This is a genomic window from Pinirhizobacter soli, assembly GCF_015905305.1.
GTDB lineage: Bacteria > Pseudomonadota > Gammaproteobacteria > Xanthomonadales > Rhodanobacteraceae > Pinirhizobacter > Pinirhizobacter soli.
The window spans coordinates 507847-565517 of sequence record NZ_JADZLQ010000002.1; the positions used below are offsets into that span (position 1 = coordinate 507847).

Annotated in this window: 49 protein-coding genes (2 of these 49 only partly in view); 10 read left to right on the plus strand and 39 right to left on the minus strand. The window is 64.1% G+C overall.

The features are described from left to right. From NDK18_RS12180 to NDK18_RS12190, 3 genes are all read right to left on the minus strand, one after another. Window positions 1-2775, minus strand: the 5' portion of a protein-coding gene (locus NDK18_RS12180) for a TonB-dependent receptor (RefSeq protein WP_345777080.1). The gene continues 219 nt to the left of window position 1, outside the view; the window shows 2775 of its 2994 coding nt (coding positions 1-2775); it begins with the start codon at window positions 2773-2775; its stop codon lies beyond the left edge, outside the window. Between the two features lie 112 nt (window positions 2776-2887). Further along, window positions 2888-3904 (minus strand): helix-turn-helix domain-containing protein, encoded by a 1017-nt coding sequence (locus NDK18_RS12185; protein ID WP_250627912.1) that lies wholly within the window; start codon window positions 3902-3904, stop codon window positions 2888-2890. A 19-nt stretch (window positions 3905-3923) separates the two neighbouring features. Then, window positions 3924-4220, minus strand: a complete 297-nt coding sequence (locus tag NDK18_RS12190) for a hypothetical protein (protein WP_250623797.1) — start codon at window positions 4218-4220, stop codon at window positions 3924-3926. 167 nt (window positions 4221-4387) lie between these two features. Between NDK18_RS12190 and NDK18_RS12195 the strand changes: the two genes are divergently transcribed. Beyond that, entirely contained in the window at window positions 4388-5101 is a 714-nt protein-coding gene (locus NDK18_RS12195) for a response regulator (RefSeq protein WP_250624431.1), read from the plus strand. Next, window positions 5098-6570: an ATP-binding protein gene (locus tag NDK18_RS12200; protein ID WP_250623798.1), complete on the plus strand. Its 1473-nt coding sequence runs from the start codon at window positions 5098-5100 to the stop codon at window positions 6568-6570. The genes NDK18_RS12195 and NDK18_RS12200 overlap by 4 nt, the downstream gene beginning before the upstream one ends. Here NDK18_RS12200 and NDK18_RS12205 read toward each other — a convergent pair. From NDK18_RS12205 to NDK18_RS12250, 10 genes are all read right to left on the minus strand, one after another. Further along, a complete protein-coding gene (locus NDK18_RS12205; RefSeq protein WP_250623799.1) occupies window positions 6567-7268 on the minus strand; it encodes a response regulator in 702 nt (233 codons plus the stop codon). The two genes, NDK18_RS12200 and NDK18_RS12205, sit on opposite strands and share 4 nt — an antisense overlap. Continuing rightward, complete coding sequence (locus NDK18_RS12210; protein WP_250627913.1) at window positions 7265-9922, minus strand: sensor histidine kinase; 2658 nt, start codon at window positions 9920-9922, stop codon at window positions 7265-7267. The genes NDK18_RS12205 and NDK18_RS12210 overlap by 4 nt, the downstream gene beginning before the upstream one ends. A gap of 25 nt (window positions 9923-9947) precedes the next feature. Further along, the gene (gene kdpC, locus NDK18_RS12215) at window positions 9948-10523 is read right to left on the minus strand and encodes a potassium-transporting ATPase subunit KdpC (protein WP_250627914.1); all 576 of its coding nucleotides are present in this window, start codon (window positions 10521-10523) and stop codon (window positions 9948-9950) included. 10 nt (window positions 10524-10533) lie between these two features. Continuing rightward, window positions 10534-11973 carry an outer membrane beta-barrel protein gene (locus tag NDK18_RS12220; RefSeq protein WP_250627915.1) on the minus strand — a complete coding sequence of 480 codons (1440 nt, stop codon included), beginning with the start codon at window positions 11971-11973 and terminating at the stop codon, window positions 10534-10536. A 26-nt stretch (window positions 11974-11999) separates the two neighbouring features. Continuing rightward, entirely contained in the window at window positions 12000-12176 is a 177-nt protein-coding gene (locus tag NDK18_RS12225; RefSeq protein ID WP_250623803.1) for a hypothetical protein, read from the minus strand. Window positions 12177-12210: 34 nt separating this feature from the next. Continuing rightward, the gene (kdpB, locus tag NDK18_RS12230; RefSeq protein ID WP_250627916.1) at window positions 12211-14277 is read right to left on the minus strand and encodes a potassium-transporting ATPase subunit KdpB; all 2067 of its coding nucleotides are present in this window, start codon (window positions 14275-14277) and stop codon (window positions 12211-12213) included. 3 nt (window positions 14278-14280) lie between these two features. Next, on the minus strand, window positions 14281-15975 hold the full coding sequence (gene kdpA, locus NDK18_RS12235) for a potassium-transporting ATPase subunit KdpA (RefSeq protein ID WP_250623805.1): 1695 nt from the start codon (window positions 15973-15975) through the stop codon (window positions 14281-14283). Next, a complete protein-coding gene (gene kdpF, locus NDK18_RS12240; RefSeq protein WP_250623806.1) occupies window positions 15972-16064 on the minus strand; it encodes a K(+)-transporting ATPase subunit F in 93 nt (30 codons plus the stop codon). The genes kdpA and kdpF overlap by 4 nt, the downstream gene beginning before the upstream one ends. A gap of 189 nt (window positions 16065-16253) precedes the next feature. Next, window positions 16254-17219, minus strand: coding sequence for a multidrug resistance efflux transporter family protein (locus NDK18_RS12245; RefSeq protein WP_250627917.1), 966 nt, complete (start codon window positions 17217-17219; stop codon window positions 16254-16256). Next, a complete protein-coding gene (locus NDK18_RS12250; protein ID WP_250627918.1) occupies window positions 17216-18577 on the minus strand; it encodes a formimidoylglutamate deiminase in 1362 nt (453 codons plus the stop codon). Before NDK18_RS12250 ends, NDK18_RS12245 begins: the two co-directional genes overlap by 4 nt. 235 nt (window positions 18578-18812) lie before the next feature. On the opposite strand from NDK18_RS12250, the gene NDK18_RS12255 reads away from it, so the two are divergent. The 3 genes from NDK18_RS12255 (at window position 18813) to NDK18_RS12265 (ending at window position 22326) form a co-directional block, all read left to right on the plus strand. Continuing rightward, window positions 18813-20399 carry a bifunctional GNAT family N-acetyltransferase/carbon-nitrogen hydrolase family protein gene (locus NDK18_RS12255; protein ID WP_250623809.1) on the plus strand — a complete coding sequence of 529 codons (1587 nt, stop codon included), beginning with the start codon at window positions 18813-18815 and terminating at the stop codon, window positions 20397-20399. 78 nt (window positions 20400-20477) lie between these two features. Further along, on the plus strand, window positions 20478-21701 hold the full coding sequence (gene hutI, locus NDK18_RS12260; RefSeq protein WP_250627919.1) for an imidazolonepropionase: 1224 nt from the start codon (window positions 20478-20480) through the stop codon (window positions 21699-21701). A 127-nt stretch (window positions 21702-21828) separates the two neighbouring features. Further along, on the plus strand, window positions 21829-22326 hold the full coding sequence (locus tag NDK18_RS12265) for a hypothetical protein (protein WP_250627920.1): 498 nt from the start codon (window positions 21829-21831) through the stop codon (window positions 22324-22326). A gap of 21 nt (window positions 22327-22347) precedes the next feature. Here NDK18_RS12265 and NDK18_RS12270 read toward each other — a convergent pair whose 3' ends face one another. After that, window positions 22348-22869, minus strand: a complete 522-nt coding sequence (locus NDK18_RS12270) for a DUF1697 domain-containing protein (protein ID WP_250623812.1) — start codon at window positions 22867-22869, stop codon at window positions 22348-22350. Between the two features lie 91 nt (window positions 22870-22960). On the opposite strand from NDK18_RS12270, the gene NDK18_RS12275 reads away from it, so the two are divergent. Both NDK18_RS12275 and NDK18_RS12280 read left to right on the plus strand, forming a co-directional pair. Beyond that, window positions 22961-23359 carry a GFA family protein gene (locus NDK18_RS12275; protein ID WP_250627921.1) on the plus strand — a complete coding sequence of 133 codons (399 nt, stop codon included), beginning with the start codon at window positions 22961-22963 and terminating at the stop codon, window positions 23357-23359. Between the two features lie 6 nt (window positions 23360-23365). Further along, entirely contained in the window at window positions 23366-23659 is a 294-nt protein-coding gene (locus NDK18_RS12280; RefSeq protein WP_250627922.1) for a VOC family protein, read from the plus strand. Window positions 23660-23732: 73 nt separating this feature from the next. Here the strand turns inward: NDK18_RS12280 and NDK18_RS12285 are convergent, their stop codons facing one another. The 7 genes from NDK18_RS12285 to gltX all read right to left on the minus strand — a co-directional run bounded on the left by NDK18_RS12285 (window position 23733) and on the right by gltX (window position 28667). Further along, window positions 23733-23900: a 30S ribosomal protein THX gene (locus tag NDK18_RS12285; RefSeq protein WP_250623815.1), complete on the minus strand. Its 168-nt coding sequence runs from the start codon at window positions 23898-23900 to the stop codon at window positions 23733-23735. Window positions 23901-23991: 91 nt separating this feature from the next. Then, the gene (locus NDK18_RS12290; RefSeq protein ID WP_250627923.1) at window positions 23992-24873 is read right to left on the minus strand and encodes a cation diffusion facilitator family transporter; all 882 of its coding nucleotides are present in this window, start codon (window positions 24871-24873) and stop codon (window positions 23992-23994) included. Between the two features lie 116 nt (window positions 24874-24989). Beyond that, a complete protein-coding gene (locus tag NDK18_RS12295) occupies window positions 24990-25421 on the minus strand; it encodes a MerC domain-containing protein (RefSeq protein ID WP_250624432.1) in 432 nt (143 codons plus the stop codon). A 283-nt stretch (window positions 25422-25704) separates the two neighbouring features. After that, window positions 25705-26286, minus strand: a complete 582-nt coding sequence (locus NDK18_RS12300; RefSeq protein ID WP_250627924.1) for a hypothetical protein — start codon at window positions 26284-26286, stop codon at window positions 25705-25707. A 174-nt stretch (window positions 26287-26460) separates the two neighbouring features. Beyond that, window positions 26461-26934, minus strand: a complete 474-nt coding sequence (locus NDK18_RS12305; RefSeq protein WP_250623818.1) for a transcriptional repressor — start codon at window positions 26932-26934, stop codon at window positions 26461-26463. A 3-nt stretch (window positions 26935-26937) separates the two neighbouring features. Then, complete coding sequence (locus NDK18_RS12310) at window positions 26938-27165, minus strand: hypothetical protein (RefSeq protein WP_250623819.1); 228 nt, start codon at window positions 27163-27165, stop codon at window positions 26938-26940. A gap of 98 nt (window positions 27166-27263) precedes the next feature. Continuing rightward, the gene (gltX, locus tag NDK18_RS12315) at window positions 27264-28667 is read right to left on the minus strand and encodes a glutamate--tRNA ligase (RefSeq protein ID WP_250627925.1); all 1404 of its coding nucleotides are present in this window, start codon (window positions 28665-28667) and stop codon (window positions 27264-27266) included. 130 nt (window positions 28668-28797) lie between these two features. Here gltX and NDK18_RS12320 point away from each other — a divergent pair, with 130 nt between their 5' ends. Both NDK18_RS12320 and NDK18_RS12325 read left to right on the plus strand, forming a co-directional pair. Next, on the plus strand, window positions 28798-29964 hold the full coding sequence (locus tag NDK18_RS12320) for a glycosyltransferase family 4 protein (RefSeq protein ID WP_250623821.1): 1167 nt from the start codon (window positions 28798-28800) through the stop codon (window positions 29962-29964). After that, window positions 29933-30457, plus strand: a complete 525-nt coding sequence (locus tag NDK18_RS12325; protein ID WP_250623822.1) for a phosphatase PAP2 family protein — start codon at window positions 29933-29935, stop codon at window positions 30455-30457. Before NDK18_RS12320 ends, NDK18_RS12325 begins: the two co-directional genes overlap by 32 nt. A gap of 582 nt (window positions 30458-31039) precedes the next feature. Here the strand turns inward: NDK18_RS12325 and NDK18_RS12330 are convergent. From NDK18_RS12330 to NDK18_RS12340, 3 genes are read right to left on the minus strand one after another with little or no spacing between them, the layout of a single operon-like run. Then, entirely contained in the window at window positions 31040-31873 is an 834-nt protein-coding gene (locus NDK18_RS12330; RefSeq protein ID WP_250623823.1) for an enoyl-CoA hydratase/isomerase family protein, read from the minus strand. A gap of 34 nt (window positions 31874-31907) precedes the next feature. Further along, window positions 31908-34841, minus strand: a complete 2934-nt coding sequence (locus tag NDK18_RS12335) for an FAD-binding and (Fe-S)-binding domain-containing protein (RefSeq protein WP_250623824.1) — start codon at window positions 34839-34841, stop codon at window positions 31908-31910. Beyond that, window positions 34838-35710 carry a fumarylacetoacetate hydrolase family protein gene (locus tag NDK18_RS12340; protein WP_250627926.1) on the minus strand — a complete coding sequence of 291 codons (873 nt, stop codon included), beginning with the start codon at window positions 35708-35710 and terminating at the stop codon, window positions 34838-34840. The genes NDK18_RS12335 and NDK18_RS12340 overlap by 4 nt, the downstream gene beginning before the upstream one ends. A 151-nt stretch (window positions 35711-35861) precedes the next feature. Between NDK18_RS12340 and NDK18_RS12345 the strand changes: the two genes are divergently transcribed. After that, window positions 35862-38927: a sensor histidine kinase gene (locus tag NDK18_RS12345; protein ID WP_250627927.1), complete on the plus strand. Its 3066-nt coding sequence runs from the start codon at window positions 35862-35864 to the stop codon at window positions 38925-38927. 27 nt (window positions 38928-38954) lie between these two features. Here NDK18_RS12345 and NDK18_RS12350 read toward each other — a convergent pair whose 3' ends face one another. The 15 genes from NDK18_RS12350 to NDK18_RS19420 all read right to left on the minus strand — a co-directional run. Then, window positions 38955-40658: a hypothetical protein gene (locus NDK18_RS12350; RefSeq protein WP_250627928.1), complete on the minus strand. Its 1704-nt coding sequence runs from the start codon at window positions 40656-40658 to the stop codon at window positions 38955-38957. A gap of 22 nt (window positions 40659-40680) precedes the next feature. After that, complete coding sequence (locus NDK18_RS12355; RefSeq protein ID WP_250623828.1) at window positions 40681-40830, minus strand: hypothetical protein; 150 nt, start codon at window positions 40828-40830, stop codon at window positions 40681-40683. Window positions 40831-40862: 32 nt separating this feature from the next. Then, a complete protein-coding gene (locus NDK18_RS12360; RefSeq protein WP_250627929.1) occupies window positions 40863-43094 on the minus strand; it encodes a toll/interleukin-1 receptor domain-containing protein in 2232 nt (743 codons plus the stop codon). A 388-nt stretch (window positions 43095-43482) separates the two neighbouring features. Further along, window positions 43483-44352 carry an acetyl-CoA carboxylase, carboxyltransferase subunit beta gene (accD, locus tag NDK18_RS12365; RefSeq protein WP_250623830.1) on the minus strand — a complete coding sequence of 290 codons (870 nt, stop codon included), beginning with the start codon at window positions 44350-44352 and terminating at the stop codon, window positions 43483-43485. A gap of 15 nt (window positions 44353-44367) precedes the next feature. Beyond that, entirely contained in the window at window positions 44368-45177 is an 810-nt protein-coding gene (trpA, locus tag NDK18_RS12370; protein WP_250627930.1) for a tryptophan synthase subunit alpha, read from the minus strand. Beyond that, window positions 45174-46385: a tryptophan synthase subunit beta gene (gene trpB / locus NDK18_RS12375; RefSeq protein ID WP_250623832.1), complete on the minus strand. Its 1212-nt coding sequence runs from the start codon at window positions 46383-46385 to the stop codon at window positions 45174-45176. Before trpB ends, trpA begins: the two co-directional genes overlap by 4 nt. Window positions 46386-46414: 29 nt before the next feature. Further along, window positions 46415-47038 (minus strand): phosphoribosylanthranilate isomerase, encoded by a 624-nt coding sequence (locus NDK18_RS12380; RefSeq protein ID WP_250627931.1) that lies wholly within the window; start codon window positions 47036-47038, stop codon window positions 46415-46417. After that, the gene (gene truA, locus NDK18_RS12385; protein ID WP_250627932.1) at window positions 47038-47805 is read right to left on the minus strand and encodes a tRNA pseudouridine(38-40) synthase TruA; all 768 of its coding nucleotides are present in this window, start codon (window positions 47803-47805) and stop codon (window positions 47038-47040) included. The genes NDK18_RS12380 and truA overlap by 1 nt, the downstream gene beginning before the upstream one ends. A 91-nt stretch (window positions 47806-47896) precedes the next feature. After that, complete coding sequence (locus tag NDK18_RS12390; RefSeq protein WP_250627933.1) at window positions 47897-50314, minus strand: motility hub landmark protein FimV; 2418 nt, start codon at window positions 50312-50314, stop codon at window positions 47897-47899. A 157-nt stretch (window positions 50315-50471) separates the two neighbouring features. Further along, window positions 50472-50783, minus strand: coding sequence for a hypothetical protein (locus NDK18_RS12395; RefSeq protein WP_250623836.1), 312 nt, complete (start codon window positions 50781-50783; stop codon window positions 50472-50474). Between the two features lie 2 nt (window positions 50784-50785). Further along, window positions 50786-51814, minus strand: a complete 1029-nt coding sequence (locus NDK18_RS12400) for an aspartate-semialdehyde dehydrogenase (protein ID WP_250623837.1) — start codon at window positions 51812-51814, stop codon at window positions 50786-50788. Between the two features lie 42 nt (window positions 51815-51856). After that, on the minus strand, window positions 51857-52834 hold the full coding sequence (locus NDK18_RS12405) for a 2-hydroxyacid dehydrogenase (RefSeq protein ID WP_250623838.1): 978 nt from the start codon (window positions 52832-52834) through the stop codon (window positions 51857-51859). A 3-nt stretch (window positions 52835-52837) separates the two neighbouring features. Further along, complete coding sequence (gene aroC / locus NDK18_RS12410) at window positions 52838-53926, minus strand: chorismate synthase (RefSeq protein ID WP_250623839.1); 1089 nt, start codon at window positions 53924-53926, stop codon at window positions 52838-52840. 12 nt (window positions 53927-53938) lie between these two features. Further along, on the minus strand, window positions 53939-54859 hold the full coding sequence (gene prmB, locus NDK18_RS12415) for a 50S ribosomal protein L3 N(5)-glutamine methyltransferase (protein ID WP_250623840.1): 921 nt from the start codon (window positions 54857-54859) through the stop codon (window positions 53939-53941). A gap of 83 nt (window positions 54860-54942) precedes the next feature. Next, window positions 54943-57671, minus strand: partial view of an autotransporter outer membrane beta-barrel domain-containing protein gene (locus NDK18_RS19420; RefSeq protein WP_250627934.1) — the final stretch only. The gene runs 3502 nt beyond the window's last position; 2729 of the gene's 6231 nt are visible here — the last part of the coding sequence; its start codon lies off the right edge, out of view; its stop codon occupies window positions 54943-54945.

A 57671-nucleotide genomic window follows, 5' to 3' on the forward strand; every position in this document is an offset into this window, starting at 1 on the left:
GGGCTGGCGGCCGGCATCGCCCGGGGCCGAAGCCACGCCATCGCAGTAGTGGTAGTAGCTGCCGTAGCCCACCGGGTTGCTTTCATCCGCGCCGTAGTAACCCAGGCAGGTCTTGGGCGCGCCGGACAGCAAGGCGACGTTGCCCGAGAGCATCCATTCCGGCGCCACTTGCCACGAGCCGTAGATCTTCAGCTGGTGTTTGCGGTCGTTGGACAGCAGGCCGTTGGAATTTTCCATCAGCTTGCCAAAGTCCCAGTCGACCGTGGCCGACACATCCGTCTGCCCGATGTCCGACCGTACCTGGCCTTCACTGTTGCCGTAGCTGCGTGAGTAGACATAGTCGATCTTGGCCTGCCAGGTGCCATCGAACGGATGTTCAAGGAACGTTTCCAGCCCGTAGTAGTTGCGCTTGGCGCTGGGCATGCCGAAGTCCTTGGCCGATACGGTGACTTCGTTGTAGCCGCCGGCGCCATTGGAGATACGGTAGGTATTGCTGCGGCCGGGGTTGGACAGGTAGCAACCGTTCAAACTGGTTGCGTCCACGTCGATGCCCAGCGACTGCGCCTTGGCGGCGATGGTGTCGGTATCGCAGATATCGTCCAGGATGTTGCGCAGCTTGCGTACCTGCCCCTTCATGCCCCAGACGTAATCCTGGGCGAACTGCTGGGTGAAGCCGAGCAGGTATTCATCCTGGTATTCGGACTGGATGCCCTTGGCGGCCACGGTCTTGGCATCGGGTGCCTGGCCATACTCGTTGTTGGCCGATACGGCGCCCCCGGTGGACGACGCCAGCTGTGTGAGCCCCGTCGGGTTGCCGTTGGCGTCGATGCCTGTGTAGGTGTAGTACTCGTTGGTATAGAGGGAACCTGCGGCAGCACGCAGCGCCACCGATGCAGGCATGGCCAAGTAGTAACGGCCGGCATTGCCGTACACCTTCAGCGACGAGTCGCCGTTCACGTCCCAGCTGAAGCCCAGGCGCGGCGCCCACTGCGGTTTGGTCATGCGCAGGAAAGCATCGCCATCGGGGTTGTAGTTGGTGAACTGGTCGTTGCGCAGGCCGATCTTCACCAGCCAGCGATCGTCCACCTGCCAGCTGTCTTCCACGTACTGGGCACGCTGCTTCACGCGCACCGAAGCCGACGTGCTGTAGAGGTACTTCGATACGTAGTAACCGGTCTCGCCGCCCGCGCCGGTGTTGGGGGCCGCCACGTACGGGCTTTCGCTGATCGCCGTATCCGGATCGCCGTATCCGTAGATCCACGCCGTGCCGGTCTGGCCGTCGTCGATATCGTGCGAGTTGAGGTTGTCGATGCCACCGGTGATGGTGTGGTCGCCGACCTTCCAGGAAAGATCAAGGCGAAGGTTGTTGCTGGTGGCGCGATGGCTAGGATCGGTGGCGGTAAGTACCGTCTGGGTGTTCACGATCGGCGAATCGCCGACGATCGCCGGATTCTCGACCTCCGATCCGCTGATATAGGTAAGGGTGGGATCGTAGCCGGGGGTCTGGCTGAAGTACGTCATCTTCTGCTTGCCGTAGAGGGCAGTCAGGGTGATGTCGTCGGTGATGTAGCTTGTGAACTTGGCGACGTAAACTTCGGCACTGTTCTTGGTCGACGTGGCGAAGCTATTGAGATCGCCGGTGGTCTTCGTGTCGTAGTCGTAGTTGTACAGGTTGCCCTTGTACGACGTCTTCGTCGACGCTCCGGTGAGCTCGAGGATATTGTTGTCGTTGATGTTCCAGTCGATCTTGGTGTACCACTTCGGGTTGTGGTACTCGTAGGCCGTGTTGTATGACGACGTCACCGCGCCCACGCTGTTGCCCGACTGCTTCTGCCCTTCCACGGCGGCGAATATGAACAGCTTGTCCTTGATCAGCGGGCCGCCTACATAAGCGCTTTCCGTGGCAAGCCACGAGTTGGTCTGCGAATAGCGGCGGTAGATTTCGCCGTCGTTGGCGCCGCTGACGTAATACGCATTGGGGCTGGTACCGCGGGCGAACGCGGGTGTCCACTGCACCTGGGCGCCGAAGTGCCAGTCATTGGTGCCGCGCTTGCCGGTCTGGCTGATCACGCCGCCGTCGGAACGGCCATACGCCGCACCGTAGCCGCCACTTAAGATTTCCTCCTGGTCGATTGCGCCGTAGGGCAAGCTGATGCCGCCGAATCCGCTCAAGGGGTCGGTGGTATTGAAGCCGTTGAGGTAATAGGCGTTCTCGGTGACCGACGAACCACTGAAGGCCACCAGCGAGCCGCCTGTTGTGCCGCTGGTGAACCCGCTGTAGCCAGGAACGACACCCGGGGCAAGCAGGGCAATCGCTTCGGCGCTGCGTGCAAGCGGCAAGCGCGCAAGCTGCTGCGAGGTGATCACTGTGCGGGCGTCCACGCTGGTCACGTCGATCGCCGGGAGCGCGGCCGCCGATACGGTCACGGCATCAAGATTCTTCGCGCCGGTGGCGAATGACACTTCCGTGCCCGAACCCACGCGCAGGTCGACGTTGCTGCGCGAATCGATGGTCGCGCCGTCCTTCACCAGGGACACCGAGTACGTGCCCAGGGGCAGCGACCCGATGGTATAGCGTCCGTTGGCGTCCACCGCCACTTCGCGCGTGACGCCGGAGTTGCTTCGCACCTGCACCGTCTCGCCCTCGGCTGCAGGTGCCTGGCCGAAGATGCTGCCCGTGGTGGCCTGGGCAAAGATGGCGGTGCTGCCCACCGCAAGGCCGACGGCGAGGCTGATGCGGCTAAGCCGCATCCATTGCAATTTGTTGTTGGACACTGCGTGTGGCTCCCCAAAGATGTTTTGAATGGCGACGGCACTGACGCTATCGCCTGTTAAATCTAGTGTTAGGTCCGGATGACGAAACGGCGGAAAATGCCGCGTCATTCGGCTATTCCTCGCCGGTGTGGCTCGCAGTGATCCGGGCGATGTTCCGGCTGTGTGCAAGCGCCGCCTGACGGAAGGAACGCGGAGATGCGCCATAGACGTCGCGAAAACTCCGACTGAAGTGCGTCATGTCGCCGAAGCCCCAGCCGTAGGCGATCTGTGAGACACCGCGATGGCGCAGTGCCGGATCAGCCAGCTCGCGCTTGCAGCGGGTGAGCCGCTCACTGCGCACCCAGCGCATCAGGGTGAGGTCCTCGTCGGAGAACAACTCGAAGAGATAACTCACCGACAGGCCAATGCCACGGGCAATCATCTCGGCGCACAGCTCCGGATCATCCAGGTGTTCGCGGGCAAAGCGGCGCGCCTGCTGCTTGTAGTGCAAGCGCAGTTGCGTGGCAGACAGGCGCGTCGGATCAGTGGTCTCGAGCGCCGCCGCCAACATATGCGGGATCGCGTCCAGTAGCCGGCTGGCCACGGCCTCGGTGAGGTCGCTCGCGCGATAGAAAATCTCCCTGAAGAGCACACGCAGGTAACCAACGGGCCCCCGGTCGCCAGGCAAGCCGATCGCCGATGCCATCGCCACCTGCGGTACCGCCTCGCGCAACGCCGTGATCGGCAGGTAGATCGTCTGCACCGTCGAGGCGCCGAACTCCAGCCGGAACGGGCGCGAAAGGTCGACCAGGCAAAAGTCATCCTGTGCGATGCGGCTTCGCCGCCCGTATTGTTCCACCGTGGCGTTGCCTTCAAGTTGAAGGCTCAAGAGGGCCGCCCCGCGGTGCGCTGGAGCGATCCCTTCGAAGCTCAGCACATGCGGGGCGTGGCGGAAGGTCGCCATGCGCAACCGCTCACCGGCGTAGCCGTCGAGCACCACGCGCGTGCCGGTGGCGCGCGGCGGCCCAAGTTCGAGGCCGTTCCAGAACGCGTCCGCGTCGTGCCATTGCGTGGCGTGCGCAGGCACCTGGCGTGCCCGGTGCACCAGCGGGGCCGCCACGGCCTCGCCGGCATCCCAGATGCGGGCCATGGTTGGGCGCATGGCTTCTTCAACCCCCCATCAACGCTGGCGCCGGCGGTGCGCCGGGGCCAGGTGGCGGCCCGGGTGGGGGCGCGAAGCCCTTGTCCAGCATGCACTGCTCGATCAACTCCGGGGCCACGGGGTGGGCAGAGTCGCCGCCCAAATCGGACCAGCAAGCCTTGAGCGCGACCTCCACCTTCGGATCATGCGGGGGACGGGCGGAGCTGCCTGCGGCCGCGGGCTCCTGGCCCCGGGCGCCTGCCGCGAAGGCCATACCGACGCCGAAGACAAAAAGCACGGCGGGGATCAACGGATAGGGTTTCATCAGGCGAGCGTCCTGGCGGCATGGGGTGTTTGTCACCACGCTACGGGCCCGCGATGGCCTGGCGTTGTCCCTTTATGTCCGCTTTGTGTCGGCATTTTTGCCCGCCTGGCAAACGCCCCGTAGACTCACCTGATGTAATGCCGCTCATGCAGGCCGAAGCCCTTGCCATGGACATGCAGTCACTCATCCTCGTCGTCGACGACGATCCGGAATTGCGGGAACTGATCACCGTATTCCTCGGTGGCCATGGCTATCGCGTGCAGGCGGCCGAAAACGCCGCGCAAATGTCGCTGGCCATCGAGCGCGAACGGCCGGACCTGGTAGTGCTGGACGTGATGATGCCCGGCGAGGACGGTCTTTCCGCCGCGCGCCGCCTGGCCGCGGAGAAAGGGCCGCCAGTGATCATGCTCAGCGCCCTGGGAGGCGACACCGACCGCATCATCGGCCTGGAAGTGGGCGCGGACGACTACCTGGCCAAACCGTGCAACCCCCGGGAGTTGCTCGCACGCGTGCGCGCGGTGCTACGCCGGACCAGCACTGCCGAGGACATCATGGCGGCCGACTCGCGTCCTTATGCCTTTGCCGGCTGGCGGCTGGACGCATTGCGCCGCGACTTGCGCGACCCTACCGGGATCTTCATCAACCTGTCCGACGGCGAATTCTCGCTGTTGCGCAGCTTCGTTGAGCATCCGCAGCGCATCCTGAGCCGCGACCAGCTGCTGGACCTGGTGCACGGCGGCCGGGCGGAGATATTCGACCGCGCCATCGACACGCAAATCAGCCGGCTGCGCCGGAAGCTCAATGACCGTTCGAAGGACGAACTGATCCGCACCGTGCGGAACGAGGGTTACATGCTGGTACCCAAGGTGGTACGCCTGTGAACCGCCTGCCCCGCCTGTCGATCTTCGCGCGCACCTTCGTGATGATGTTCATCGCGCTACTGGTGTCGGTGGCGATCGGCTATGCGGTACTGAACCTGCGCCCGCCCACGCAGCCGAACATGGTGAGCCTGTTCGAACTGGCTGCCGTGTTGCAGCCCGGGCGCTCACCTTTTGCCGGGCATGGTCCCGACGGCCATGGCGGCATGCCACCCCCGGGCGACGCCGGCGCCATACCCGATGGCAGGATGAACCCCGCTGGCGCGCCGCCTGCACCTCCACCGCAAGGCGAGCCGCCAGGCATGCCGCAAGGACCGGCCTTCGGCTCGCCGGGCCCTGGTGGCACCGGAGATATGGATGTCGCCACCAGCGCCAGCGCCCCGACACCACCGGCCCGCTTCGATGCCAAGGTTTCATCGCGGATGCTCATGCGGCTGTCGGCCCTGTTCAATGTTCCGGCCGAGCGCCTTCGCGCCTATGTACCGGCATCGGCCCTGGTGAGCGGCCCCGGGCCGATGGGCAATGTGCTCGGCCCGGGCTTCGTCATCGCGCTGCGCCAGGACGATGGCAGCTGGCGCGTGGCATCGCTGGCCGCGGAGCCCTTCCCCACCGCCCTGCAGGTACAGTTGGCGTGGCTTTTCGCCCTGGGCCTGCTGGTGCTGCTACCACTGGCATGGCTCTTCGCCCGCGCCCTTTCCGCACCGATCCAGCGTTTCGCCCAGGCTGCACAGCGGCTGGGCAGCGACACCAGCGCGCCACCCGTGCCGCGCGAGGGCCCCAGGGAAATGCGCCAGGCAGTGGATGCCTTCAATGCCATGCAGGCACGGATCAACCGCCTGCTGCAGGAGCGCACGCACATGATCGGTGCCATCGCCCACGACTTGCGCACACCGCTCACCCGTCTTTCCTTCCGCCTGGACGGCCTGCCCAGCCCGCTGGGTGAAAAGGTCGAGGGTGACATCCAGGAAATGAAGTCGATGATCTCCGCCGCGCTGGACTTCATCCGTGATCGTTCGCTCGGCGTGCATCGCGAACTCCTGGACTTCCGGCTGCTGGTGGAAAGCGTGGCCGACGACATGGCCGATGTCGGACATGAGGTGACGCTCCAGGACGGCTCCGCGATCACCATGCATGGCGATCCGTTGGCCTTGCGGCGTGCCGTGGTGAACCTGGTCGAGAATGGCCTGAAGTACGGCGAGCGAGTACGCATGCGCATGCGCACCACGGGAGCGGAATGCGTGCTGGAAATCGACGACGACGGGCCGGGTATCGCCGATGCCATGCAAAGCCAGGTATTCGAGCCGTTCTTCCGCCTGGAAACTTCGCGCAATCGCGACACCGGCGGCATCGGGCTTGGCCTTGCCACGGTGCGGGCGATCATCCTGGACCACGGCGGCAGCATCGCCTTGCGCAACCGCAAGGATGGCGGCCTGCGCGTGGCGCTGACCCTTCCCCTGGGCCAGGGGCTTTAAGGCGCGGTGCCGCCGACGAACCGGTAACCCACGCCGGCCTCGGTCTTCAGCCAGCGCGGCGCCGCGGCATCGTCGTTGAGCTTGTGCCGCAGGCGCCCCATGACGATGCGCAGGTAGTGGGTATCGCGCGCGTGCGTTGCGCCCCAGATTTCCCGCAGGAGCTGTTGCTGGGTGACTACCCGTCCGGCGTGGTGCAGCAGGTGCGCCAGCACGGCATATTCCTTGCGCGTGAGCGCCAGGGCAGCGCCATCGAGGAATACTTCGCGGCGAGCCAGGTCCACCACCAGGTGGCCGTCGTCATAACGCGGGGGTGCAGCCGGTTCCGCACTGCGGTTGCGCAGGAGTACACGCAGGCGCGCCATCAGTTCCTGGATGCCGAAGGGCTTGGTCACGTAATCGTTGGCGCCGTGGTCCAGGGCGTGCACCTTCTCGCGTTCACCGTCGCGGACGCTCAGCATCAGCACCGGCACCTGGCTCCATTGGCGCAACTCGGCCAATACCTCGTGCCCATCGCGATCGGGCAAGCCGATGTCCAGGATCACCAGGTCCGGCTGCTGGGTGGCCGCCTGGGCCAGGCCTTCCTCGGCCGTGGCGGCGGTGACCACGGTATAACCTTCCGCGCGCAGGCCGATGTCGAGGAACCGCCGGATCTGCGGTTCATCGTCGATCACCAGGATCCTTGCTGCAGAACCGCTCATGTCTTGGATTGCGGGGGCTCGCCCAGGGGAAGCATGATCCGCATGGTGGTCCCCCCGCCGTTCCCGGGCAAGGCCTCGACGCTTCCCCCGTGCGCGCCGATCATGCCCTGGCAGATGGCAAGGCCAAGCCCGGTGCCCTGCTTGGCCCGGTCGCCGCGGGATACGGAGTAAAACATGTCGAAAATACGCGTACGTTCTTCCTCGGGAATACCCGGGCCATGGTCGACCACGTCCACGCGCCACCAGCCATCGACCACCGACGCGCGCACCTGCACCGCTTCGCCCGGCGGCGAGAACCTGGCTGCGTTTTCCAGCACGTTGAACAAGGCCTGCTCCACCAGCGCCGGGTGGACATGCAACAGCGCCTCGCCCTGCACGGCATCGGCCACCACGCGCACCTCGGGGAAGGATTTGCGCACCCGCGACACGGCCGATGCCACGACATCCGCGCCATCGATCCAGTCACGGGCGAGCTTCAACCCTCCATGGCCCAGCCGGGTCATGTCCAAGAGGTTCTGGATGTAACGGTCCAGGCGCTCGCCCTCGCCCAGGATGGCCTGCAGCAATTCCCGGCGCTCGGCAGGCGGGATCTTGTCTTCGTAACCGAGCAACGTGCCCGCTGAACCGATCATCGAGGCCAGTGGGGAGCGCAGGTCGTGCGATACCGAAGACAGCAGCGCGTTGCGCAGCCGTTCGGTCTCGCCCTGCACCCTTGCGCCTTCCAGTTCATCGGCCAGGCGTGCGCGTTCGAGCGCCTGGCCGATGTCCTGCGTCATTGAAAGAGCCAGGCTCCGGCGGTCGGGGTCGGGCGCGGTGGTGGCGGCATCGAAGCGCAGGGCCACGACGCCCGCGGTGGAGCCTTCGCCGGCCAATGGCAGGATCCAGCACGAGGCCGCATTGATGGTATCGGTATAACGACCGGCCGCCTCGCCGTGACGTTCGCACCATTCGGCGGCAGCGATGTCCTGTGGCGACAGGGCCATGTCGTGCGGTGCGCCGGCGGCCACGTGCAGGTTGTTGTCGTCGCCTCGCAGCAGCAGCGCCGCCTCGCATTCCAGGGCACGCGCCAATGCCAGCGCACCGACACGGCGAATCGCCGCGCCATCGGTGCTGGTGGACAAGGCCTGGCCCAGCGCCAGCAAGGCGCGGGCCTGGGCGTGTGCGCCGCGCAACGACTGCACCTGCAGGGCGAGCCGGGTGGCAAGTCCGCTGCACACCAGTGCGGCCACCAGGAACAACACCACCGCAAGCACATCGTCGACGTTGGCGATGGCAAGTGTGTAACGGGGTGGAGCGAAGAAAAAGTTGTAGCCGAGGAAGCACAGCACGGCGGTGTATACCGCCACTGCCATGCGTGTGCGCACGGCCACCACCAACACGGCGGTCAGGAAAATCAGCGCAAGATTCGCCACCGAAAGGAAGCGGTCCAGGACAAAGGCGATGGCGAAGGCCACCAGCGTGGCGATGGTGGCGTAGGCGTATTCACGCGCCTTGCCCCAGCCCCCGGGCAATTGCAGGCGACGACGCCTGGTTTGCACCGTAACCGGCGTTGCCACGATAGTCACTTCAAGGTGCGAGCCTTCGCGAAGCAGGCGCTGGGTAAGCGAACGGCCCAGCATGCGTGCGATGGGACGCTCGCGCGTGCGCCCGACCACCACCTGGCCGACGCCCTCGCGATCGGCATGGGCCAGCAATTCCCCGGCGATGTCGTGCCCGCGCAACACCACCACTTCGCCGCCAAGGCTACGTGCCAGGCGCATGGCCGACTCCAGCCGCTCACGGCGCGCAGGATCGATGCCCGCGCCCGTCTCGACATGGGCCACGCCCCAGGGCGCGCCGCGCCTTTCAGCGATGCGCCGCACCATCCGCACCAGGTATTCACTTTGTCCCTGGCCATCGATGGCAGCCAGCACACGGCGGCGTACCGGCATGCTGCCGCCCCGCGCGAGCATGTGCTCGCGCAGGTCGCTATCGACGTGCCGGGCAATGGTGTCCAGCGCCAGTTCGCGCAGCGAGGCCAGGTTGGTCGGCGAGAAGAATGCATCCAGCGCCAGCGCCGCGGTGTCGGGCACGTACACCTTGCCCTGCCGCAGGCGGCCGATCAGTTCGCGGGGCGGAAGATCCACCAACACGATGTCACGGGCACGCTCCAAGAACGCATCAGGCACTGTTTCGCGCACGGTCACGCCGGTGATCCGTGCCACCTGGTCGTTCAGGCTCTCCAGGTGCTGAACGTTCATCGCGGTATAAACCTCGATGCCGGCCTCGAGCAGTTCCGCGATGTCCTGCCAGCGTCGCTCATGGCGCACGCCGGGGACATTGCGATGGGCAAGCTCGTCGACCAGGATCACCGCCGGCTTGCGGGCGAGTGCCGCATCCAGGTCGAACTCCTCGAAACGGCGGTCGCGGTAGTCCACCTCACGACGGGGCAGGACGGGCAGCCCTTCCAGCAGGGCTGCCGTCTCGGCACGGCCGTGGGTCTCCACCAGCCCCACCACCACGTCGATCCCGGACCGCTTCAATTCCCGCGCGGCCGAAAGCATGGCGAAGGTCTTGCCCACGCCCGGTGCTGCGCCCAGGAATATCTTCAGGCGGCGTTCCCCGGACACCTGCAACACGGCGTCGGCCCGGGCATCTCGAACTGGCTGGATCATGCGTGGTCGACCCGGTGCGAAGGCATTACTTTACCGCGCTGTCGAGCGCCATGTTCAGCGCCAGCACGTTCACGCCCGGCTCGCCGAACAGCCCCCACTGGCGGCCGCGCGTGGCACCGGCGATGAGTTCATCCACGCGGTCGCGCGGAAGGCCTCTCGCACGCGCCACGCGCCCGGCCTGGTACTCGGCGGCAGCCGGGCTGATCTCCGCGTCCAATCCACTGCCCGACGCCGTGACCAGGTCCACCGGAACCTGGGCGGTGTTACCAGGATCGGCGGCGCGCAGCGCGGCGATGCGATCGGATGCCGCCTTGGCCAGGGCGGGGTTGGTGGGACCCAGGTTCGAAGGCGACGACGCCGTCGCGGTATAGGGCGCCGGAGCCGTGGCGGACAGACGCCCCCAGAAATACTTCGGGCTGGTGAACGACTGGCCGATTAGCGCCGAGCCGATCGGCCGGCCGTTCTTCACGATCAGGCTCCCATCGGCCTGTGACGGAAACAGCACCTGCGCCAAACCCGTCACCACCAATGGATACGCGATGCCGGTGATCACGGTCATCAACAACAGCATGACCAACGCGTTGCGAATAAGCCTGCTCATGATGACTACCTCAGTAATGCAGAATGGCGTCGACCAGGGCAGTCACTTGGCTGCTCTTTTGGCCGGCGTTGTAGGCTGGGAAATCATAGGCGTGCTCGTAGCGAAGCTCCGGGCGAATTTCCAGATCCTGCGACACCCAATGCGTCAAACCAATCGTATGGCTGGAATACCGCGTCGCGTACCCGGTGCGTTGACCCTGTTCGTCGTTATAGAACTCGTTGCGAATCGAGATCATGTTGTGCGGATTGAGCTCGATGTTGAAGTAGTTCACGATGCCAAATGCCGGGTTATGGCCGGTCGGGAAATTCGGCGCCTCGCCCAACGGATAACCCGGCACGCCCAAGGGCGCGCCCTGTTGATCGCGCACGTAAATGCGATAAGCCTCGGTCAGCATGTGCACGTTGTGGCTGAAACGATGACCCCAGGTCAGCACGAATTCCTGCAGATTGTTATAGGTCTGCTTGGATTTGTTGTACGACTCCACACACGGATACAGCATGTCGTTGTTGGACGCCGACACCCAACGCACACAACCTTGCACGCTCAAACGACTGGTGCTGTCCCAGAACGCCGAATCATCGCCGCCGTGCACGCCAAACTGCACCGTCCACTGATCGTTGAGCTTGGTCGTGGTGATAATGCCGGTGTTGGTATACGCATCGACCGTGTAGAGAATGGAGTGCGTCAACAGATAGTTTTGCGGCGAGAACTGCGCCTCGATATCCGGGATGGACAGATAACGACCCATGGTTATCTGCATGCCCTGCGCCACCCAGGGAATGTACAGGTCGACATACCAGATCATCGGATCGTTGCCGTAGAGCTTACCCGGCAACGGACTGTTTGAATTGGGATGGTTGAGTAACTGGTCGCTGGTGACACCCTTCATGGTGGTGAAGTGGTAGTCGTAGCCATACAGGTCGTCGAAGTGAAAGCCCCAGTCCAGATGATCGGTCTGAACCGTGTCGGGCAAACGCTCAATTCGCAACAGCGCCTGATCAAACTCCACGCGATTGGGGCGCGTGGCGTAGGAAAGCGGATAGTTGGAAAAACTCGATGAGCTTACATTGGCTGACGGATTGATCCAGCCATAAACCTCGATACGGTTGTCCTGCATCCAGTGGCCCACCTTGGTACAGGCGAGCGCTTTCTCCAGTGGATACTGCGAGTTTGTGTCAGGCACACCAATCGGATTGTCGACGCCGCCGAGCTGCCACTCAGACGATGGGAAAGGCATCGAATCAAAGGGGGAATCCATGCCGCGACGCGCTGGTGCTGGCGCATTCGGATCGGCCGGCTGGGCATCCTCGCGATAGGCGGCGACCAGTCGCGAGCCGAAGCCCTTCGAACAATCGGCGCTGCCGGTAGCGGGTGCATCGTCGCTGGCCATGGCCTGGCCGGCCGGGAGGGCCAGCAGCAGTGCGAGGGCCAGCAGCTTCTTGTGGTACATGACTTCGATTCCTGGTGCGTTGACTGTCAAATGCCGGCGTAGCCGCCGAGTTCGTATTCATCCTGGACGCTCAATGCCTGGATGCCCGGCGCTGGCGCTACTTTCAGCAGGCGCGCCTCGTGCATCAGCGGATCATTGGCAGCGTTGTCCAGTTCTGCTTCCTGGGTGTCGTTCAAGGAAAACCTGATCAGGTGGGTAAGCACGTTCTCATTGCCTCGATGCTTGGGAAAAGGGGGATCACGCCGCGCCGATGGCGACGAGGATCAGGTCGATCAACTTGATGCCAAGGAACGGCGCGACGATGCCGCCCAGGCCATAGACAAGCAGGTTCCGCCGCAACAGCGCATCGGCGCCGAGTGCGCGGTATTTCACGCCACGCAGTGCCAGCGGTATCAACACGATGATGATCAGCGCGTTGAAGATCACCGCCGACAGGATCGCGCTCTGGGGCGTGGCCAGGTGCATCACGTTGAGCGTATTGAGCGCCGGATACGTGGTGGCGAACGCGGCCGGGATGATCGCGAAGTACTTGGCGATATCGTTGGCCAGCGAGAACGTGGTGAGCGCTCCGCGGGTAATCAGCAACTGTTTGCCGATCTCCACCACCTCGATCAGCTTGGTGGGGTCTGAATCCAGGTCCACCATGTTGCCGGCCTCGCGGGCCGCCTGGGTGCCGGTGTTCATCGCCACGGCAACGTCGGCCTGGGCCAGCGCCGGAGCGTCGTTGGTACCATCGCCGCACATGGCCACCAGGCGGTTCTCGGCCTGGATGTCACGGATCAGCTTCAGCTTGGCCTCGGGCGTGGCTTCGGCGAGGAAATCATCGACGCCCGCTTCGGCGGCAATGGCCGCGGCGGTCAGGGGGTTGTCACCGGTCACCATCACCGTACGGATACCCATGCGCCGCATCTGCGCAAAGCGCTCCTTGATGCCAGGCTTGACGATGTCCTTCAGCTCCACCACGCCAAGGGCACGTGCACCCTCCACCACCACCAGCGGCGTGGCGCCGCGACGGGCGACTTCCTCGGCCTGGCGGGCGACGCGCGGCGGCAGGTGGCTGCCATTGGCGTCCAGGTAACGGCCCACCGCATCGATGGCACCCTTGCGGATATGCCTGTCGCCGATGTCTACGCCGCTCATGCGCGTCTGGGCGGTAAAGGGTACGTACACCGCGTTGGTGATCACGCGCTCGGTAAGGCCGAACGCTTCCCGGGCCAGGGCGAGCACGCTGCGTCCTTCGGGCGTGTCGTCGGCCAGCGAGGCCAGCAAAGCCACTTCGGCCAGCGTCTGCGCCTGAACGTCCGGTGCCGGATGGAAGGCCACGGCCTGGCGGTTGCCGAGCGTGATGGTGCCGGTCTTGTCCAGCAGGAGCACGTCGACGTCGCCAGCGGCTTCCACGGCACGGCCGGAGGTGGCGATCACATTGGCGCGGATCATGCGATCCATGCCGGCGATGCCGATGGCCGAAAGCAGCGCGCCGATCGTGGTGGGGATCAGGCACACCAGCAGCGCAATGAGCACCGTGAGCGTGATCGGCTCGCCGGCATGGGCTACCTGCACGCTGTAGATCGAGTATGGCAGCAAGGTGGCACAGGCCAGCAGGAAGATCAGCGTGAACTTCGCCAGCAGGATGGTGAGCGCGATCTCGTTCGGCGTCTTGCGCCGGCTGGCGCCTTCCACCATGGCGATCATGCGGTCCAGGAAGCTCTCGCCGGGATTGCTGGTGATGCGCACCACCAGCCAATCGGACAGCACCTTGGTACCGCCCGTCACCGCACTGCGGTCACCGCCGGACTCACGGATCACCGGTGCGGACTCACCGGTGATGGCGCTTTCGTCCACGCTGGCGGTTCCGGCCACCACCTCGCCGTCGCCCGGCAGGTATTCCCCGGCCTCGACCAGCACCATGTGGCCGGTGCGCAGGTCCGTTGACGGGGTATAGGTCACCTGCGCGTCACGCAGGGGAGTCTCCACCCGCTTGGCGATCAGTTCCTTGCGCGAGCCACGCAGGGCGTTGGCCTGGGCCTTGCCACGCCCTTCGGCCAGCGCCTCGGCGAAGTTGGCGAACAGCAGCGTGAACCACAGCCATGCGCTTACGGCGAAGGAAAACCCCGAAGGCACTTCCCGGTGGCCGGAGAGGCCTGCAACCCAGATCAGGGTGGTGAGGATGCTGCATACCAGCACCACGAACATCACCGGGTTGCGGAACTGCATCCGCGGCGACAGCTTACGGAACGCATCCAGCACGGCGGTGCGGACCAGGGCGCGATCGAACGCGCGATTGGGAAGGGTGGCGGACGTCATAAATCAATGCCCCGCGGCAGCTTGGAGGTGTTCGGCGATCGGCCCAAGGGCCAGTGCCGGCAGGAAGGTGAGCGCGCCGACGACGACCACGATGCAGGCCAGCAGCACCACGAACAGCGGCGTATGGGTGCGCAAGGTGCCGGCCGAAGGCGGTACGTGGCGCTTGGCGGCAAGGGAGCCGGCCATGGCCAGCATGGCGATCGCCAGCGGGAAGCGCGCCAGGAACATGCAAACGGCCAGCAGGATGTTCCAGAACGGCGTGGTGGCGGAAAGCCCACCGAACGCGCTGCCGTTGTTGTTCGAAGCCGAACTCACCGCATAGAGAATTTCGCTGAAGCCATGGGCGCCGGGGTTACTGACCGCAGCGGTACCCGCCGGCACCAACACAGCGATCGCCGTACCGATGGTGACCAGCGCGCACGGCACAAGCACCGCCAGGCTCGCCATCTTCATTTCGTAGGCTTCGATCTTCTTGCCCAGGTACTCAGGCGTGCGGCCCACCATCAGGCCGGCGATGAACACCGCGACGATGGCGAAGGCGAGCATGCCGTACAGGCCCGAACCCACGCCGCCGAACACCACCTCGCCCAGCTGCATCAGCCACATCGGGATCAGGCCACCGAGCGGGGTAAGCGAGTCGTGCGCGGCATTCACCGCGCCGCATGAAGCGGCCGTGGTGATGGCGGCGAAGAGACCGGACGCCGCGATGCCGAAGCGCGTCTCCTTGCCTTCCATGTTGCCGCCCGATTGCAGCGCCGAGGCCTGCCCGTCCACGGCCAGCCCATGCAGCGCCGGATTGCCCGCCTGTTCGGCGGCCACCAGGCCCACGGCAAGGGGAATGAAGATCATGAGCATCGTGGCGAGGATCGCCCAGCCCTGGCGCTTGTCACCCACCATGCGGCCAAAGGTCAGGCACAGGCCGCCGGGAATCAGGAAGATCACCAGCATCTCGATGAAGTTGGAAAGCCCCGTGGGGTTCTCGAACGGGTGGGCCGAGTTGGCATTGAAGAACCCGCCGCCATTGGTGCCCAGCTGCTTGATCGCCACCTGCGATGCCGCCGGTCCCATCGGCAGCACCTGGCTGCCTGCATCGACATAGGCATGGAAATTCTGCACCACGCCCTGAGAAACCAGTACCAGCGCCATCACCAGAGACAGCGGCAGCAACACATAAAGCGTGCAACGGGTGATATCCACCCAGAAATTGCCGATGCCCGATGCACCGCGGCGTGCAAAACCACGCACCACTGCCACCAGTACGGCGATGCCCGTGGCGGCCGACATGAAGTTCTGCACGGCCAATCCGAGCATCTGCGTCAGGTAGCTCATGGTGGATTCGCCGGCATATGCCTGCCAGTTGGTATTGGTTGCAAAGCTCACCGCGGTGTTCATCGCCAAATCGGCGGACGGCGCCACGAAATGCTGCGGGTTCAGCGGCAGCACGCCCTGGAGTCGCTGCAGGGCATATAGCAGCAGCACCCCCGCCATGTTGAAGAACAGCATGGCCAGCGCGTAACGCTTCCAGCTCATGTCCTCGGCCGGCTCAATGCCGCAGGCGCCGTAGAAAATGCGCTCGAAGCGATTGCCGCCGCGGCGGTTATCGTCGAAAACAAAGGCCATGTAGCGGCCCATGGGCGCCACCAGTACCAGCAATACGGCCAGGAACACGGCGACCTGCATCAGTGCATTGGCAGTCATTCGAACCACTCCGGCCGCAGCAGGGCCACCACGAGGTACACGCACAGAAAGAGCGCGACCAGGGCCGCGATCACGTAAACGAGGGTCATGGGGAAAGTCCCGTCAGGAAGAACGCCGCATCAGGCGTTCGCAAACCAGCAAGAAGCCGATCGTTGCGGCAAAAAGCACGATGGGTATGGCGATATAGAGGATGTCCATGCCGCGTATTTTCCCGGCCATCCCGTAAGTTCGGTGCAACAGGCGGCAGCAGCCGCATAAAATTGTCGTAAAAAAGCCGCTCAGGCCCCGCGATCGCCTTCAACCACGGGAACTTTCTCGCGCGCGCTGATCCAGCTGAAGGCAGCGATGCCCAGCACGATCGCCACCGCGCCCCACGCGGCGATGCCACGGGGCCACGCCTCGCCCAGGAACGAAACGCCCAAGACCGTGGCGAACAATAGTTCCGCGGCCTGCATGGCTTCCACGGCGGCCAGTGCCACCGGTTGCCGGCCGACCATATGCGTTGCCTTGAAGAACAGCACGGTGGCGATCACCCCAGACGACAAGGCAACGCCGGCCGCCAGCATGGCTACGCGCAGCGTGGGAGGCCCGATCGTCCACCACGTCACCACGGCCAGCAGCAGCCACGCCGGCCAGCTGCACAACGTCATGCCGAAGACGCGCTGCAAGGCACCCACCGGCGTACCGGTGCGTTCAAGGTGCAACAGCACCATGCGATTGCCCAGTGGATAGGCAAACGCCGCGAATACCACGGCAGCCACCGCCCACCAGGCGCTGGCATCCAGGTGACCGCTGGCATGGCTCCATTGCAGGGCCAGGATTCCCGCAATGATCACCAACCCTACCGCCAATGCATGCCATGCCACGCGGCGACGCTCATCGCGATAGATGAAGGGTGCCAGCAAGGGCCCTGCAAGCACCGTGGCACTGAAACTGCCGGCAATGAGCCACGACGGACCGCTGCTGGCGGCCCAGGTCAGCGGAATGCCGAACAGCACGAAACCCACCGTGCTCCATGTCAGCCATGCCCGGGGGTGCCGCCGCAGTTCGGCGGGCAAGCAACCCAAGCCGCCGGCGAAGGGCAAAGCCAGTCCCAGGAACGGCAAGGTAAACGCGTAGCGCAGGATCACCGTCCACTGCCAGGCGCCGCCACCACCGACCGAGGCGCGGTTAAGCACGTAGGTCATGGTGAAGAACAGCGCGGAAACCAGGGCCAGGATGATCGCGCGTGCCGCGCGGCTCATGCCTTGAGCCTCTCCACGGTACGGCGGTAGCGATCGGCGATGCGCGACTGGTCCACGTGCTGTCCGCCCCGGACCACCCAGCGGCCTCCCACCATCACGTCGCGCACCAGAGGCACGTTGCCGGAGAAGATGAAGCTATCCATCGCCTCGCCGGCATCGCGCGCCGCCAGCACCGGCGACGCATCGTCCAGGACGACGAGGTCCGCACGTGCGCCAGTGGCGATCGTTCCGATGGCGGTTCCCGAGGCGGCCGCGCCACCGGCCAGGGATCGCGCAAACAACGATTCGCCCACGCTCTGGCCCGCATGCCGGGCCGCCACGTTGCGCTGCCGCGCCACCAACCGTTGACCGTATTCCAGCCAGCGCAGTTCTTCCACCGGGGAAACGGAAATGTGCGAATCCGACCCGATACCCAGCACGCCGCCCTGGTCGATGAAAGACGCCAGGGGGAAAAGCCCGTCGCCGAGGTTGGCCTCGGTCGTGGGACACAAGCCGACCACTGCGCCCGATTGGGCCAGGCCACGCGTTTCGCCGGCATCAAGGTGCGTGGCATGCACCAGGCACCACCGCGCATCCACCTGGACGTTATCGAGCAGCCACTGCACTGGGCGGCAACCGCGCACCGCCAGGCATTCGTCTACCTCCGGCACCTGCTCGGCGATGTGGATATGCACGGGCATGTCCCGGGCAATGGCGCCGAGCACCGCATGGATGGCATCGGGCTGCACCGCGCGAAGCGAGTGCAGGGCCACGCCCGTGGTCTTGCACTCGCCATCGCCAGCGCGCAGCGAATCGACAAGACGCAGGTACGCGTCCACCGTGTGGCCGAAACGTCGCTGGCGTTCGCCCAGCGGCCGGCCATCGAAACCGCCGGTCATGTACAGCACGGGCAGGAGCGTCAAGCCGATGCCTGCCTCTTCCGCCGCCTCGGCGATCGCGTGCGACATGGCCCCGGGATCGGGCCATGGCGAACCGTCCGGTTGGTGGTGCAGGTAGTGGAACTCGCACACGTGCGTATAGCCAGCCTTGAGCATTTCCACGTACAACTGCGCGGCGATGGCCTTGAGGTCGTCCGGGCCGATGCGCTGGGCAAAACCGTACATCGCCTCGCGCCAGGTCCAGAAGCTGTCGTCGCCCGGTCCGCGGCGCTCGGCCATGCCGGCCATGGCACGCTGGAAGGCATGCGAATGCAGGTTCGGCATGCCCGGCAGCACGTATTTGCCCAGCCGGGTCGACGGGCCGCCTGCGAGGGTCTGGCCATCGATCGCCAGACGTCCATCGCGCACGCCAAGCGTCATGCCCTGGGTCCAGCGATTGCCCTGCCAAGCGTGGTCGGCACGATACATTGATGTCGACATGGTGCTCCATGGTGCCTCGCGCGGCCCGCGCCACGCCCGAGCCACCATGGTACGCAATGCGCCGCCGCTTGGCTTGGAGAACCGGAAGTTGTCGTGGGAAACGAGCCGCAACAGGATTTCTTCACGATCGGATCGGCACCATGGTGGCCCATGCGCGGGCACAGCGTGGCCATCGCCAGGCTTCCAGCGACATCTTCCCTACGTGCACCGCCCCCTCTTCCACGCAGGCAACCCCATGACCCATCAAGCCGCCACCGGCACGCGCCCGACCGACGGGCCGCAACTGCAGCTTCGCGAGGCCCTTCCTGCGGATGTACCCCAATTGGTGGCCCTCACCGCGCGGGTCTACTCCGCCGAATGGGGCCATTCCGCCGCGATGCTGCAGGCCCAGCAATCGCATTTTCCGGAAGGGCAATTCGTCGTGGAGTACGAGGGCACCATCGTCGGCTACTGCGCTACCTTCCGCATTGCCGAAGCGGTGGCCCTGGCACCGCATACCTGGATGCAGGTCACCGGCGGCGGTTTCGCCTCACGGCACGATCCGAAGGGCAACTGGCTCTACGGCATGGAAGTGGTGGTGCATCCGGACTTTCGCGGCATGCGCATCGGCCAGCGCCTCTACCAGGCTCGCAAACGCCTGTGCATGGACCTGAAGCTCCGCGGCATCGTCTTCGGTGGCCGCATCCCCGGCCTTGCACGCAACATGCAGCGCTACGGGACGGCCGAGAAATACGTCCAGGCCGTGGTGGATGGTGCACGCCGCGACCAGACCTTGAGTTTCCAGCTTCGCAACGGCTTCGAGCTGGTTGGCCTGCTGCGCGAATACGTGCCATCCGACCATGAATCGCTCGGCTACGCCGCGCACCTGGTCTGGCGCAACCCGAGCCTGCATGACCATCCGGACATCCCCACCGTGTCGCAACCACGGGCACTGCCGGACAGCGTGCGCGTGGCTTCGGTCCAGTACATGCAGCGGCGCATTTCCTCATTCGATGAATTTGCCAGGCAGGTGGAATATTTCGTCGACATCGCCGCCGACTACGACGCCGACTTCGTCACCTTCCCCGAGCTGATCACGCTGCAGCTTCTTTCCATCGAGAATGCGGAGCTTTCCCCGGTGGACTCCATCCGCCGGCTTTCCGAATACACCCCGCAGGTGCGCGAGCTTTTCCAGCGGCTGGCGGTGAACTTCAACATCAACATCATCGGCGGCTCGCATCCCACGCGGATGCCCAACGGCGATATCCACAACGTCTGTTATGTATGCCTGCGCGACGGTTCCATCCACGAGCGGGAAAAACTCCACCCCACGCCGAGCGAGCGCAACGTGTGGAACGTCACCGGCGGGGAGTCGGCGGCAATGATCAACACCGACTGCGGCCCGATCGGCGTGATGATCTGCTACGACTCGGAATTCCCGGAAGTTGCAAGGCACCTGACCGACCAGGGTGCCTTGATCCTGTTCGTGCCCTTCTGCACGGACGTGCGCGAAGGCTACCTGCGCGTGCGCTATTGCTCGCAGGCGCGCGCCATCGAAAACCAGTGCTACGTGGTGTTGTCGGGCAATGTCGGCAACCTGCCGGGTGTCAACAACTTCGACATCCAGTACGGGCAAAGCTGCATCCTCACCCCCAGCGACCTGCCCTTCGCCCGCGACGGCATCGCCGCAGACTCCACGCCCAACACCGAAACGGTGCTTTTCGCCGACCTTCGCCTGGAGAACCTGGCGCGCGCCCGCAACTCCGGCGCCGTGACCAACCTGAAGGATCGCCGTTTCGACCTTTATGAAGTGCGCTGGACGCGCAATACTGAGGCCACCTGAACCACTTCAAGACATATCCTGGCGGGGGCCCGACGATAAGGACGGCCCCATGATGGAAAGCGCCTGGACGAATACGCCATGACACAGCGCTGGGACACATTGCTGGTAAACGCTCGCCTGGCAACTTTTGCCGGGAGCGAACCCTACGGCCTGATCGAACACGGCGCGCTGGCATGGGCAGGCGGCCGAATAGCTTTTTGCGGCCCGGTGGGCGACCTGCCCGGCAGGCCCATGGAACTGGCCGAACACGTGCTCGACCTCGACGGCGGCCTGGTGACCCCCGGCCTGATCGATTGCCATACCCACCTGGTGTTCGCTGGCAATCGCGCCAACGAGTTCGACATGCGGCTCAAAGGCGCAAGCTACGAAGCCATCGCCCGGGCCGGGGGCGGCATCGTCTCCACCGTGCGGGCCGTGCGCGAGGCCACCGAGGCGAGGCTCTTTGCCCAAAGCGCGCCGCGTGCCCGCGCCCTGATCGCCGATGGCGTGACGACAGTTGAGATCAAGTCCGGCTACGGCCTGGAGTTGCAGGCCGAGCGGCGCATGCTGCGCGTGGCACGCGAACTGGGTGTGCAGCTGGGCGTTTGCGTGCGCACCACGTTCATTGGCCTGCATGCCCTGCCCACCGAACACAAGGACGACCGCCCAGGCTACGTCGACAAGGTCTGCGACGAAATGCTGCCACTGCTGGCTGCCGAAGGCCTGGTCGATGCGGTGGATGCCTTCTGCGAAGGGATCGGTTTCGACCGCGAGGAAACGCGCCGGGTCTTCGAACGCGCGCACGCGCTTGGCTTGCCGGTGAAGCTGCACGCCGAACAGCTTTCCGACATGGACGGCGCGGCGCTGGTGGCCGAGTACGGCGGCCTGTCGGCCGATCACCTGGAGCACTTGTCTGAATCGGGCGTGCGCGCCATGGCCGAAGCCGGGACAGTGGCGGTGTTGTTGCCCGGTGCGTTCTATGCGTTACGCGAGACGAAACTGCCGCCATTGGATGCGCTGCGGGAACATCGCGTGCCGATCGCCATTGCCACCGACTTGAATCCCGGCACCTCGCCGCTGTTGTCGCTGCGGATGGCAGCGGGGATGGCCTGCACGCTGTTCCGCATGACACCCGAGGAAGCCCTGGCCGGCATCACCGTGCATGCCGCCCGTGCCCTGGGCTTGAGCGACCGTGGCACGCTGGAGCCTGGCAAGCGCGCGGACATCGCGGTGTGGAACGTGCAGGATCCGGCGGAGCTCTGCTACTGGATCGGCGGCCCGTTGTTGCGGCAAAGCCACGTGGCCGGTCGTCGGCTGGCCTGATTTGCCCGGCACGGCGTCCTTAAGGACTTCCAGCACTGCTTGCCGGCGGCGCGCCGCGTTAGCTTGGGGCACTTGGCCAGGCATGGGGCTGTCGATGATCAGGCTATCGATGAAAAGGCGATATTCCGTGGCTGCCGGTCTGGTTGTCCTGGTCGCGGCAGGCATCGGCCACGCGGCAACGGATTCCCCGGGCGGCGCCTCCGCCTTCTCCCCCTACATCGGCCACTGGGCTTGCGAGGGCCATTTCACCTCGAACAACAAGCCCATCGCTTCAACGATGTCATTCGCCAGCGCCTTGGCCGGCAAGGGCATCATCAAGGCACAGGACGATGTTCCCACGCTTGGGAATTACCATTCGGTTGAAACATGGGCCTTTGATGCGAAGGCCAACCAGTGGGTCGCCGGCATCGTGGATTCTTCCGGTGGCGTGCGGACTTTTCGCTCTCCCGGACAGGTCGAGGGCAAACTCACCTGGACGCTGGTCGATGGCCAGCCTGCCCAGCAATTTGTCTACTCGCCCGTATCGTCAGGCAAGTTCCAGCTGGACTGGCTGATCGAGCGTCCGGGCAAGGGCTTGGTTGTGGGTGACACGCTGACCTGCAAGCGCCTCGCCGGCGCGTCCTGACGTAGCCGATTCACGGGTGAATCAACCTGCGTCGAGCTCAGCCGCCATCTGGGCAAGTGTAGCCACCGTGTTCATGTTGCGCGCCGTGCCATCTTTGGCAACGGGAATCTTCAGCTTCGAATGGGCCATGCCTTCGCCGTAGTGGACATAGATCTCCCGCACACCCGCCGCGAGCTTCTCGTCCGCCGCGCCTGTGGCAGCGCTGACCGCGTCCGCGGGCGGCTTGTTGTCGAGGAAGATCGCTACCACGCGGTTTCCCGGCTCCCCGCTGAAGGGATTGGCCTTTGCCACGGCAGCCATCTCCGCCGCGGTGCGCACCATCACGCCGACATGCTTGCCTGCGTAAGCGGTGAGTGCTTCTTCGAGTTTCGCCTTGACCGATCTTTCCGTCGCTCGCGAGGTAAAAACCACGTTGCCGCTCGCTATGTAGGTGGCTACGCGCGCGAAACCGACTCCCTCGCACATGGCTTTCAATTCGGCCATGGGCAGCTTGCCGGTACCACCGACGTTGACGGCTCTGAGCAGGGCGATATAGGCGGTCATTGCCGCAGCCTAACACCAGTCAGGGGTGTCAGCTAAACTTCCGCCGAGAGATCGGCGACGAGCCCGCACCATGGCCACGAACGAGGCTTCCATGAAGAAAATGCTTACCGGCTCGTGCTATTGCGGTGCGGCGACCTACCTTGTCCCCGACGAATTTCTTTATGCGGCCTATTGCCACTGTTCCAACTGCAGGCGAACCACGGGATCGGCGTTCAAGCCTTTCGCTGGCATCGAGCGCTCAAAGCTGGTGGCCACCTGCAGTAGCGATGCATTGCAGATGGTCGGCGATGTCGAGGGTAACGATACCCACTGCGCGACATGCGGTTCGCTGCTTTATTCCGTCGTAAGGGAAGGCGCATATGTGCATGTGGCGATGGGCACGCTAGTCGATGCCCCGGCGATCCGCCCCGCCCACCACATTTTCGTGGGTTCGAAAGCACCCTGGCATCAGATCACCGACGACCTGCCGCAATATGCCGAACACGCGTGATCCCTGTTGCTCGAAGCCGAGCCCTATTTCGACGAGCCGTTCTATGTCGGCTTCTCGGTGGGTGGGTTCGAATTGGGCCTCCTGCCCGACGGCGAGCCCTCCACCGCTGGCGTACAGGCCTACTGGGCTGCCGCTGACATCGAAGCCGCCTTCAGGCGCGCGCTTGAGCTTGGTGCAACGGAAATCGAGCCCGTAACCAACGTAGGCGGCGACATCCGCGTGGCGTCGGTGGCCGACCCTTTCGGCAATCGTCTGGGCCTGATCCACAACCCCCATTTCGATACCTCGGCGGTGCGCTAGCCGCGCTTTTGCCGCGGCCCAAACAAAAACCCCGCCAAGGCGGGGTTTTTTCATCCAGCGGTGAACCGATGGATCAGGCGGACTTCTTGCGCACCGGGGCAGCCTTCTTCACGGCGGCGGGCTTGGCCACCACGGCCGGCTTGCCGGCGACAGCAGGAGCCACTGCGGTATGCGGGCGGTTTTTTCCATAGCTGCCGCGGTAGGTCTTGCCACGACGGGTCTTGCGATCGCCCTTACCCATGGGAAACTCCTTAGAATTTAATGTGTTGATGGTCGACCAGCTTATCAGCCGGCCGCCAAAGCGCAAGGGCGGGGAAATTTCGTCAATCCGGTCAAGGCTGTGCGTGCCCCCCGCAAGTCTCATCCATGTCCGGACAGGGGCCCGGATCGATCTGCACCGTGGCGTGGCCGATGCCATAGCGATCCAGCAGCGTGCGTTTGATGGCATCAAGCACCGCCGCCGCATTGGCCCCTTCATGGACCTCGGCATGGAGCGTTGCCATCCGCGAGCCACTGGCTACCTGCCAGATATGCACATGGTGGATGTCGGCGATACCGGGATCAGCAGCCTTCAGTACCGCCTCGACATCCTCCGGCTTCACGCCTTCGGGGGTCCCTTCGAGCAGGATATGCGAGGACCGGCGTAGCAGCATCCAGGCACTGCGCAGGATAAGCAGGCACACCAGCACCGAAAGCACGGGATCGGCCCATAGCCAGCCCAGCCAGCGCACGGCCAGTGCGGCGACGATGGCCGCCACGGAGCCTAAAAGGTCGCCCAGCACGTGCAGGCTGGCGCCGGCAATATTGACGTCGTCCTTGTCGTGGCCGTGCAACGTGCTCAACACCAGCACGTTAACGGCAAGGCCGATCACGGCCACGATCAACATGACGCCGGAAAGGATGGGAGTGGGTGAAAACAGCCGTTGCACCGCCTCGTAGGCGATGAACACGATCAGCACGAACTGGGTGAGCGCATTGACGAACCCGGCAAGCACTTCCATGCGCCCGTAGCCGAAGGTTCGCTTCTCGTCGGCCGGGCGCGTGGCAAACCAGGCGCCACAGAAGGCCAGCAGCATGGCCAACGCGTCCACCAGCATATGACCCGCGTCGGCTAGCAGGGCCAGAGAACCTGACCAGACGCCGCCAAGGGCCTCCACCACCATCATCACGGTCGTCAGCACGAAGGCGATCAGAAGCTTCCGCTGGGTGGACATGCCCCCTGGCGCGGAACCGTGCTGGTGCCCGTGATGATCGTGGTCGTGATGGTGTGCCATGGGGTAATGCTAGGAACCGTGGCGCGCGTTACACAATCGCAGGCGCGGCGGACCATTCAGTGTGCGCACGCAGGGCCATGCACGTGGATGCGGTCGAATCGCAGGTTCACGAAGTGCGCCGAGGCCACCAGCAGGCCACCACATGTCACCAGCACGCTGTGCAGCAACAACGAGCCGGTATCGTGCAGCACGGTGATCCCGGCGATCAGCAGCAAGAGGCCCGGCAGCACCAGTCCCAGTGCCAGGCGCCGCCGGTGACGGCGGTAACCGCTCAGTAGCGTGATCGTGGCCAGCAGGCAGGCAAACAGCACGAAGCCCTTCTCAAAGGTGTGGCTGGCCAGGAACTGGAGCCCCAGCAAGGGCAGGAAGACCAACACGAAGGGCAACGCGGCGCAGTGGACGGCACACAGGAAGGAAGCCGTCGCGCCCAGGCGATCAGCCAGGTGCCACCAACGCTTGCGGACTTCCGGCTCGGGTGGCTGGTTCATGGAGGAGATGGCGTGGGGAGGCCGCATGGGACGCGTATTGTTACTTTATAACGCCCCTAACGCAAGCCTTTTTAACCCGGACATAAAACCGTCGGTTCTTGCGCCATCGAAAGTTCATTCGGACGTCTATACGTCTGTCAACCGATCCCACCCTGCCCCGTTCCCATGCATGGCCCACAAGCGGCCACCGTTCGCCGACGGCGTCATCCCCTCCCGACGCACCCTCCACGGCGGCGAACCCCACAGGGCGCGGCGTGATGCCGCGCCCTGTTTCTTTTGGTTATCAGAACCAGCCAAATCCCTTGGCCATCATTCCTGCAAGGCCAAGCGCCGAGGCAATCAGGCTTCCGAAGAGCAGGTGGAAGTCTGAGCGCGCGTGGATGCGAACTTCATCGAACCGTGCGTCAACACGATCGAACTTCACATCAAACTTTGAATCGAGTTTTTCGATCTTTGCTTCGAACTTATCTAGCCGGCCATCGACCTTCGCTTCGAACTTGTTGAACCGATCGGCAACCTTGTTGAACCGGTCATCGACCTTTGCTTCGAATTTATCGAATCGATCGTCGATCTTGTCGAACCGACCATCGACCTTCGCTTCGGACTTATCGAACCGACCATCGACCTTCGCTTCGGACTTATCGAACCGGTCATCGACCTTTGCTTCGGACTTATCGAACCGACTATCGACCTTGTCAAACCGGGCATTCATTTCAGCCCGGAAATCCCGAAACTCCACCTTCTGCTCGTCGAGCCGCGCGGAGACGCTCTCAGTTACTACTTCAAGCCGGGTCACTCGCCTATCCAGCTGTACGATCTCGATGGGCGTGAAGATGGATCGATGCGGTACTGAACCGTCGCTCATGGGAATGACATCGTTTGGCACAAGGGTTCCATGCTGTTCATCGTGGTTACCGCCATGGCATGAGCGCCCCGGCACGAGATGATTATGCACGCACGAACCTATGCAGCACATTCAGAAAATGCGCCGAATCGATGCAGGAATTCCCCTACCCGTGCATTGTTTGCAAAGAACGCTCTAACGACAGTTCTTGCAAACCCCATGTACTTCCACAGTCTGCCCCTGCGGCGTGAAACCGAAGGTGCGCGCCTGGGCTTCGATCAGTTCGGCCACACGTGGATCACACACTTCCTGGGCACCGTCGCAGACGTCGCAGATCAGGAAAGGCACCTGATGCTGTTCGGCCGGATGGTGGCAGGCGACGTAGGCGTTGATCGACTCGAGCTTGTGGATGAAGCCGTTCTCGAGCAGGAAATCGAGCGCGCGGTACACGGTAGGCGGAGCTGCATTGCCGTGGGTGTCGCGAAGGCTATCCAGCAGATCGTAGGCCTTCACCGGCTTTCCGGCACGCGCCACCAGCTGCAGGACCTCGCGCCGCAACGGCGTCAGCCGCAGGCCACGCTCGGTGCTGGCGGTTTCCACCGCACGCACGAAGCCGATGGCGTCGTCGTGGTGATGCTCGTGGTGGTTTTCGGAAGGCTTGGTGTTCACGGGTTACTCCTTGCGCCGATCATACGCCGGGCGCGGCAACGGCGGCGGCAGTGGTTTTATCCGCCAGGCAAACCACCACCCGATGGGGCCCAAGGTGGCGCCCCAGACCGCGCCCAGCCAAGCCTGTCCACGGCGGTGGCCGATCCAGCCACCCACGGCCACGAAGGCCAGCGAAGACACCGTGAGCCAGAACCAGGGCACCATCGCCATCAGGTTGGCGAAGATGTGCATGAAGGCCCCCGGATCGTCAGGGTTCACGCCATGCATCATCCGCGCAAAAAGCTCGTCCAAAGGCCGGCCTGGTCAGTCGCTAGAGGTTGAATATGGGGTCAGGCGCCGCTGCGGGCAATGGCGTCGTCGATGCGGGCCAGTGCCCCTTCCCTTCCGGCCAGGTACACCGTGTGCTCGATCGACGGCGACACCTGGGTGCCCGTCATGGCCACCCGAAGCGGCGCCGCCACCTTGCCCATGCCCAGCGCAAGCTTCGCCGCCACCGCCTCGACCACACCGTGGATCGCCTCGGGCGCCCACTCGGGCAGGGCCGCCAGGGCTTCGCGGGAAGCGTTCAGCACCGGCACCGCGGTGTCGTTGCGAAGGTGTTTTTCAACAGCCTTCGGATCCCACTCGGTGATAGGCGCATACCAGGTGCGTGCGCGCTCGGCCATTTCCTTAAGGGTTTGCACGCGGTCACGCAAGGCGACGATCACGTCCTTAGGTTTCGGCCCGGTGGACGGATCAATGCCCGCCTGCTGCAGATGCCACGTGAACTCCGCGGCGATATCGGCCGGGTTGTCGTTCTTGAGGTATTGCTGGTTCAGCCACGAAAGCTTGGTGACGTCGAATCGCGAGGCAGCCTTGTTCACATCGGCGATGTCGAACAGTCTCGTCATTTCCTCGACGGAGAAAATCTCCTGGTCGCCGTGGGACCAGCCAAGGCGCACGAGGTAATTGAGCAACGCATGCGGCAGGAAGCCGTCGTCGCGGTACTGCATCACGCTTACCGCGCCGTGGCGCTTGGAAAGTTTCTGGCCATCGGGGCCCAGGATCATCGGCAGGTGCGCAAACTCCGGTACCGGCGCGCCCAGCGCGTGATACACGTTGATCTGGCGCGGTGTGTTGTTGACGTGGTCGTCGCCGCGGATCACCTCGGTGATGCCCATGTCGATGTCGTCCACCACCACGGCGAAGTTATAGGTGGGGAAACCATCGGAGCGGAAAATCACGAAGTCGTCGAGCTCGGTGTTGCTCCACTCGATGCGGCCCTTGACCTTGTCGTCGAACACTACCGAGCCCTCCGAGGGGTTTCGGAAGCGGATCACCCGGTTCGGGTCGTCGCGGAGGGGTTCGGCGCGATCGCGGTAAAAGCCGTTGTAACGGGGCTTGAGGCCGGCCGCCATGGCCGCCTCGCGCATGGCTTCGATCTCTTCCTTTGTCTCGTAGGCGTAATACGCCTTTCCCTCTGCCAGCAGTTTTTCCGCTACCTCGCGGTAACGGTCCATGCGATGGGTCTGGTAGATGGGGCCCTCGTCGTGGACCAGGCCCAGCCAGGCCATACCGTCGATGATGGCCTGTACCGCCTCGTCGGTGGAGCGCTCGCGGTCGGTATCCTCGATGCGCAGGATGAAATCGCCGCCGCGGCGGCGTGCCTCCAGCCAGCAATACAGCGCCGTACGGGCGCCGCCGATGTGCAGGAATCCGGTGGGACTGGGGGCAAAACGGGTACGGACGGTCATTACAGGGGCCGCAAAGCGAGGGTGACCGGCGATTTTAGCCGGTTCCGCGGTGTCTTGCGGCCGTCATGGACCCATCATCCCACTGCCATGCAGACAACTAAGAATGGTTCAAGCCCGCAGGGAGTGCGCCATGCGCATCGGCATCGTTACCGAGACCTACCCGCCGGAAGTCAACGGCGTGGCCTTGACCGTCCATAGCCTGGCAGCCGGCATGGCCGCCCGCGGCCATGCGGTGGACCTGGTCCGACCCCGCCAGCCGGGCCACGCGCCCTTCGCCGACGAACCAGGCATCGAGGCACTGCAAACCCCGGGCGTGGGCCTGCCGCGCTACCCGGGCCTGCGTTTTGGCCTGCCTGTCACCGGCCGTCTGGTGGCGCGCTGGAAGCGCGACCGCCCGGATGCGGTTTACGTGGCCACCGAAGGCCCACTGGGCTGGGCCGCGATGCGCGCCGCGATTCGCCTGGGCATCCCGGTGGCGACCGGCTTTCACACCCGCTTCGACGCCTACGCCGGCCACTACGGCGTGAAATGGCTCACCCCGCTGGTGCGCAAACACCTGCGCCGCTTCCACAACCGCGCCCACGCCACCCTGGTGCCTACCCGTGGACTGGCCGCGGAGCTCGAGGCCATGGGCATCGTCAATTCGCGCCTGCTGCGCCGCGCGGTGGATGTCGATCTGTTCCATCCCTCGCGCCGCGACGATGCACTACGCGCTTCCTGGGGTGCCGACGAAGACACCCTGGTGGTGCTGTACGTCGGCCGCATTGCCGCGGAGAAGAATTTGCCGCTCGCCCTGGCTTCCTTCGAGGCTGCCAAGGCACGCCACCCAAAGGCGCTCTACGTGTGGGTGGGCGATGGCCCGGAACGCGCCGCGCTGCAGGCGGCACATCCGGACTTTGTTTTCGCCGGCATGCGTAGCGGCGAAGACCTCGCCGCGCACTACGCCAGCGCCGATCTATTCGTTTTCCCCAGCCTGTCCGAAACGTTCGGCAATGTCGTGCTGGAAGCGCTGGCCGCCGGCGTGCCGGTGGTGGCCTACGACGAGGGCGCCGCGCGCGAGCACGTGGTCGATGGCGTGAATGGCGTGCGCATCGAAAGCGGCAACGAGAAAAGCTTCATCAACTGCGCCGCCTGCGTCGCCAGCGACCTGCGCCAGTTACATGCCATGGGCCGCGCCGCGCGGCACGGGGTTTCGTCGCTGGCGCCGGGCGCCGTGATCGCCGATTTCGAACGACTTCTGAAAAGCTTGGTCACGGAGCGCAGCCATGAGCACCATGCCACGTCCGCAACGGCTTGACCGCCGCGTTACCCTCGCCGCCAACCGCTGGGGCACGCGCAGCACCGTGGGTGCCTTCTTCGGCGTGATAAGCCGGCTGGGCGATGGCATCTTCTGGTACGCCGTGATCGCCATCCTGGCCGTGGCCGGCGGTTGGCGCGGCATGCAGGCGGCGGGCCAGATGCTGCTCACCGGCCTGATCGCCCTGCAGCTCTACCGAGTGCTTAAGCGCTGGACGCGCCGCCCCCGCCCCTTCCGCAACTGCCCGGGCGTGATCGCGCATATTCCGCCACTGGATGAATTCAGCTTTCCCTCGGGCCACACGCTGCAGGCGGTGAGCTTCACCGTGGTGGCCGTGCACTATTTCCCCGTGCTGGCGCCGTTGCTGATCGGTTTCACGGCGCTGGTGGGAGCTTCGCGGGTGATCTTAGGGTTGCACTATCCGTCGGATGTGATCGCCGCGACGGCGATTGGTTTGGCACTGGGCAATGCGTCGCTGCTGGCGATGAGCTAAGACACGAAGTCGTCCCTCGATCGGGGTGAGCACATCGTAAGCAAGGTGACGCAAACCCTTGTCGCGGCATATCCCATGCCGGGTTATCCACAGGCTTTCCCAATGACTGTCCCCATCGGGCGTGGATAACCGCCGAGCAAAAATTGAGCATGCTTCCATCGCAATCCACTGGCAACTTTCCGACCAGCCCGATGGAACTGCGTGCCGGCTTCGTGGAACATGTTCGCGTTGTCAGTGCATCGACAACCGGGTTTGAGACACCCGCGAAAGAGAGAAGAATCGGGTACCGCAGGCGTGCCTGCGGTACCCGAGGTTTACCGCGCCATTTTGGCGGGCAGCCAGGCGGACGCAAGTCCGACCGTTTTCTCTTTCACGGGTCTCAACCTGGCTAGCCCGCCACCTTCCCCATGTCGATCCGACGGTGGCGTATTCCCCTGGCGAGCCCTGCCGGGCGGATGAACGCAGCGGATGAGTCGAAGCATCCCTGCCATCTACCACGTGAAAGCCCCATGACCCGGTCGCGCGGGAGTAGAAAGCCCGCCTCGTTCATCCGCCTGGATCCGTCGGTCGCTAGTCGAACAGCTAGCCAGCCGGGGAGAGTCTCTCCAGAAAATCCATCTCCAATTCGCCTTCATAAGTTTCAGCGCCGACCTTCAATGCTTCCTTCACGCGCGCTTGCGACACCTCGCTGGCCACACTCAAATCGGATTCATGGGCTTCCACCAGAAGGCCCTCCGCCAAAGAGCCAAATGCTCCAATATCCACGGCCGCCTTGACGTGAGCGAGGGTGTGCGCAGGAAATGAGGCGATACGGCGAGCCAGTTTCTCGACAAAGGGCGTCAACTCATCCGCCGGCAATGCTCGATTGATATAGCCGTAAAGCTCTGCCAGCTCCGCGGAGAAATCATTGCAACTCAGGAGCACCTCCAGCGCGCGTGCGCGCCCCATGACCCGTGGCAATCGTTGCGTAGCCCCGCCGCCCGGAACAAGTCCAACCGCAACCTCCGGATGGCCAAAGATCGCCTTGCCTAAGGCAGCAAAGCACATGTCCGCAGCCAGTGCGATCTCACTCCCACCGCCCCGGCACCGTCCTTCGACTTTGGCGATGGTCACCTTGGGCATGTTCCTGAACCGCTCGCCGATCATCTGTGTAAGACGAAAGCTGCGCGTATGCGACACCAATTTCGAAGCGGCGCCAACCCGGCCCAAACCGGAGTGGGCAATGAAGAAATCAGGCAGAGCGCTCTGCAAGACGATGACCCGGACGCTCTCGTCGGTTTCGAGCTCCCTGCCGAGCCTGTCTAATTCCGGCGACAGAACTTCATCAAGAAGATTGATCGGCGGGTGATTGATGCTGACAAACGCGACTCCAGAATCAAAGGCGAACTGGAAACATTTGTAGTCGGTGTATGGCATGGGACGCTTCCTTTTCGATGGTCGCTCGTCAGCGTCACTCTGGACGACTCAATTCCTCAAGCAGGAAAACAAACGACTCATACGGTCGCCCGGTCGCATGCCGAAGGCCCATCTCGCAGGTTCGGTTCGCCGAAATGTAGGCCTCGGCCGGGTGGGCATCCAGGACGGCTTTGACCTCGCGGGTCGCCGAGACCACGAGCTCAGGATGTAGCAGCCCTCTATCCCCTGCCGTGCCACAACAGGTCGTACCGATCGGCACCTCGACATCATCGGCCAACTGCGTGGCGATTTGCTTGAGCGTCTTGGCCAAACCCAAATGCGTGATGGAGCACGTTGGATGCACGGCGATGCGCCCGAGTTTTCGCCGGATCGTCAACTTCGGAAGCAGGTCGCGACACCAGGCTATCGAGTCGATGATGGTCAGGCTCTCGTACTTGGCCTTGGTCTCATCGTCGAGTATGGAAACTATATCCTGGCCAAGAGCAAGAGTGCACGATGCCGCGTCGACGACAATCGGGAGCGCGCCGCCGTCACTCCAGCGCAGCATGGCGTCGGCGATGGACTTGGCCATGAACTCGTGGCCTTTGGGATAGGCTTTCGACTTCCAGGGAGTGGAGCAACATAGGCCGGAGACATCGGGCGGGATCCACAACGGTTTTCCGGCGCGTTCGGACAGGGCGACGAATGCCTCCGGCAAAGACGGCGAAGCCGGGCCATCCGGATCGCGGCCAAACATCCGATTGATGCAGGCGGGAAAGTAGACGGCTGCGGCACCGTTCTTTGGGGTCGACGATGGAGCCCGGGCTGCCCGAGGCATAGGACCTGGCACACTGGGTATCAGGTCGGGACTCGCGACGGCTCGCGCAACCCCGGTCAATGCCGTCAGCGGCTTGACTCCAAGCAGCTTGTAGAAAGCATGCGTAGCGGACAGGCTGCCTCGGGCTAGCGTCTCGACCGTGCTCCAGTTCCTGGCGAGTCGCAGCGCGACATTGTCCGCCCCCGTCGTGGTTTCCATCGCGCGGAATTCGCGGATCAGCGCACCGGTGTTGATTCCTATCGGGCAGGGAATTGCGCATGTGCCATCGCCGGCGCAGGTCTCGATGCCGTCGTACTGATACTCCTCCTGCAACTGGGCAAGCACCGGTGATCCGGGCGATTGGCGGGCCATTTCACGCCTGGTCACGATCCGCTGCCTTGGTGTCATCGTGACATTGCGGCTGGGGCAGACCGGTTCGCAAAATCCGCACTCGATGCATTGCACGGAATCGGTGACGTTCTCGATCAGCGGCACCGATTTCAGATTCTCCAGGTGGAGTTTTGCATTGCGAGTCAGGATGACGTTCGGTCCCAGAATACCTTTGGGATCGGCGAGCTGCTTGATTCGCCACATCATGGCGGTGGCCTTTGCACCCCATTCCGATTCCACGAAAGGCGCCATGTTGAGGCCGGTACCGTGCTCGGCCTTTAGCGAACCGTCGTGCTTGCGGATGACAAGTTCGACGAGTTCCTTCATGAAGATCTCGTACCGTGCGAGGTCCTTTGGATCGCCAAAGTCCGCGACCAGCGTGAAGTGAAGATTTCCATGCGCGGCGTGGCCGGCGACTCCAGGGATGAAGCCATGCTTGCTCAGCAGCTCCTGGACGTCCCTGGCTCCTTGCGCCAGGCGTTCTGGCGGAAAGCACACGTCCTCGGTGATGAGCGTGGAGCCCTTCGGTCGCAGCTTGCCGACCAACCCGAGCAGTCCTTCGCGCACATGCCATGCCAACTCGACCGCTTCCTCCACGCTGGTGAACTCCACGGGGTGAAGTAGATGGGCGCTGGCCGTCAACTCGAAGACCTTGTTCTGCAAAACCTCCAGCGCCTGCGTGTCCTGCGCACCGAACTCCACGAGCAGAGCCGCGGCACTCGGATCGAGCGTTCTCCAATAGCAAGGCGTGTTCGCGAAGGCATTGCCGGCGGCGGTTAGAGCAGGAGCGACCATCAATTCGACGGCTGTTGCTCCGAGAGCGACGAGGCTGGGCACGAGGCTGACCGCTTCGTCGATGGTTGGGACTGCTATCCAGGCGACGCTGGTCACGTTAGGGGCAGGAACGGTGCCGATCACCGCTTCGGCAACGAACCCCAGCGTGCCCTCGGATCCCACGAGAAGACGACGAAAGATCTCAAGTGGCGTTTCACCGTCGAGCAACGCACAGAGTCGGTAGCCATGGGTGTTCCGTATCGAATACTTGCGTCGCACGCGGTCGGTCAACTCCGGATCGGCAAGCAGCTCTTCGCGCAGCCCCAGCAGTCCTCTCGCAAGATCAGGTTCGGCTCGTTCGAATGCGGCCTCCGCGTCGGAGGCCGAGGTGTCGATAACGGCGCCGGAGGCCGTTACGAATGTCATCGCCGAAACAGTCTGATACGCATCATTTTTGACGGTACAGCGCATGCCTCCGGAGTTGTTGGCAATCACGCCACCGACGGTGCATGCATTCAAACTTGCCGGATCCGGTCCGAGCCGCCGGCCATGTCGCACGAGCATGGCGTTGATGTGTCCCAGGATCATCCCGGTACGCGCACGCACTCTGTAGCCGCCGTCCTCCACCCTGGCGCCGTACCAATGTCGGCGTACATCGATGAGGAGATCGTCCGATAGGGACTGACCGTTCAGGCTGGTTCCCGCGGCGCGGAGCGTCGCGTGCCTGCCGTTCTCGCCGCAGTAGCGGAAAAGCTTCGCGATGTCATCGGTGGTACGGGGTTGCACGACGACTTGGGGAATGAGCCGATATGGGCTCGCATCGGAGGCAAACCGTACCAGGTCGATTGCTCTGTGCAGGACGTTGTGCTTTCCCAGAAGGGCGATGAGGTCCGTCTTCAGATCACTTGGCGTACCGTCGACCAGAGAGTCTGGGACTGCATCGTTCTGGGATGGCCCATCGCCTCGGCCTAAGTGCGCAGGGTTGGCGGAAAATAGCTTCCTACTCATCGAGTTACGTCCTCTTGTGACTCGCGCTGGATGGGATTGCTCAAGACACCCAGCCTCTCGATCTCCGCTTCGAAGACGTCCCCCGGCCGCATGTAAACAGGTGGCTTGCGTGCGGCCCCAACGCCGCCGGGTGTTCCGGTGATGATCACGTCACCCGGCTCCAGGCTGATCGCGACGCTGATCATCTCGATCAGCGCCGGGACACTGAAAATGAGCTTGTCGATAGAGGAGTCCTGCATCACTTGACCGTTCAAGCGACCCTGGATGTGCAGCCCGTAGCCCCCCGGCGGCAGGGCATCGGGCGTCACCAACCAGGGGCCGAACGCCCCTGTGCCATCGAAATTCTTGCCCATCGTCCATTGCGGCGTGCGAAGCTGGAAATCGCGGATAGTCGCATCGTTGAACAGGGAGTAGCCCGCTACATGGTCGAGGGCTTTGTCGCGGTCGATGCGGCGCCCTCCCCGGCCAATGACCACGGCGAGCTCCGCCTCATAATCGAGTGCGCTCGATTCGCTCGGCACGCGGATTGGCTCGCCGTGGGCGATCAGACTCGTCGCGAACCGCGCGAAAATTTCGGGATAGACCGGCTTCTTGAGTCCGCTTTCCTCAAGGTGATCATCGTAGTTGAGACCGACACAGAGGATCTTCGGTGGCTTGGGTACCGGGGGGAGTATCTGAACTGTGTTCAGGTCGATGGCGTGCTTGCGCAGAAGCGCGGTGCCTGTGCGCAGCAAATCGGCTCGCTGTGCGATCAACTCGGGGAGCGTGCCTGGAAATCCCCTTTCGCTTGCCATAAGGCCATGCCAACCCGAGCCGTCATCCGCCCCGATTCCAGGCACACCCCCTTTCTCGAAATGGACGATGCGCATCGGTTTCTCCTGCCACGCGGTGTCCAACGCTAGCGCAGCGCAGTTTCCGTCGGCTTGTACGAGGTTGACCGGATATGTATAAAAGCTACGCGGGTTAAAAAAGGTCGGGCGAAGCCAAACCGCACCAACAACGTGCCTGGAATCATTCCGCATGACGATCCACGGTCATTTTGTATTCGCATGGCGCCATAAGTGGAATATGGTTCGGGCGTTCTGTGGATCGGTGCTGGCTACCAGCATCCTTTTGGCGTCATGTCCGACCCATGCCGATCCCCGTCCATGGACGCTCGATCGTTACAAGCATGTGGCTTGGACCGGAAAAAACGGTGCGCCCACGGGAGTGAGCTCACTGGCGCAAACATTGGATGGCTACTTGTGGATTGGCACCGACCACGGCTTGTTTCGTTTTGACGGTGCTCGCTTCAAGCGCCTGGAAGAGCAATCACCGTCGAGGCGCTCTGTCTACGGCTTGTATGCCAGTTCGGACGGTGGCCTCTGGATCAGTTACGAGTCCGGCGGGGTAGATTTTCTCAAAGGCGGTCATGTCACTCAGTACGGTTCAAAAGCGGGACTTCCCGACAACGCTCTTATTGAAGGGTTTACCGAGGATAACCATGGCGCGATTTGGCTTTACGGCGCCGGCTATCTCTACACACTTGTCGCAGAGCATTGGAAGAGCATCGGTGGCGACCTGGGGCTCAAGAGTGGCTACGCTCCAGCCTTGTTGATTGCGCGAGACGGCGCCTTCTGGGCAGGTACTGCCGCAGGCCTATTTTATCGTGCCGCGGATGCCAAGCAATTTGTGCCTTTGGAACAAGGGGCATACGTAAGTCACATCGTGGAAGCTCCCGATGGCAGCATATGGGTCGCGCATCTGCGCGGAGCCATTGAGCGCTGGACACCCGGCAAAGGGATGCCAGTTCGGGCTCCTGGAAGCATTACGACGACCTCCACTGAGCGCATGCTATTCGATCGGCAGGGCGGCCTCTGGCTCAATGGGCTGGGCGATGGTGTACGCCATCTCTCGTCCAACGCAATCAACCAAGACGCTGATCTGTCTTCGTTGAACGCAAAAATTGAGTCGTTCAACAGCTCTAATGGACTGAGCGGTGACTACGCGTGGCCGCTGCTGATCGATCGAGAGGGCAACACCTGGGTCGGCACTGGCGCGGGCCTGGATCGGTTCAGCCGCAGCAATTTCACACCGGCTCCTTTTCCATCCGGCACCCACGATTTCGCACTGACTACCGGAGTGGATGGAGCGGTCTGGACAGGGAGTTCCTCAAAACCCGTCATGGAACTCAAAGACTCGCAGGTCAGGACGTTTGACGTCCCACCATACACGCTTGCGGCATATGCTGATCGCGAAGGCGCGGTCTATATAGGAGGAACCACCGGCATTTGGAAGATGAGCGAAACAGGTGCCGAGCATCTGGCAAATCGCCCTAATGCCGATGCGGAGGCGTTTGCGCTTGTCTTGGCGATAACCAAAGACCTGCACGATACGTTATGGGTATCGGCTGGCGGCCCAACCGGAGCAGGGCTGTATACATGGGCAAAAGGCCATTGGAAGAAATCGGCTATCAGTGGAACTCCGCGCACTGATTTTACCGATGACAAAGGACGGATATGGCTAGGCTACAGGAACAATCGGATCGTCGTGGCTGATGGGGATAACCCCACCACGCTGGGTCCCCTTCAGGGCGTGGCGATTGGCGATACCAAAGCCTTTCAACAGGACGGTCATCGCTTGTGGATTGGAGGGAGCGATGGCCTTGGCTACATGGATGGGCTGCGTTTGAAGATGGTGCGGCTGGCAGATGGCGGCTCGTTGAAAAACGTCACGGGGATCGTATTCTCTGCACGGGGCGATTTATGGGTTCATACGCTGGACGGTGTATTCCAGCTGCCGGTAAATGACGTGCGTCAGGCCGAGGTAGATTCATCGTATCCGATACATTTTCGAAAGTTCGGCACACTGGATGGACTGCCCGGCTCCCCCGCGTTGCAATTTCCGCTGCCATCGGCCGTCAAAAGTACCGATGGGAGGCTCTGGTTTGCCACCAGTAATGGCGTCGTCTGGCTCGACCCCGCGCAATTGATCTCCAATCCCTTGCCACCTCAAGTGATCATCGACTCTGTCGAGGCGGATGGGAAAATCTATAAGCCAGAAGACGGACTGATATTGCCGGCGCATACGGAGAACATCCGGATCGCCTTCTCCGTGCTGAGCATGACCATGCCCGAACGTGTGGACGCAAAAATTCGCATGCGTAGCCTGGATAACGATTGGCGCGATGTGGGCTCGCAACGAGAAGTGAGCTATTCAAATCTTGGACCCGGGCACCACCACTTTGATGTCATAGGAGCCAATGAAGATGGCGTCTGGAACAACGCAGGTAGAGGCATTGAGTTCAGCATAAAGCCCGCGTTCTACCAAACGGCTTGGTTTATCGTGCTCTGCATATGCCTGGCGGTACTCGCACTTTGGCAGGCTTTTGTATTTCGCCTACGCCAAGTCAATCGTCGACTGCGCGTTCGCCTGGAAGCACGGCATGCGGAAAGAGAACGGATCGCACGTGATCTGCACGACACCTTGCTTCAAGGGTTTCCGGGACTACTGATGAAAGTGCAGGTTGGTGTAGACCGGCTTCCGCTTCCCGAAGAGGCTGTGGAGCGACAGTTTCTTAATCAAACACTCGACCAAGCTCGCGGGATCATCGTGGAAAGCAGGGATCAAGTGTCCCGCTTGCGTTCCGAGGAATACGGCAACCTCGCTGAGGTCATGTCCTTCTTTGACAAAGAACATGCAAGTCACCCTGGGATGACATTGGACGCCTCTATCGTTGGCCACGAGCGAAAGCTGAACAGGGAAATTTTTGAAGAGGTGTCATTCGTCATGAAAGAGGCCATGTGCAATGCCTATGCGCATTCCGAAGGAAGCCTCTTGACCGTTCGTCTGGACTATCGTCACGATGCATTGTTGCTTGAGGTGCACGACAATGGCACGGGCATTGATCAAGCTATCCTTGATACAGGTGAGCGGCCGGGACACTGGGGCTTGATGGGCATGCGCGAGCGCGCCAAGCAGATGTCAGCGAAACTTTCCATCGAGTCCCTTCCGGGAAACGGAACTCGCGTTACGCTCAGCATTCCTGCGCGTATTGCCTACGCAACATCCCCGAGGACCGGCCTTTTTCCCTGGTTCAAGCGTTAGCCGATCGCGTTCATCCGCCTGGACCCGTCAAAGCTTGCTGTGCTCCACTTGCCGCTCGCGCTGCATCAGCGTCCATTCGGCGTGCTCGGTGAGCGCCGCATCGCCCAGCGCCAGCAGGATGGAGCGCTGGATGGCCGGGTTGTTCGTGCGATCGAGGGCTGCCCGGGCGCTGCCGAAGATCCGCTGCATGAAACGGTACTGGCGGATCAGCTCGCGATCGGCCTTGCGGTACGCATAGGCTTCGCGCACGGCGGCGGCGATGGATAGCACGGCCATGGTGGTGACCAGTGACACCTTGGCGTGCTCGGACAGCTTCAGCGCGAACACCGCAAGGAACACGCTGATAGAGATACCTCCCCACAGGCTGATCGAACCGATCATCTCGGTGATGTGGTGCAAGCCCGTGCGCTCGGCCGTCTTGACCTCGTAGTAGTGCAGTTGGCCGGATTTCCCCGACTCGCCCACCCACTCGGCGATCACCGCGGCCAACGCGGCGTCGGAGGGTTCTTCTGGGTGGACCGATGCGTCCAGGCTGGCTGCGCGCATCACGTTGCGGATCCAGCCCAGTTCGATGTTCTGCTTCTGCAGGAAATTATCGTGCGCGAACTCGTGGTCGGCGCTGGCTGATATACCAGCGCGATGCCAGCACGATTGCACCCGAAGACCCTCGGCGAGCGCGCGGTAGTCAAGGTACTTACGGTGCCATCCGCGGCGGTGAGCAAGGATGGCCACCACGCCGCCGGTGGCGAACAGTGCCAGGAACAGGTAGATCAACGAGTCGTTGCCCGGCATGTGCGCGTACAGGGTGAAGGCGATCCCCATCATCGCCGCCAGGGTGTAGGTCAGGCGCAGCGCCGTCACCACGCGGCGCCGGAAATGCACAGCGAGCCAGTCGGCGGCATGGAACACGCGGTCGATCGTCTCGGTGGCGCTTCCGTGGGTGCCGGGCATCGATGAGGGAGCAGCCTTGATGGCATCGGCATGACGCACGCATTCGTCGTTGAACTCGGCCATGCGCGAAAACATCAGGCGAAAATCCGTGGGCATCACCTGGGAGAATCCGGGCTCATCGGTGGTGCGCCAGCCTTCCTGCAGGGACTGAAGCCCCTGCGCCGGGTCGTCACCGTCCCCATCGCCATTGCCGTCGCGCGAGCTCACCACGTGGTACAGCAGGCTCTCATCGCCGCCGCCGAGCACATGGCGCGCGTGCACGTGCCGTTCCACCAGGCCCGGAGGCGTGCCGGTCAGGTGGTAGTGCACGATCTGAGCGGTACCACCGAGTCCCCCGGCTTCGTTGCCATCCCAGATCGCCAGCAGGATGTGGCAATGGCTGGCGATGTATACGCCGGTGGTGGCGTACTGGCGGTCGCGCGCCTGCCCGGGCAGGCCGATCACGTGGCGGGGTTTTTCCATCAGCCGCGGCAGCAATACCACCTCGGCATGGCTGCAAAGGCGCTCGAAATTGGCGCGTACCTGCGGATCGTTGAAATCGTCGATGTAGAGATCCCGCGGCAACGGCAACGGCGCCACCAGCCGTGCTCCCGCATCCAGGGCTTCCTCCGCCACCAGCTGGTCGCCGCCCTCGGCGAGCGCGGAAAGCACCACCATCGGCAGGCCCGGAAAATCGGCTTTGAGCCGCTCGAAGAACGCACGCACCCGAAGGCGTATCGGCTCGATCTCGCCCGCAGGAATATCGCGATGGCTGGTGACGCCGATGACCAACGGGGTCATGGGTGCTTTCCGCGCCGAAACCTCACGTGCTCTTGATCCTCGGGTTGGTGGTGGTGGAACGCTTCGGCGTGTTGGCGCGCTCGAATTCCTGCTCACGGTCGTTGGAACGATCTTCCTGTTCGTCGGCGGGTGCCTGTTCCTGCTCGTCGTCGTCGTTGCGATTGCCGCTCATGAGGATGTCTCCGTCGTTGATGGCTGCCAGTCTTATTCGTCGCCTGTCGATCGCGCTATCTCGCTTCCTGTCAGTTCCGCATGGCCACCCGTGGCCGCCAGCAGTTCGCGCTGGAAGGCCAGGTTCTGCGGGTAGTCGATCTGTTCATCGCGCAATACCTTCAGCAAGGCCGGATCACGGTAGCCGCTCGCCCAAAGCGCCTTGACCACCGGCATCGCCTCGGCCCTGCGCTCGAGCGAAAGCAATGTGATGGCCTGCAGCGCCAGCAACCTTGGATCGCCCTGGCCGCTGCGGGCTGACTGCAACGACGCCAATGCGTCGTTGCGCAGCGTGCCGGCGGCGGTTGCATCAGCAGCGACCGCGGCCAGGGAAAGCCTTGAAGCGACGATGGCCAGCAACGTGGCGCGGTCGTCGGGTTGCTGCTTGAAGAGAGGATCAAGCAAATGCAACGCAGACGTCGCCTGGCGGCGAGCGGCATCGGCGTCGCCCGATGCGCGCGATTGCGCGGATTGTTCCACCAGCGCTTCGGCGTACTCGCGCTGCCAGACAGCGTTGTCGGCATCGTGCCGGGCAAGGCCTTCGAAGATCACCAGCGCCTCGCGGGCGAGCTTCGCAGCGCCGGCCATGTCGCCGGTGAGGCGATGCAGGCGACCGAGCTGGATGGCATACAGCGCCTGGTGCTCCTGGTAGTCGGTATTGCCCGGATCAAGCACCTTCAGCTGGGCAGCCATGTCCACGGCACGCTGCAAGCGATCCATGCCCGGCTGCACGTCGCCGGCCAGCGCCTGGGTGCGACCGACGATGGCGTGCACGGTAAGCAGGTCGTCGCGCCGGCTGGCATCTTTTGGGTTGGCGGCGGCAAGCCCCATCTGGATGGTTTCGGCCGCCATGTATTGCGCGACGGCATTGGCAAGGTCGCCATGCAGCAGCGCCAGCCTCCCCAGGTTGTTCGAGGCCTCGCCAATGGCGGTCGGCCAGTCGATGTTGCCAGGCGCCGCGGTGGCCAGGTGCTGTGCCAGGGTGAGCATGTCCTGGTACTGCCGGGCGGCGGCATCGAGCTGGCCGCGGGCTTCCATCACGTGGCCCATGTTGTTGTGGAAGGTGATGCGCTGGAAGGCGACGCGCGCGTCATCGGGCGCACGTGCGGCGGCACGCTCCAGGATCGCCTGCCCCGAGGCGAAGCTGCGTTCGGCGTCGTCGAGCTTGCCCTGCCGCCAACCGATCATGCCGATGTACGACCATGTATCGGCGTGGGCCAGCTGCCGACCGATGTCGGCGGGGGCTTCCCCGGCAAGTCGTGAGGTGAGCGCCAGGGACGCCTGGAAGGCCTCCATCGCCAGCGACAGCCGCCCCTGGTCCAACCGCACGCTGCCGATCTTTCCCAGCGCCACGGCGCGCTGCTCAAGGGCCTGGTCGTTGACATCCGCGGTGGGCTGGGCCTGGAAGTAAGCCATGGCCTTGTCGTCCACCGATTCCATGATGTCCAGACGGGAAGCCTGGGCGAGTTTGTCGTTCAAGTCGCCCAGCATGAAGCTGACGAGGTCCTCGGCCTGTTTCTGCCTTCGCTCGGCGGCGTGGCTTGCCACCACCGCTTCGTGCCGGGCGACGAAGGCGACGATGGCCAGCACCGTGGTCACGGCCATTACGCACAGCGCCACTGCCGCAAGCATCGCCGTGCGCCGCGTGCGCCGCTGCAGCTCGCGGCGCTTCAACGCATCGAAGTCGATGTCGAGCATGCCGGCGATGAGTTTGTATTTGGCGTTGGCGCGGGTGTCCTTGCCCGCTCGCACGTCGGCGGCCATCGGTTCGACGGTGTCGGAGCTCAGGGTGTGATCCGGGGCGATGCGATGGCGCAACGCCGGTGCGAAGCATTCCTCCGCTTCGCGTCCCGGGAGCAGGCTGGCATTGGGTTCGCCCGCCACGACCAGGCAGAAGATGCGGTCGCTACGGCCCAGCCGTTTGAACGCCAGCACTTCCTCGTTCACCCATCGCGAACGCGCAGCGTCGGGCGAACAGATCACGATCAGGCAGTCCGATTGCGCCAGTGCTTCGTTGACCTTGCGGCCGAGATCGCCGGCGCTGGCCAGTTCGTCGCTGTCGCGGAAGATCGGTGCCCATCGGCGGGGAATGATGCCAGCGGGCGTTTCCGTACCCACCAGCCGCTTGGGGATGACGTAGGTCTCCAGCGCCCGGTGCAACCAGCCCGCCCAGGCTTTGTCCTGGTGGCTGTAGCTGATGAAGGCGCGATACCGGAAGTCCGACATCACAAGGCCCCAACGAGCGCATGGAAACGTCACCGTAGCACCAAAATGTGATGTACAGCACATTTTGCCACCCTGTGTATCCCTTGAGCAGGTTAAGGCAAACCCCTGTCACGACAGGAAAAAACCCACCTTATCCACAGGCTTTCCCAGCGGGCGCCCACAGAGGGTGTGGATAAACGTGAAGGAAGCATGGGCAGGACTTAAGCAACGTAATGCAAGTCACTGACCTGGCTCGCCGAAGAGGCGTTTATCCACAGCATTCCCAAAGGCCCTGCACAGGGCGTGTGGATAAACATCTGACCGTTGCACCAGACTTGTCGAGCAAATGGTGGCAAATAAAAAAGCCTCCGTCTCCGGAGGCCTTTTTCTGACGAAGATACAGCGCTCGTTACGCTGCCCGCGGCTGCTTGCCCATGATGCCAAGCACGGCTGCAAGCTTGTCGCGCATGTCGCGGCGGTCGACGATGAAATCCACCGCGCCATGGTCCACCAGGAACTCCGAGCGCTGGAAGCCTTCGGGCAAGGTTTCGCGAACCGTCTGCTCGATTACGCGCGGACCGGCGAAGCCGATCAGGGCCTTGGGCTCGGCAACATTGAGGTCGCCCAGCATGCCCAGGCTCGCCGACACGCCACCGGTGGTGGGATGGGTGAGCACCGAGATGTAAGGCACGCCGGCGTCGCGCATGCGGCGGATGGTTGCGGAGGTCTTGGCCATCTGCATCAGCGAGAACAGGCCTTCCTGCATGCGTGCACCGCCGGTGGCGGAGAAGCACACCAGGCCCGTGCGCTCGGCCAGCGCCAGTTCCGCGGCGCGGGCGAATTTCTCACCCACCACCGAGCCCATCGAGCCACCCATGAAGGAGAACTCGAAGGCCACGGCCACCAGGGAGCGACCCTTCAGGGCGCCACGCATGGCTACCAGCGCGTCTTTCTCGCCTGTGGCCTTCTGCGCGGCGACGATGCGGTCCTTGTACTTCTTCTGGTCACGGAATTTCAGCGGGTCGGACGGTGCAAGATCGGGCCAGAGTTCTTCGGTGATGCCTTCGTCGAAGAACGCATTCAGCCGGGTGCGTGCGCCGATGGCATGGTGGTGCCCGCACTTGGGGCAGACCATCAGTGAACGCTCAAGCTCCGGCCGGTACAACACGGTGCCGCAACCGGCACACTTTTCCCACACACCCTCAGGCACCTTGCCCTTGGCCGCGGCGGCGCCCTGCGGGCGCGCCTTGGGCGTCATGATTTTCTGCAACCAGTTCATCGGTCGACCTCGTCGTTAATGCCTGGCATCGAGCGCCGCGCGGATGGGGCTTAAGAACTGCCCTGCCCGGCGGACCGCCTCGTCCGCGTCTTGCGCACCGGCCAGTGTGTCGACCAGCGCGCTGCCGATCACCACTGCATCGGCAAACGCGGCGATGGCGACCGCGCTTTGCGCGTCGCGAATGCCGAAACCGACAGCTACGGGTGCAGCGGACCTGGCCCGGATATCGGCCACGCGGGCAGCGATATCCTGGGTGTTCAGGTGCGAAGCACCGGTGATGCCGGCAAACGACACATAATACAGGAAGCCCGCTGCCGCCTCGCAAAGCCGCGCCAGACGGTCGTTTGCGGTGGTCGGGGCGGCCAGGAGGATCTGTTTCAGGCCAGCCTCACGCAGGGGCGCAAGTACCGCGGATTCCTCGATCGGGCAGTCCACCAGCAGCACCCCATCCACCCCGGCTTCCACCGCGCGGCGGGCAAACTCCGGGTAGCCGACGCGCTCGACGGGATTCAAATACCCCATCAGCACGATCGGGGTGTCGTTGTCGCGGGCGCGGAACTGTGCCACCCAGGCCAGGATCTGCTTAAGCCCTACGCCGCGTGCGAGCGCACGTTCGCTGGCGTGCTGGATCACCGGGCCGTCGGCCATCGGGTCGGAGAAAGGCACACCCAGTTCGATCACGTCCGCGCCGCTGTCCACCAGCGCGTGCATCAGGGCGACTACGCCATCGGGCGAGGGATCGCCGGCGGTAATGAAGGGAATGAGGCCAGTACGGCCGGCGGATTTCAGTTCGGCGAACCGGCGATCCAGTCGGTTGTCACTCACAGTTCGATCCCCTCGCGTGCCGCGATGGTGTGTACGTCCTTGTCGCCGCGGCCGGACAGGTTGGCCAGCACCAGGGCGTCCTTGGGCAGCTCGCGCGCCAGCTTGATGGCCTGGGCGATGGCGTGGCTGGATTCGAGCGCCGCAAGGATACCTTCGGTGCGCGCCAGCAGGTGGAAGGCCTCCAGCGCTTCGTCGTCGGTGATGCCGACATACTCGGCACGGCCGGCGTCTTTCAGGAAAGCATGCTCGGGACCGACACCCGGGTAGTCCAGGCCGGCGGATACCGAATGGGTCTCGGTGATCTGGCCGTTTTCATCTGCCAGCACATAGGTACGGTTGCCGTGCAGCACGCCCGGGCGACCGGCGGCCAGCGAGGCGGCATGCTGGCCGGTCTCGATGCCATGGCCGGCAGCTTCAGCTCCGACGATGCGTACGTCCTTGTCGTTGAGGAACGCATGGAAGAGACCAATGGCATTGGAACCGCCGCCCACGCAAGCGGTGATCACATCGGGCAGGCGGCCGTAGCCTTCGAGCATCTGCTCGCGCGCCTCGCGGCCGACGATGGCGTTGAAGTCGCGCACCATCTGCGGATACGGATGGGGACCTGCAACGGTGCCGATGATGTAGAAGGTGTCCGCAACGTTGGTGACCCAGTCGCGCATCGCTTCGTTCAGCGCATCCTTGAGTGTCTTTGAACCGGAAGTCACCGGCACCACGTCGGCGCCAAGCAGGCGCATGCGATAGACATTGATCTTCTGGCGCTCGATATCCACCGCGCCCATGTACACCACGCACTTAAGCCCCAGACGGGCGGCTACCGTGGCACTGGCCACGCCATGCTGGCCGGCGCCGGTCTCGGCGATGATGCGCGTCTTGCCCATGTGCCGGGCCACCAGGGCCTGGCCTACGGTGTTGTTGATCTTGTGCGCGCCGGTGTGGTTCAAGTCTTCGCGCTTGAGCACGATGCGCGCACCGCCGACATGGCGGGTGAGGCGTTCGGCTTCGTAGATCGGGCTGGGACGGCCCACGTAGTGCTTGAGGTCGCGGTCGAGTTCGGCGATGAAGGCCGGATCCTTGCGCAGGCGCTCATACGCCGCCGTAAGCTCCGCCAGGGGCGCCATCAGGGTCTCGGCCACGTAGATGCCGCCGTAGTCGCCGAAGCGACCGTGTGCGTCGGGATAAGCGTGGAAATCGATCTGGGAATTCATGCGATACCTGTGCTGGGGCACCCGGGGGTTCAGGTGCCTTGACCTCGCCGGACGGCGGCGATGAAGTGTTCCATCTTAGCGGCATCCTTTACCCCGGGGGACGACTCGATGCCGCTGGCCACGTCCACCGCCCATGGCTGGGCCAAGGCGATGGCGCGGGCCACGTTCGACGCGTTGAGCCCGCCCGCCAAAATCAACGGCTGGGGGAAATCCTTCGGCATCAGCGACCAATCAAAGGCACGGCCGGTACCCCCCGCCTCGCCCAGGCCATGGCCGTCCAGCAGCAGGCCGGCGGCACCGGGATAGGCGTGGAGCTTGTCAAGGGCAGCAGCGCCTTCGCCCATGGCGATGGCCTTCAAGTAGCGCCTGCCGAAACCCCGGCAGAAGTCGTCGGTTTCCTCGCCGTGGAATTGCAGCATATCGGGCCGGACCACGTCGACCACATGCGCCACCCAGGAGGGCTCGTCATCCATCAGCAGCGCCACCGCATCGACGAAGGGTGGCAGGGCCGCGCGCAGGCTGGCGGCGGCTTCCGGTTCGATGAAACGCTTGCTGCGCCGGGTGAAGACGAAGCCGATCGCATCCGCACCCAGCCGTGCGGCCAGCTGGACATCGTCGTGGCGGGTCATGCCGCAGCACTTGATACGGGTCATCAGAGCGTTACCTGTTCGGGAAGGCCCCAGTGGGCCTCGTATTTCGGGCCGAGGAAGGTGAGCCCGGTGGCAGGCGCGGTGGGCCCTGCCCGCTCGCGATCGCGGCCAGCCAGGAGTTCGCCCATCCATTCCACCGGTTGCTCGCCGCGGCCAATCAACAGCAAGGAGCCAACGATGTTGCGCACCATATGGTGCAGGAACGCATTGGCTTCGACGTCGACGAACACTTCTTCACCTATCCGTGTGACGCTGATCTTCTTCATGAAGCGGCGTGCGTGCGCCGCCTGGCACGAGACCGCGCGGAAGGCTGAGAAGTCGTTCTCGCCCAACAGGGCCTGGGCCGCATCATGCATGCGCTGGGCATCCACCGGATGCCGCTCCCAGGTGACGTAACGCGCATCCAGCGCGGCTCGCACCAGGCGATTGACGATGCGGTAGCGATAGCCGCGCAGGCGCCCGGAAAAGCGCGCGTGGAAGTCGTCGGCCACCGGCTGCGCCCAGGTCACCGCCATCGAACGCGGCAGGTTCGAACACGTACCCAGCAACCATCCACGCATGTCGCGCCTGACATCGGTATCGAAGTGGACGACCTGGCAGCGCGCATGTACGCCAGCGTCGGTGCGGCCGGCGGCGGTGGTCTCGACGGGTTCGTCCGCCACGCGCTTCAGTGCGGTTTCAAGCGCGCCCTGCACTGTCGCACCGTGGCTCAGGCGTTGCCAGCCGAGGAAGTCGGTACCGTCGTATTCGATGCCGAAGGCGATGCGCATGGACTAAGGGCAGCTTCAAAGCGCCCATGATACAGGGCGGCCACGCCGCCTGTTCATAAGAAAAACCCCGCCGGAGCGGGGTTTTCTTCGATCAGTGCAGGTCGGCCAGCATTTTCCTGGCGACATCCTGTTGCATCTGGGTGCCCTCGGCCACGACCTCGTCGAGCATGGCGCGGGCGCCATCGGCGTCACCCATGTCCAGGTAGGCGCGCGCGAGGTCCAGCTTGGTATCCACCGGGTCGTCGCTGAAATTCTCGGCGCCCACATCGTAGACATCGGCTGCCGCGACGGCCGGCTCGTCGAACTTCCACGTGCTGTTGGCGGCTTCTTCCTCGGCGTCGGCCACGTGCAGATCGGTCGGTTCGCTGTGCCCTGGATGGGTATCGTCGTACGCAGGCAGCGGTTCGTCCACGTGCGGGCCGAGGTCCAGGTCGTCACGGGCACTGGCCGGCGCGGCGGGCTGCCCGTTTGTACGGGGCGGCGACAGGTCGAAATTGAAGTGGTATTCGCTCACTTTCTGCGGGGCATGCGGTGCCGGCGGCGGCATGTCACCGGGCGGCAACTCATGGTTCGCGTAGCGGCTGATGTCGAAGGCTTCCAGTGCGGCGTCGTCGTCCGCATGGCTGGGCTGCACCTCGGCGGAAGCCCCGTGCGAGAACAACGGATGCTGGGGGGCGAGGTCTTCGCCCATGCGTACCGCTTCTTGCCATTCCTCCTGCTCCACGTCCACCACGTGGGCATACATGGACTCGGCGGCAGCTTCGAAGCGCTCGACGTCGCGCCGTTCGTAGTAGAGCGTGACCAGTTCCAGGTGAAGGGCGACGTCGTCCGGATGCTCGGAGAGTTCGTCGAGCAGTTCGCGCTGGTCGATGTCTTCCTCGTCGATGCCCGTTTCGTCGAACAACGGAGCGTCGCCGAAGCGATCGGCCAGCGACGGCGCGGCAGCCACGGGAACGGCGGCGGCCTTGCGACGACGGCCCATCATGGCCAGCAACAACAGCACCAGGACCGCGCCGCCAGCCACGGCCCAAACCCAGGGCTGCATGAACCAGGGCTCTTCTTCGGCGATCGGAGGCCGCGCCGCGGTCGGGACGGGCTTCTTGGCGGCAGGTACGGCGGCCGGGGCCGGTGCCGGGTGTTCGGCCAGCGGCGTGGTAGTCAGGACTTCGCTTGCCGGAGCCGAGGTGGTGCCGGCTTTGGCAACCGAGGCAGCAGGCGCAGGTGCGGGGATTGCAGGCTTGGGTGCCGAAGCGGCCGCTTCAGGCGTTGCCACGGCGGCCACCGGCGGTGGAGCTGAGGCTGCAGCCGGCGGCAGGTTGGCGGCCTTACGGGCGTCGGCCAGCTTCTTCTGAAGGTCGGCGATCTGGGCGTCCTTCAGGGTGAGCAGCCGCTGGTTCTTCTGGTTGATGTTTTCCAGGTCGTCAACGCGGGATTTCAGTTCCTCGCCCTGCTGGCGGAGCGCGGTGAGCGTTTCCTGCGAACGGGCCAGATCCTGCTGCAGGCTGGTCATCGCGGCGGCCACCTTGCCGTTGCCGGCCTGGTTGCCCTTGGCCGGCACCAGGGCCAGGCGGTCTTCCGCCGAGGCCGGAGCAGCCTTGGACGGTGCATTGCCGGAGGCGGCATCGGCCACCGAGGTGGGTTTGCGTGCGGCGATGCCGCGCCAGTCTTCATTCTGGCGACGCACCTGGCTGGAGGCCTCGGCGGTAGCGGTGGCCGAGAGGTCCTGGCTTGAAGGTGCGCGCAGCACCACGCCGGCCTTCAGGGCGTTGATGTTGTCGCGATAGAACGCATCGGGGTTGGCCTGCTTGAGCGCCAGCAGTGCCTGGTTCATGTCCACGCCATTGCCTGAAAGCTGCTTGGCGTAGGTGGAGAGCGTCTGGCCCTTCTGCACGGTACCCAGGGTGGAGCCTGCTTCGGCCGCCGTACGGGCAGCTCGCGGCGCCTTGGCGGGCGAAGGGGCGGCCGGTGCATTGGCAGGTGTCGACGGATGGGCAGGAGGCGGAGGCGACGCCTGGGAAGCGGCCGGCGCGGCCTGCTGGGCGACCGGGGGAGCGGCCGGGGCAGGCTGCTGCACGACCGGCGGCGGAGCGGGCGGGGCAACAGGCGCCTGCGCGCTGGCAGGGTCGAGCAACAGGGTGACTTCACGCACCACGGACGTACCACCGCTGCCCCTGACGTCGAGCAGGAGGTCGATGTAGGGCTCGGAGATCGGCTGAGCCGTGGTGACGCGGATCACCGATTGGCCCTTGGCATTGGTGACCACGGCAAATTGCACGCCCTGGGGAATACCGCTGCGTTCGATGCCGGCGCGTGCATAGGCTTCGACCGAGGCCAACCCCACCTGCACATTCTTGGTATCACCGGGGGTTTGTGAAACCAGCGGGATTTCAGCCAGCAGGGGCTGGTCCAGGTTCGACTTGACCTGGACGGCGCCCAGACTCTGCGCCGTGGCGTACTGGGAGGCCAGCGCAAGCGCCAGCGCTACCGAAAGCTTCAACGGACGACTCATCTTAAGTATTCCCCCGATTAACCCAATGACAGGCCCGGCTCCCCCGCGAGGAGGCTTGCCATCGCTAAGGCGCAAGAGTAATGCAGGCCCTTCACAAACAACAATAGGCGGCACAGGCAGTTACGCGACAACGTTAAAGAGGTCATGAAAACTTGATTCAGTGACCGGCATGCCCCGTGGAGGAGCCTTGCGCGGGACGGGCCGAAGGCTCCGCGGCCTTGGCCTGGGCCAACTGCCGCTCAAGGTCGGCGATCGCCTGGTCCTTGGCCTTGAGCTCGGCGTCGGCCTTGGCGCCGTTGGCTTCCAGGGAATCCACGCGCTGGCGCAGATCCTTTACCTGCGCTCCTTCGCTTGCCGTCTGCACCTGCACGTTGCGCACCTTCTTGGCGTCGTCCTGGGCCCAGGTGGTGGCGACGATGGCCAGCAACGCAAAGCCGAGGGTGAACTTCATCGAAGGTGCGAAGGTCATGGCTAGAGGTAGTCCGTGATCAGGATTTCGGCGATCTGCACGGCGTTCAGGGCCGCGCCCTTGCGGATGTTGTCCGAAACGATCCAGAGGTTCAATCCGTTCTCGTGGGAAATATCCTGGCGGATGCGTCCGACGAAAACCCCATCCTTTCCGGCCGCGTCGCTCACCGGCGTCGGATAACCGCCCGCCTTGCGCTCGTCGATCACCACCACCCCGGGCGCGGCTTCAAGCAGGCTACGCGCGGTGTCGGCGTCGATGGGATCGCGGGTCTCCAGGTGCACGGCCTCGGAGTGGCCATAGAACACCGGCACGCGCACGGCGGTGGCATTCACGCGGATGCTCTCGTCCTCGAGGATCTTGCGTGTTTCCCACACGATCTTCATTTCTTCCTTGGTGTAGCCATTGGGCTGGAAGTCGTCGATGTGGGGAATCACGTTGAAGGCGATCTGCTTGCTGAATTTCGCCGGTTCCACTTCCTGGAAGTTGAGCAGCGCCGCCGTCTGCCTGGCCAGTTCGTCCGCTCCAGAGCGCCCTGCCCCGGAGACCGACTGGTAGGTGGCCACGTTGATGCGCTCGATACCCACCGCGCGGTGGATCGGCGCCAGCGCCACCAGCATCTGCATGGTGGAACAATTGGGGTTGGCGATGATGCCGCGCGTCTCGTACTGGGCGATGGCGTGCGGGTTCACTTCGCTCACCACCAGCGGGATGTCGTCCTGGTAGCGGAACTCCGATGTGTTGTCGATCACGACGGCACCGGCGGCAGCGGCGCGCGGAGCGTGCTCGCGGCTTACCGAGCCACCGGCGGAGAAGAACGCGATATCCACGCCCGAAAAATCGAAGTCGGCAAGGTTTTTGACCACCACCTGTTTGCCCGCGAAGTCGACCTTGCTACCGGCGGTGCGCTCGCTGGCGAGCGGAATCAGCTCGCCGACCGGGAAGTCGCGCTCGGCCAGCACGGAGAGCAGGGTTTCGCCGACGGCTCCGGTGGCGCCGACGATGGCGACGTTGTACGAGGTCTTCTTGCTCATGGGTCCTTCAATACATGGGTGGGTGGTGGGGGAAGGAAATCGTCAGATGATGCGGCTGGGCGGCTTGCCGGCATGCGGCCCGTGCCCGAAGAAGGCCAGCACGTTGTCGACGGCAAGAGCCGCCATGGCACGGCGGGTGCGACCGCTGGCGCTGGCGATATGCGGGGACAGTACCACGTTGTCCAGCGCCAACAATGCGCCGTGCACTGCGGGCTCGCCTTCGAATACATCCAGCCCTGCCGCCGCCAGCCGACCTTCGCCAAGCGCGGCCGCGAGCGCCACATCATCGACGATGCCGCCGCGGGCAATGTTCACCAGCGTGGCCGTGGGTTTCATCGCGGCCAGTTCCGCGGCACCGATGACGTGGTGGCTTTCGGCCGTCAAGGGCAGCACCAGCATCAGGTGGTCGGACTCGCGCAGCAACGTGGCTTTATCGACATGGTGCGCGTTCACCGACTGCTCGATGCCGGCATCCAGGCGTGAACGATTGTGGTAAATCACCCGCATGTCGAAGCCCGACGCGCGCCGTGCAATGGCCTGGCCGATGCGGCCCATGCCCAGGATGCCCAGCGTGCTGCCGTGCAGGTCCATGCCCAGCCACTCATCGAAGCGTGTGCCCTGCCAGTGCCCGGCGCGCAGCCAGCGCTCGGCGGCACCGACGCGGCGGGCAGCTGCCATCAGCAGCGCCCAGGCGTAATCGGCAGTCGTATCGGTGAGCACGTCGGGCGTGTTGGATGCCGCCACGCCATGCGCGCGCATGGCATCGATGTCGAAATTGTTGTAGCCCACGCTCACGTTGGCCACGAACTTCAGATGGGGCGCGCGGGAGAGCACGCGGTCGTCGATGCGGTCGGCGAGACCGGTGACGGCGGCGGCCATGCCATGGAGCCTCGCAACCAGCTCGTCGGTCGAGAAAGCCCGGCTCTGAAGCTCCGCATGGACGTCGAACACGGGCGCAAGGCGGGCGATGATGTCCGGGAAGAACGGACGGGAGACCCAAACTTTCAGCTTGTCGCCCATCGTTCAGGCGATGCGCGGCGTGACCGGCCCGACATCGCCGCACTGGGCGCGATGCCGAAGGGCCTGGTCCATCAGCACCAGGGCCACCATGGCCTCGGCGATCGGCACCGCCCGGATGCCCACGCATGGGTCGTGCCGTCCCTTGGTGACCACGTCCACGGCGTTGCCGTCCTTGTCGAGGCTCTTGCCGGGGATCAATACGCTGGAGGTCGGCTTGAGCGCGATGGAGGCCACCACCGGCTGCCCGCTGCTGATGCCGCCAAGGATGCCGCCGGCATGATTGGCCGTAAAGCCGTCCATCGTCAGCTCATCGCGGTTTTCGGTGCCACGCAGGGACGTGACGGCAAAGCCATCGCCAATCTCCACGCCCTTCACGGCGTTGATGGACATCAGCGCCGACGCCAGCTCGCCATCGAGCTTGCCGTAGATCGGCTCGCCCCAACCCGGCGGCACGCCATCGGCCACCACGGTAACGCGGGCGCCCACCGAATCGCCGGACTTGCGCAGGGCGTCCATGTAAGCCTCAAGCTCGGGCACCTGCGCTTCGTGCGGCCAGAAGAATGGATTGCCTTCCACCACGGACGGATCGAAGCCCGCGGGGACGATGTCGCCCAGCTGGGCGACATATCCAGCCACACGCACGCCGTGTTTTTCGGCCAGCCATTTCTTGGCCACGACGCCCGCCGCCACGCGCATGGTGGTTTCCCGGGCCGAGGAACGGCCGCCGCCGCGTGGATCGCGGATGCCGTACTTGTGCCAATAGGTGTAGTCGGCGTGCGCCGGACGGAAGGTATCGACGATGTTGCCGTAATCCTTGCTGCGTGCGTCGACGTTGCGGATCAACAGCGCGATCGGCGTGCCGGTGGTCTTTCCCTCGTACACGCCGGAAAGGATTTCCACGTCGTCCGCCTCGCGACGCTGCGAGGTGTGACGGGACTTGCCGGTGGCGCGGCGATCCAGGTCGTGGCGGAACTCCGAAGCGTCAAGTGCAAGGCCGGGCGGGCACCCGTCGATCACGCAACCAATGGCAGGACCATGGCTCTCGCCGAAGGTGGTGACGGAGAAGATCTTGCCAAAGGTGTTGGACGACACGATAAGCGTTTCCTACAGGTTTCGTGACTGGCGCAGTTCGCGGATGCCAGTGGCGTGGTCGATGAGGTCCCGGCGCTCGAGCGCGAAGATGCCCATCTGGCCCACCTTGAACTCCAGCCAGACGAAGGGCAGGTTCGGCAGCAGTTCCACCAGCGCGCGCTCACTGTCGCCCACTTCCACGATGATCAGGCCATCGTCGGTAAGGTGGTCGGCGGCCTCGTCGAGCATGCGCAGGGTGAGGTCAAGTCCATCATCGCCGGAAGTCAGCCCAAGGGCAGGTTCATGGCTGTATTCGGGCGGAAGCGCTGCGTATTCGTCGTGGGTGACATACGGCGGGTTGGATACGATCAGATCGTATTTTTCGCCGGCGAGGCCGGCGAACAGGTCGCTCTGCACCGCGCGTACGCGGTCGGCGTGCTGGAAGGCGATGTTTTCGCGCGCCAGCGACAATGCCTCGGGGCTGATGTCGGCAATGTCTACCTGCCAGTCGGGGTTGTACTCGGCCATGGCGATGCCGATGCAGCCGGAACCCGTGCACATGTCCAGCGCGCGTTCCACCGACCGGCCGTCCAGCCACGGCGAAAACCCGCCTTCGATGAGCTCGGCAATGGGCGAGCGCGGCACCAGCGCACGGTGGTCGCTTTTGAACTTCATGCCGGCGAACCAGGTTTCACCCACCAGATAGGCCACGGGCAGGCGCTCGGTGACGCGGCGCTCGATCAACGCCAGCAGTTTGCTGCGCTCGTCGCGGGTGAGCCTGCCCGCACCATAAGCCGGGGGGATATCCGGCGGCAGGTGCACCGCGGCCAGCACCAGGTGGGTGGCCTCATCGATCGGGTTGTCGTGGCTGTGGCCGAAGGTCAGGCCCGCGGCCGAGAACCGGCTGGCTGCGTAGCGGATAAAATCGATGATGGTGGCAAGTTCGTCGGTCACGGGGGTGCTTTGCAGCCAGGGTCAAGGCAGCAAGTATAGGGGACGCCGCCGGCCGAAGCCCTCCCCGATAGCCTTTCCCGCCCTCAGAACACCATGCGTACGCCCAGGTTCAGGCCCCAGCCGCGCAGGCCCGTATCGTTCAACTCCTTTTGGTAATCACCCTCGCCATAGACGGAAAGCATCCGGTTGAACGACCACGTACCGCCGATGCCAAGTTCCACGGCGCGGCCGTAGCGCCCTCCGTCGAACGCCTGGGAGATGTCGGTGCCCAGGGCGCCCACCGTGACCTGGGGCCTGTCACCCCAGCCTTGCAGGTAGTTCAGCCGAACATACGGCGTGCGCTGCCGTCCGTCGCCGTTGTCCCAAGTGCGATAAACCCGCACGCCTGCCCTGCCGATCACCTGGTCGACGTCGTGCCAGGCCACGGTGCTTTGGTCCACGTCGACGAGGCTGTCCGTCTGCAGATGCTGCCGGGTCAACTGCAGTTGCGGTTCGATCACGTAACCGCTGTCCAGGTGCCAGGGATACCCGGCCTCCACCGATCCATTCCAGCCGTTCGCGCGCACATGGGCCATGTCCACGCCACGCATCGGCGTGCTGATATCCCCGCTGTGGCGGTCGCCGGACGCCATGGCGTCGACGTAAAAGCCATTGGCATGTTCCCACGTGACGAACATGGCGAAGCTGTTGGTGGTGAACTTGCCTTGGCTGTCGCCGTCCAGTGCATGCGGGTCCAGGCGCGTGGTGCCATGGGTGAAAGCCACCCCGCCGCGCAGCGTGCCACTATTGCCATCGAGATCCAGGATGTTCGTGCCCACCTGGAAGGCATGCGTGTCCAGGTCGAAGTCGTAGCCGTACTGCTGGAAGGAGCGGTCGCTGTTGTAGCGATAGTCACCACCGATGTAGCGCGCAAATACTTCGCCGCCGGTGCCTTCCGGCCCCTGCGCAGCCTGGCGGATCTCGCCCAGGCGCTTGTGCAGGTTGTCCATCGTTTCGTACGAGAAGCCCAGCAGGGCCGTGGGGGTGGAGATATAGGCGGGCACCTGGGGCGTCACGGCGCGTCGCCCTGGCGCGCAACTGTCCACGCCATCACTGACGCATCCGTCGTTCAGCGGAGCGGACGGCGGAGTGGACGCCAGCGTTCCGATCGGCACTTCCGGCAGTACGGGATTGGCCGGCGCACCAGGTGGTGGCGTAGCCGCGGGAGTTTGCGGAGTCACCGGTGTGCAGTCGTCAGTGCAAACATAGAGATTGGCCAGGCGGTAGTCCCAGAACCGGTTGCCCGCCGTGGCACCACCCACCACGCGTTGGCTGGCCTCGGCGGCGCCGGGCTCGAACGCGTACAACACGTATTGCCAGGGCCCCGCTGCCACGTAACCGCCCTTCAGCCTGAAGGCATCGGCAGTGGAGGTGCCGCCCACCTGTACCAGCGAGATGCCCTCGGTGGCATCGGCGGCGCTGTTGTGATTGAAATCCGTCAGTGCGCCGGTACTGGCACCGGCCGGCGTCACCGAGATCAAGGTCGGTCCTCCCGGCACCGTGACGTTTCCGTTCACCAGCAGCCGGTCGGTCTGCTGCACGCTGAGCATGCCGCCTTCGTTGAGCGTACTGCCCAGCAGCAGGCTGCCGCCGCCTGAGATGTACTGGCCATCGATGGTAAGCGTGTTACCCGGCGAACCGGCGCCATTGGTGAGGTCGATGGTGCCTGCATTGGTCAGGTTCGCCGCCAGCGGCGTGGGCGAGGACACCAGCGGATGGACGTTGTCGCCGGCGAACAGCGTGGAGGTGCCATCGATGTCCACGTCGCTGCCGGCAAGCCGGAGGCCAGCGGTGAGGGTGAACGCCGTGCCGTCATGGAAATCGATCGTGTTCCAGCCGTTGCCGAAGTTCACGCCTTGCGCAAGGTCGTCGCTGGCGAACGAGCCACCACGTGACTGGATGTTCGAAAAGATCAACGCATTGCCGCTGCCCGACCCTGACAGCAGGTGATAGGTATTGGTCAGGTCCACGCCTTGCACCAGCGCGGTGTTTCCGGGCCCTGCACCCATGGTCAGGCCTCCCTCGAGGCTTCCGCCCGTCCACGCGAAACTGTCCGTGCCGGCGCCCGTGGCAACTTCGCCACGAAGCGTGCCCGCGCCAAGCGTGACGCTGTCGTTCCCCACGCTGCCGGCGATGGCGATGCCTGTATGGTCGCGCGCGGTGATGGTGCCTGTGTTGGTGAACGAGGTGCCGCTACCGTTGGACAGGTCCACCACCGGTGCAACGGTGCTCAACGAGGTGAGCGTCCCGGTGTTGCTGGTGGCCTTGGCCGTTCCCGCGACCAGTGCGGCGCCGCCGGCGGTATTGGTGACATTGGCGGTGGCAGCCGTGGTGACGTTGCCCGTTGTCAGCGCCTGCAGGCCGATGCCACCGGCGCCGGTGACCTGGGCGAGATAGCCCGGGCCAAACGAAAGGTCTTCGCTGCCGGGTGAGCCATCGGCCCGGCGATAGGCATAACCGACGCCACTTCCGGTGACATTGAAGGTGACCGTGGACGCCGGATCGATCGCCGTGGCGGTACGCAGGCCCGCACCATCGGCCACGTTGAAAGTTACGTCGTCCAGCCGGATGGCACTGATCTCGGCGGCGTTCTCGATACCGTTGCCGGTGCCCAGCGTGGTGATGGTGGAACCGGACGCCACCAACGAGGCCGTCCCGGTATCTACCAGGATGCCGTGCGCCGCGCCACCGGCGGTAATCGTGGTATCGCCGCTGCCGATGGTGAGTGCGGCGCCATTCTGCACATGGATCGCGGCAACGCCATCGTCGGCCG

Coding starts and splice junctions, on each gene's coding strand:
- NDK18_RS12390 (WP_250627933.1), bottom strand. CDS start 50,314: ATGAGTCGTCCGTTGAAGCTTTCGGTAGCGCTGGCGCTTGCGCTGGCC.
- NDK18_RS12270 (WP_250623812.1), bottom strand. CDS start 22,869: ATGACCGCCTATATCGCCCTGCTCAGAGCCGTCAACGTCGGTGGTACC.
- NDK18_RS12340 (WP_250627926.1), bottom strand. CDS start 35,710: ATGCGCATCGTCCATTTCGAGAAAGGGGGTGTGCCTGGAATCGGGGCG.
- trpB (WP_250623832.1), bottom strand. CDS start 46,385: ATGAATTCCCAGATCGATTTCCACGCTTATCCCGACGCACACGGTCGC.
- NDK18_RS12245 (WP_250627917.1), bottom strand. CDS start 17,219: ATGAGCCGCGCGGCACGCGCGATCATCCTGGCCCTGGTTTCCGCGCTG.
- NDK18_RS12355 (WP_250623828.1), bottom strand. CDS start 40,830: ATGAGCGGCAATCGCAACGACGACGACGAGCAGGAACAGGCACCCGCC.
- NDK18_RS12300 (WP_250627924.1), bottom strand. CDS start 26,286: ATGAGCGACGGTTCAGTACCGCATCGATCCATCTTCACGCCCATCGAG.
- NDK18_RS12275 (WP_250627921.1), top strand. CDS start 22,961: ATGAAGAAAATGCTTACCGGCTCGTGCTATTGCGGTGCGGCGACCTAC.
- NDK18_RS12295 (WP_250624432.1), bottom strand. CDS start 25,421: ATGAACCAGCCACCCGAGCCGGAAGTCCGCAAGCGTTGGTGGCACCTG.
- NDK18_RS12255 (WP_250623809.1), top strand. CDS start 18,813: ATGACCCATCAAGCCGCCACCGGCACGCGCCCGACCGACGGGCCGCAA.
- NDK18_RS12195 (WP_250624431.1), top strand. CDS start 4,388: ATGGACATGCAGTCACTCATCCTCGTCGTCGACGACGATCCGGAATTG.
- NDK18_RS12395 (WP_250623836.1), bottom strand. CDS start 50,783: ATGACCTTCGCACCTTCGATGAAGTTCACCCTCGGCTTTGCGTTGCTG.
- NDK18_RS12335 (WP_250623824.1), bottom strand. CDS start 34,841: ATGAGTAGGAAGCTATTTTCCGCCAACCCTGCGCACTTAGGCCGAGGC.
- kdpF (WP_250623806.1), bottom strand. CDS start 16,064: ATGACCCTCGTTTACGTGATCGCGGCCCTGGTCGCGCTCTTTCTGTGC.
- NDK18_RS12350 (WP_250627928.1), bottom strand. CDS start 40,658: ATGACCCCGTTGGTCATCGGCGTCACCAGCCATCGCGATATTCCTGCG.
- NDK18_RS12250 (WP_250627918.1), bottom strand. CDS start 18,577: ATGTCGACATCAATGTATCGTGCCGACCACGCTTGGCAGGGCAATCGC.
- NDK18_RS12380 (WP_250627931.1), bottom strand. CDS start 47,038: ATGACCCGTATCAAGTGCTGCGGCATGACCCGCCACGACGATGTCCAG.
- NDK18_RS12400 (WP_250623837.1), bottom strand. CDS start 51,814: ATGAGCAAGAAGACCTCGTACAACGTCGCCATCGTCGGCGCCACCGGA.
- kdpA (WP_250623805.1), bottom strand. CDS start 15,975: ATGACTGCCAATGCACTGATGCAGGTCGCCGTGTTCCTGGCCGTATTG.
- NDK18_RS12220 (WP_250627915.1), bottom strand. CDS start 11,973: ATGTACCACAAGAAGCTGCTGGCCCTCGCACTGCTGCTGGCCCTCCCG.
- kdpB (WP_250627916.1), bottom strand. CDS start 14,277: ATGACGTCCGCCACCCTTCCCAATCGCGCGTTCGATCGCGCCCTGGTC.
- NDK18_RS12185 (WP_250627912.1), bottom strand. CDS start 3,904: ATGGCCCGCATCTGGGATGCCGGCGAGGCCGTGGCGGCCCCGCTGGTG.
- NDK18_RS12405 (WP_250623838.1), bottom strand. CDS start 52,834: ATGGGCGACAAGCTGAAAGTTTGGGTCTCCCGTCCGTTCTTCCCGGAC.
- NDK18_RS12290 (WP_250627923.1), bottom strand. CDS start 24,873: ATGTCCACCCAGCGGAAGCTTCTGATCGCCTTCGTGCTGACGACCGTG.
- accD (WP_250623830.1), bottom strand. CDS start 44,352: ATGAACTGGTTGCAGAAAATCATGACGCCCAAGGCGCGCCCGCAGGGC.
- truA (WP_250627932.1), bottom strand. CDS start 47,805: ATGCGCATCGCCTTCGGCATCGAATACGACGGTACCGACTTCCTCGGC.
- NDK18_RS12345 (WP_250627927.1), top strand. CDS start 35,862: ATGACGATCCACGGTCATTTTGTATTCGCATGGCGCCATAAGTGGAAT.
- gltX (WP_250627925.1), bottom strand. CDS start 28,667: ATGACCGTCCGTACCCGTTTTGCCCCCAGTCCCACCGGATTCCTGCAC.
- NDK18_RS12210 (WP_250627913.1), bottom strand. CDS start 9,922: ATGATCCAGCCAGTTCGAGATGCCCGGGCCGACGCCGTGTTGCAGGTG.
- NDK18_RS12320 (WP_250623821.1), top strand. CDS start 28,798: ATGCGCATCGGCATCGTTACCGAGACCTACCCGCCGGAAGTCAACGGC.
- NDK18_RS12310 (WP_250623819.1), bottom strand. CDS start 27,165: ATGCACATCTTCGCCAACCTGATGGCGATGGTGCCCTGGTTCTGGCTC.
- kdpC (WP_250627914.1), bottom strand. CDS start 10,523: ATGAGCAGGCTTATTCGCAACGCGTTGGTCATGCTGTTGTTGATGACC.
- NDK18_RS12360 (WP_250627929.1), bottom strand. CDS start 43,094: ATGTCGGACTTCCGGTATCGCGCCTTCATCAGCTACAGCCACCAGGAC.
- hutI (WP_250627919.1), top strand. CDS start 20,478: ATGACACAGCGCTGGGACACATTGCTGGTAAACGCTCGCCTGGCAACT.
- NDK18_RS12190 (WP_250623797.1), bottom strand. CDS start 4,220: ATGAAACCCTATCCGTTGATCCCCGCCGTGCTTTTTGTCTTCGGCGTC.
- NDK18_RS12330 (WP_250623823.1), bottom strand. CDS start 31,873: ATGCCATACACCGACTACAAATGTTTCCAGTTCGCCTTTGATTCTGGA.
- NDK18_RS12285 (WP_250623815.1), bottom strand. CDS start 23,900: ATGGGTAAGGGCGATCGCAAGACCCGTCGTGGCAAGACCTACCGCGGC.
- NDK18_RS12325 (WP_250623822.1), top strand. CDS start 29,933: ATGAGCACCATGCCACGTCCGCAACGGCTTGACCGCCGCGTTACCCTC.
- NDK18_RS12205 (WP_250623799.1), bottom strand. CDS start 7,268: ATGAGCGGTTCTGCAGCAAGGATCCTGGTGATCGACGATGAACCGCAG.